At 73.4% G+C, this 55,206-nt stretch carries 53 protein-coding genes (2 of these 53 running past the window's edge); 31 read left to right on the top strand and 22 right to left on the bottom strand.

Annotated elements, in window-relative coordinates; genetic code table 11:
- The 9 genes from AC0666_RS12175 to AC0666_RS12135 all read left to right on the top strand — a co-directional run.
- Positions 1-655, top strand: partial view of a GvpL/GvpF family gas vesicle protein gene (locus tag AC0666_RS12175; RefSeq protein ID WP_468963872.1) — the 3' portion only. It extends 65 nt beyond the left edge of the window; 655 of the gene's 720 nt are visible here — the last part of the coding sequence; its start codon lies beyond the left edge, outside the window; the stop codon is at positions 653-655.
- Between the two features lie 7 nt (positions 656-662).
- Positions 663-899, top strand: coding sequence for a gas vesicle protein GvpG (locus AC0666_RS12170; RefSeq protein WP_468963871.1), 237 nt, complete (start codon positions 663-665; stop codon positions 897-899).
- 40 nt (positions 900-939) lie between these two features.
- Positions 940-1,266 carry a gas vesicle protein gene (locus AC0666_RS12165; protein WP_468963870.1) on the top strand — a complete coding sequence of 109 codons (327 nt, stop codon included), beginning with the start codon at positions 940-942 and terminating at the stop codon, positions 1,264-1,266.
- Positions 1,254-2,156, top strand: a complete 903-nt coding sequence (locus AC0666_RS12160; RefSeq protein ID WP_468963869.1) for a GvpL/GvpF family gas vesicle protein — start codon at positions 1,254-1,256, stop codon at positions 2,154-2,156. The genes AC0666_RS12165 and AC0666_RS12160 overlap by 13 nt, the downstream gene beginning before the upstream one ends.
- Positions 2,153-2,338, top strand: a complete 186-nt coding sequence (locus tag AC0666_RS12155) for a gas vesicle protein (protein ID WP_356850046.1) — start codon at positions 2,153-2,155, stop codon at positions 2,336-2,338. Before AC0666_RS12160 ends, AC0666_RS12155 begins: the two co-directional genes overlap by 4 nt.
- Positions 2,335-2,607: a gas vesicle protein K gene (locus AC0666_RS12150; RefSeq protein WP_361715585.1), complete on the top strand. Its 273-nt coding sequence runs from the start codon at positions 2,335-2,337 to the stop codon at positions 2,605-2,607. The genes AC0666_RS12155 and AC0666_RS12150 overlap by 4 nt, the downstream gene beginning before the upstream one ends.
- Positions 2,608-2,643: 36 nt before the next feature.
- Complete coding sequence (locus tag AC0666_RS12145; protein WP_468578958.1) at positions 2,644-3,024, top strand: hypothetical protein; 381 nt, start codon at positions 2,644-2,646, stop codon at positions 3,022-3,024.
- Positions 3,025-3,093: 69 nt separating this feature from the next.
- Positions 3,094-3,423, top strand: coding sequence for a hypothetical protein (locus AC0666_RS12140; RefSeq protein WP_468963867.1), 330 nt, complete (start codon positions 3,094-3,096; stop codon positions 3,421-3,423).
- A gap of 111 nt (positions 3,424-3,534) precedes the next feature.
- Entirely contained in the window at positions 3,535-4,545 is a 1,011-nt protein-coding gene (locus tag AC0666_RS12135; protein ID WP_478707541.1) for a glutathione S-transferase family protein, read from the top strand.
- On the opposite strand, the gene AC0666_RS12130 is transcribed toward AC0666_RS12135, so the two are convergent.
- Positions 4,496-5,629 (bottom strand): NAD(P)-dependent oxidoreductase, encoded by a 1,134-nt coding sequence (locus tag AC0666_RS12130; protein ID WP_478707540.1) that lies wholly within the window; start codon positions 5,627-5,629, stop codon positions 4,496-4,498. The genes AC0666_RS12135 and AC0666_RS12130 overlap by 50 nt on opposite strands.
- 202 nt (positions 5,630-5,831) lie before the next feature.
- On the opposite strand from AC0666_RS12130, the gene AC0666_RS12125 reads away from it, so the two are divergent.
- The gene (locus AC0666_RS12125; protein ID WP_468963864.1) at positions 5,832-6,182 is read left to right on the top strand and encodes a PRC-barrel domain containing protein; all 351 of its coding nucleotides are present in this window, start codon (positions 5,832-5,834) and stop codon (positions 6,180-6,182) included.
- Between the two features lie 39 nt (positions 6,183-6,221).
- Here AC0666_RS12125 and AC0666_RS12120 read toward each other — a convergent pair whose 3' ends face one another.
- Positions 6,222-7,220 carry an ArsR/SmtB family transcription factor gene (locus AC0666_RS12120; RefSeq protein ID WP_468963863.1) on the bottom strand — a complete coding sequence of 333 codons (999 nt, stop codon included), beginning with the start codon at positions 7,218-7,220 and terminating at the stop codon, positions 6,222-6,224.
- Between the two features lie 104 nt (positions 7,221-7,324).
- On the opposite strand from AC0666_RS12120, the gene AC0666_RS12115 reads away from it, so the two are divergent.
- The 4 genes from AC0666_RS12115 (at position 7,325) to AC0666_RS12100 (ending at position 11,087) form a co-directional block, all read left to right on the top strand.
- The gene (locus AC0666_RS12115) at positions 7,325-8,509 is read left to right on the top strand and encodes an MFS transporter (protein ID WP_478707561.1); all 1,185 of its coding nucleotides are present in this window, start codon (positions 7,325-7,327) and stop codon (positions 8,507-8,509) included.
- 52 nt (positions 8,510-8,561) lie between these two features.
- Positions 8,562-8,849 (top strand): DUF6400 family protein, encoded by a 288-nt coding sequence (locus AC0666_RS12110; protein ID WP_468963862.1) that lies wholly within the window; start codon positions 8,562-8,564, stop codon positions 8,847-8,849.
- A complete protein-coding gene (locus AC0666_RS12105; RefSeq protein ID WP_468578968.1) occupies positions 8,836-9,093 on the top strand; it encodes a hypothetical protein in 258 nt (85 codons plus the stop codon). The genes AC0666_RS12110 and AC0666_RS12105 overlap by 14 nt, the downstream gene beginning before the upstream one ends.
- Positions 9,094-9,446: 353 nt before the next feature.
- The gene (locus AC0666_RS12100; RefSeq protein ID WP_468963861.1) at positions 9,447-11,087 is read left to right on the top strand and encodes a phospholipase D-like domain-containing protein; all 1,641 of its coding nucleotides are present in this window, start codon (positions 9,447-9,449) and stop codon (positions 11,085-11,087) included.
- Between the two features lie 30 nt (positions 11,088-11,117).
- Here AC0666_RS12100 and AC0666_RS12095 read toward each other — a convergent pair whose 3' ends face one another.
- Entirely contained in the window at positions 11,118-12,170 is a 1,053-nt protein-coding gene (locus AC0666_RS12095) for a cation diffusion facilitator family transporter (RefSeq protein WP_468963860.1), read from the bottom strand.
- Positions 12,167-12,658, bottom strand: coding sequence for a hemerythrin domain-containing protein (locus AC0666_RS12090; protein ID WP_468578971.1), 492 nt, complete (start codon positions 12,656-12,658; stop codon positions 12,167-12,169). Before AC0666_RS12090 ends, AC0666_RS12095 begins: the two co-directional genes overlap by 4 nt.
- Positions 12,659-12,855: 197 nt before the next feature.
- Here AC0666_RS12090 and AC0666_RS12085 point away from each other — a divergent pair, with 197 nt between their 5' ends.
- On the top strand, positions 12,856-13,965 hold the full coding sequence (locus tag AC0666_RS12085; protein ID WP_468963859.1) for a glutamate--cysteine ligase 2: 1,110 nt from the start codon (positions 12,856-12,858) through the stop codon (positions 13,963-13,965).
- 40 nt (positions 13,966-14,005) lie between these two features.
- Here AC0666_RS12085 and AC0666_RS12080 read toward each other — a convergent pair whose 3' ends face one another.
- Positions 14,006-15,604: a phospholipase D family protein gene (locus AC0666_RS12080; RefSeq protein ID WP_478707539.1), complete on the bottom strand. Its 1,599-nt coding sequence runs from the start codon at positions 15,602-15,604 to the stop codon at positions 14,006-14,008.
- A 429-nt stretch (positions 15,605-16,033) separates the two neighbouring features.
- Positions 16,034-16,351 (bottom strand): hypothetical protein, encoded by a 318-nt coding sequence (locus tag AC0666_RS12075; protein ID WP_468578974.1) that lies wholly within the window; start codon positions 16,349-16,351, stop codon positions 16,034-16,036.
- A 101-nt stretch (positions 16,352-16,452) separates the two neighbouring features.
- Between AC0666_RS12075 and AC0666_RS12070 the strand changes: the two genes are divergently transcribed.
- On the top strand, positions 16,453-17,259 hold the full coding sequence (locus AC0666_RS12070) for a dienelactone hydrolase family protein (protein ID WP_478707538.1): 807 nt from the start codon (positions 16,453-16,455) through the stop codon (positions 17,257-17,259).
- 16 nt (positions 17,260-17,275) lie between these two features.
- On the opposite strand, the gene AC0666_RS12065 is transcribed toward AC0666_RS12070, so the two are convergent.
- The 7 genes from AC0666_RS12065 to AC0666_RS12035 all read right to left on the bottom strand — a co-directional run bounded on the left by AC0666_RS12065 (position 17,276) and on the right by AC0666_RS12035 (position 26,782).
- Entirely contained in the window at positions 17,276-18,166 is an 891-nt protein-coding gene (locus AC0666_RS12065; protein WP_468963855.1) for a calcium-binding protein, read from the bottom strand.
- 182 nt (positions 18,167-18,348) lie between these two features.
- Entirely contained in the window at positions 18,349-20,862 is a 2,514-nt protein-coding gene (locus tag AC0666_RS12060) for an aldehyde dehydrogenase family protein (RefSeq protein ID WP_468963854.1), read from the bottom strand.
- Positions 20,859-22,043: a LuxE/PaaK family acyltransferase gene (locus tag AC0666_RS12055; RefSeq protein WP_478707537.1), complete on the bottom strand. Its 1,185-nt coding sequence runs from the start codon at positions 22,041-22,043 to the stop codon at positions 20,859-20,861. Before AC0666_RS12055 ends, AC0666_RS12060 begins: the two co-directional genes overlap by 4 nt.
- Positions 22,040-23,176: a GNAT family N-acetyltransferase gene (locus tag AC0666_RS12050; RefSeq protein WP_468963852.1), complete on the bottom strand. Its 1,137-nt coding sequence runs from the start codon at positions 23,174-23,176 to the stop codon at positions 22,040-22,042. Before AC0666_RS12050 ends, AC0666_RS12055 begins: the two co-directional genes overlap by 4 nt.
- A complete protein-coding gene (locus AC0666_RS12045) occupies positions 23,173-24,600 on the bottom strand; it encodes an MFS transporter (RefSeq protein ID WP_478707536.1) in 1,428 nt (475 codons plus the stop codon). The genes AC0666_RS12050 and AC0666_RS12045 overlap by 4 nt, the downstream gene beginning before the upstream one ends.
- Positions 24,597-25,865: a phenylacetate--CoA ligase family protein gene (locus AC0666_RS12040; RefSeq protein WP_478707535.1), complete on the bottom strand. Its 1,269-nt coding sequence runs from the start codon at positions 25,863-25,865 to the stop codon at positions 24,597-24,599. Before AC0666_RS12040 ends, AC0666_RS12045 begins: the two co-directional genes overlap by 4 nt.
- A gap of 326 nt (positions 25,866-26,191) precedes the next feature.
- On the bottom strand, positions 26,192-26,782 hold the full coding sequence (locus AC0666_RS12035; RefSeq protein ID WP_468963849.1) for a hypothetical protein: 591 nt from the start codon (positions 26,780-26,782) through the stop codon (positions 26,192-26,194).
- Between the two features lie 367 nt (positions 26,783-27,149).
- On the opposite strand from AC0666_RS12035, the gene AC0666_RS12030 reads away from it, so the two are divergent.
- From AC0666_RS12030 to AC0666_RS12015, 4 genes are all read left to right on the top strand, one after another.
- A complete protein-coding gene (locus AC0666_RS12030; protein WP_468963848.1) occupies positions 27,150-28,457 on the top strand; it encodes an FAD-dependent monooxygenase in 1,308 nt (435 codons plus the stop codon).
- On the top strand, positions 28,454-29,509 hold the full coding sequence (locus tag AC0666_RS12025) for a hypothetical protein (protein ID WP_478707534.1): 1,056 nt from the start codon (positions 28,454-28,456) through the stop codon (positions 29,507-29,509). The genes AC0666_RS12030 and AC0666_RS12025 overlap by 4 nt, the downstream gene beginning before the upstream one ends.
- 125 nt (positions 29,510-29,634) lie before the next feature.
- Positions 29,635-30,654 carry a quinone oxidoreductase family protein gene (locus AC0666_RS12020; protein ID WP_468578990.1) on the top strand — a complete coding sequence of 340 codons (1,020 nt, stop codon included), beginning with the start codon at positions 29,635-29,637 and terminating at the stop codon, positions 30,652-30,654.
- Between the two features lie 111 nt (positions 30,655-30,765).
- The gene (locus AC0666_RS12015; protein WP_468963846.1) at positions 30,766-31,323 is read left to right on the top strand and encodes a DUF4232 domain-containing protein; all 558 of its coding nucleotides are present in this window, start codon (positions 30,766-30,768) and stop codon (positions 31,321-31,323) included.
- A gap of 153 nt (positions 31,324-31,476) precedes the next feature.
- Here AC0666_RS12015 and AC0666_RS12010 read toward each other — a convergent pair whose 3' ends face one another.
- On the bottom strand, positions 31,477-31,710 hold the full coding sequence (locus AC0666_RS12010) for a hypothetical protein (RefSeq protein ID WP_361715662.1): 234 nt from the start codon (positions 31,708-31,710) through the stop codon (positions 31,477-31,479).
- A gap of 85 nt (positions 31,711-31,795) precedes the next feature.
- On the bottom strand, positions 31,796-33,946 hold the full coding sequence (locus AC0666_RS12005) for a PP2C family protein-serine/threonine phosphatase (RefSeq protein WP_478707533.1): 2,151 nt from the start codon (positions 33,944-33,946) through the stop codon (positions 31,796-31,798).
- A gap of 149 nt (positions 33,947-34,095) precedes the next feature.
- Between AC0666_RS12005 and AC0666_RS12000 the strand changes: the two genes are divergently transcribed.
- Positions 34,096-35,136 carry a LacI family DNA-binding transcriptional regulator gene (locus AC0666_RS12000; RefSeq protein WP_468578995.1) on the top strand — a complete coding sequence of 347 codons (1,041 nt, stop codon included), beginning with the start codon at positions 34,096-34,098 and terminating at the stop codon, positions 35,134-35,136.
- Here the strand turns inward: AC0666_RS12000 and AC0666_RS11995 are convergent.
- From AC0666_RS11995 to AC0666_RS11985, 3 genes are read right to left on the bottom strand one after another with little or no spacing between them, the layout of a single operon-like run.
- A complete protein-coding gene (locus AC0666_RS11995; RefSeq protein WP_468963844.1) occupies positions 35,120-35,830 on the bottom strand; it encodes a sulfite exporter TauE/SafE family protein in 711 nt (236 codons plus the stop codon). The two genes, AC0666_RS12000 and AC0666_RS11995, sit on opposite strands and share 17 nt — an antisense overlap.
- The gene (locus tag AC0666_RS11990) at positions 35,827-37,269 is read right to left on the bottom strand and encodes an amidohydrolase family protein (protein WP_478707532.1); all 1,443 of its coding nucleotides are present in this window, start codon (positions 37,267-37,269) and stop codon (positions 35,827-35,829) included. The genes AC0666_RS11995 and AC0666_RS11990 overlap by 4 nt, the downstream gene beginning before the upstream one ends.
- A 23-nt stretch (positions 37,270-37,292) precedes the next feature.
- Positions 37,293-38,633 carry a uracil-xanthine permease family protein gene (locus AC0666_RS11985; RefSeq protein ID WP_468964313.1) on the bottom strand — a complete coding sequence of 447 codons (1,341 nt, stop codon included), beginning with the start codon at positions 38,631-38,633 and terminating at the stop codon, positions 37,293-37,295.
- 403 nt (positions 38,634-39,036) lie between these two features.
- Between AC0666_RS11985 and AC0666_RS11980 the strand changes: the two genes are divergently transcribed.
- Together AC0666_RS11980 and AC0666_RS11975 are read left to right on the top strand one after the other, a co-directional pair.
- Positions 39,037-39,396, top strand: coding sequence for a hypothetical protein (locus AC0666_RS11980; RefSeq protein WP_361718168.1), 360 nt, complete (start codon positions 39,037-39,039; stop codon positions 39,394-39,396).
- A gap of 129 nt (positions 39,397-39,525) precedes the next feature.
- A complete protein-coding gene (locus AC0666_RS11975) occupies positions 39,526-40,212 on the top strand; it encodes a DUF4230 domain-containing protein (RefSeq protein ID WP_478707531.1) in 687 nt (228 codons plus the stop codon).
- A gap of 263 nt (positions 40,213-40,475) precedes the next feature.
- Here AC0666_RS11975 and AC0666_RS11970 read toward each other — a convergent pair whose 3' ends face one another.
- Positions 40,476-42,554, bottom strand: a complete 2,079-nt coding sequence (locus AC0666_RS11970) for a SpoIIE family protein phosphatase (protein ID WP_478707530.1) — start codon at positions 42,552-42,554, stop codon at positions 40,476-40,478.
- Positions 42,555-42,766: 212 nt separating this feature from the next.
- On the opposite strand from AC0666_RS11970, the gene AC0666_RS11965 reads away from it, so the two are divergent.
- From AC0666_RS11965 to AC0666_RS11940, 6 genes are all read left to right on the top strand, one after another.
- Positions 42,767-43,399, top strand: coding sequence for a hypothetical protein (locus AC0666_RS11965; protein ID WP_468963840.1), 633 nt, complete (start codon positions 42,767-42,769; stop codon positions 43,397-43,399).
- A 106-nt stretch (positions 43,400-43,505) separates the two neighbouring features.
- A complete protein-coding gene (locus AC0666_RS11960) occupies positions 43,506-43,763 on the top strand; it encodes a ferredoxin (protein ID WP_468964312.1) in 258 nt (85 codons plus the stop codon).
- Positions 43,756-45,147, top strand: a complete 1,392-nt coding sequence (locus AC0666_RS11955; RefSeq protein WP_468963839.1) for an NAD(P)/FAD-dependent oxidoreductase — start codon at positions 43,756-43,758, stop codon at positions 45,145-45,147. The genes AC0666_RS11960 and AC0666_RS11955 overlap by 8 nt, the downstream gene beginning before the upstream one ends.
- A gap of 24 nt (positions 45,148-45,171) precedes the next feature.
- Positions 45,172-46,410 carry a cytochrome P450 gene (locus AC0666_RS11950; protein ID WP_478707529.1) on the top strand — a complete coding sequence of 413 codons (1,239 nt, stop codon included), beginning with the start codon at positions 45,172-45,174 and terminating at the stop codon, positions 46,408-46,410.
- A gap of 89 nt (positions 46,411-46,499) precedes the next feature.
- Positions 46,500-46,781 (top strand): hypothetical protein, encoded by a 282-nt coding sequence (locus AC0666_RS11945; protein ID WP_478707528.1) that lies wholly within the window; start codon positions 46,500-46,502, stop codon positions 46,779-46,781.
- The gene (locus tag AC0666_RS11940) at positions 46,778-47,392 is read left to right on the top strand and encodes a hypothetical protein (protein ID WP_468963836.1); all 615 of its coding nucleotides are present in this window, start codon (positions 46,778-46,780) and stop codon (positions 47,390-47,392) included. Before AC0666_RS11945 ends, AC0666_RS11940 begins: the two co-directional genes overlap by 4 nt.
- A gap of 77 nt (positions 47,393-47,469) precedes the next feature.
- On the opposite strand, the gene AC0666_RS11935 is transcribed toward AC0666_RS11940, so the two are convergent.
- Positions 47,470-48,654, bottom strand: coding sequence for a Gfo/Idh/MocA family protein (locus tag AC0666_RS11935; RefSeq protein ID WP_478707527.1), 1,185 nt, complete (start codon positions 48,652-48,654; stop codon positions 47,470-47,472).
- Positions 48,655-48,679: 25 nt separating this feature from the next.
- Positions 48,680-49,618, bottom strand: coding sequence for a hydroxymethylbilane synthase (hemC, locus tag AC0666_RS11930; protein WP_478707526.1), 939 nt, complete (start codon positions 49,616-49,618; stop codon positions 48,680-48,682).
- A 217-nt stretch (positions 49,619-49,835) separates the two neighbouring features.
- Here hemC and AC0666_RS11925 point away from each other — a divergent pair, with 217 nt between their 5' ends.
- Entirely contained in the window at positions 49,836-52,073 is a 2,238-nt protein-coding gene (locus AC0666_RS11925; protein ID WP_478707525.1) for an FUSC family protein, read from the top strand.
- 51 nt (positions 52,074-52,124) lie between these two features.
- On the opposite strand, the gene AC0666_RS11920 is transcribed toward AC0666_RS11925, so the two are convergent.
- Positions 52,125-52,829 (bottom strand): ABC transporter ATP-binding protein, encoded by a 705-nt coding sequence (locus AC0666_RS11920; RefSeq protein ID WP_468963832.1) that lies wholly within the window; start codon positions 52,827-52,829, stop codon positions 52,125-52,127.
- 191 nt (positions 52,830-53,020) lie between these two features.
- Between AC0666_RS11920 and AC0666_RS11915 the strand changes: the two genes are divergently transcribed.
- On the top strand, positions 53,021-55,206 hold the 5' portion of the coding sequence (locus tag AC0666_RS11915) for an FtsX-like permease family protein (protein WP_478707524.1). Its footprint extends 1,159 nt past the window's final position; 2,186 of the gene's 3,345 nt are visible here — the first part of the coding sequence; its start codon is at positions 53,021-53,023; its stop codon lies beyond the right edge, outside the window.

The following is a 55,206-nucleotide window of genomic DNA, read 5'->3' as shown; positions in this document are numbered from 1 at the left end:
AGGCGAGCCGGCCCTGCCGGTCCGGACGGTGCGCAGCGGACGCCTGCTGGCACTGGTCAGCGATGCGCCGAGCGAACTGAAGGCCAAGCGGCGCGACCTGCTGGCCCATCAGCGCGTGGTCATCCAGGCCGGATCCGGCGGACCGGTGCTGCCGCTGCGGTTCGGCGGGGTCTCCCCCGACGACGCGACGGTGGCCGCCATCCTCGACGAGCACGAGAACAGCTACCTGGAGCGGCTCGACGCCCTGGAGGGCAAAGACGAGTACAACGTGAAGGCCGACCACGACGAGCAGGCGGTGCTCTACCAGGTGCTGTCCTCACATCCCGAACTGGCGGCCCGCCTTGAGGCCAACCGGGCTGCGGGTGGCGGCAGTTACGACCAGCGCCTGGAGTTCGGCGAGCTGATGGCCCGGGCGGTCAAGGAACGCGAGGCGGCGGACGCACGGCTGATCGAGTCCACCCTCACCCCGCTGGCGGCGGCGCTGCGGCACGGCCCGGAAAACAGTGGCCGGCTGGCGAACCTGTCGTTCCTGGTCGAACGGGAGCAGCGGGAGAAGTTCCTTGAGGCGGTCCGCGCCCTGGCCGAGCAGCACGAGCACCTGCACGTCCAGATCACCGGGCCGCTGCCGGCGTACAGCTTCGCCGACGCGGGCTGAGCGCGCGATGGGGCTGCTGACGGAGGTACTGCTGCTGCCGGCCGCTCCGGTGCGCGGCACCGCATGGGTGCTGCGGCAGGTGGTGGCCGAAGCGGAACGGCAGTACTACGACCCGTCCGTCATCCAGAAGGAGTTGGCGCAACTGGTCGCCGCGTTCGAGGCGGGCGAGATGGACGAGGCCGAGTTCGACCGCCGGGAGGACGAGCTCCTGGACCGACTGGAAAGCAGGGTGCGACCGCAATGACCAACCCGACGGCCACCGGAGCCGAAGGTCGAGGGCGGTCATGACCATGCCCTCCGGCCTGTCACGGCCCTACGACGACGGCAGTAGTGCAAATCTCGCCGACATCCTCGAACGCGTCCTGGACAAGGGCGTGGTGATCGCCGGCGACATCCGCATCAACCTGCTCGACATCGAACTGCTGACGATCAAGCTCCGGCTGGTGGTGGCCTCGGTGGACCGGGCCAAGGAGATGGGTATCGACTGGTGGGAACAGGACCCCGCCCTGTCCTCCTCGGCCCGGTCCACCGAACTCGGCAAGGAGAACGAACAACTGCGCCGCCGCATAGCGGAGTTGGAATCCAGGCCGGAGCAGACATGGCAGACATGAACCACCCCGACCACCACGACCACGACGACCACGACGACCACGACGACCACGACCGCAGCCTCGACCCCGGCCGCGACCGCGAGGACACCCTGCTGTACGTGTACACGGTCGTCGAGGCGTCCGCCCGCGAAGCCCTTCCGGACCTGCCGGCGCCCCTGGGGGGCGGCCTGCGGCTGGTGGAGCACGCGCGGCTCGCGGCCGTCGTCGAGCCCGTCGAGGCGGTTCGCTTCGACGAGGAACCCCTGCGCGCACAGCTGGAGGACCTCGACCGGCTGTCCGCCCTGGCGCGCGCCCACCACAGCGTGGTCGCCGCCGTCGGCGAACGCACCACGACCGTGCCACTGCAGCTGGCCACCCTCTGCCGCGGCGAGGAGAGCGTACGCCGCCTGCTGGACGAGGCGCACCAGCAGATCACCGCCACGATGGAGCGCATCGCCGGTGCGCAGGAGTGGGGGGTCAAGGTCTACGCCGACGCCTCCTCCTCCCCGCCGGCGCCGGGGCCCGCCCCGGCGCCGGCCCCGGGCCGGCCGCCGGACGGATCCGGTGACGGATCGGCCGGGCGCGACTACCTGCGCCGGCGGCTCAAGGACCGCCGCGCCCGGGAAACCGCCGAGGAGGAAGCCGCCCGCACCTGCGAGAGCATCCACCGGGTGCTCTCCGCGCACGCCTCGGCAGCGGTGCTGCATCCACCCCAGCAGCCCCAGTTGTCCGGTGCGCCCGGACGCAACGTCCTCAACGCCGCGTACCTCGTCCCCGTGCACGCCCGCCGGAGTTTCTCCGAAGCCGTCCCCTCCGCGCAGATGCTGCCCCGCGGGCTGCGTCTGGAGGTCACCGGCCCGTGGGTGCCCTATTCCTTCACCGCGGGCGGCCAGGGCGGGGCCGTCTCATGACGGGGCAGCAGGAGCTCGCCCTGGTCGACCTGCTCGACCGGCTGCTGGCGGGAGGCGTCGTCCTGGCCGGCGACATCACCCTGCGCATCGCGGACGTGGATCTCGTACGCATCGACCTCAAAGCCCTCATCAGTTCCGTCAACGACGCCGTACCGTCCCCCTGGAAGCAGGTGGCCCCATGAGCCGGCCCCAGCGGGTCGAACTCGACCCCGACACCGTGGAACGCGACCTGGCCCGTCTGGTCCTGACCGTCGTCGAGCTGCTACGGCAGCTGATGGAACGCCAGGCCCTGCGCCGCGTGGAATGCGGCGACCTCAGCGAGGAGCAGGAGGAGCGGCTCGGCCTGACCCTCATGCTGCTTGAGGACCGCATGGGGCTGCTGCGCAGCCGGTTCGGCCTCACCCCCGAGGACCTCAACCTCGATCTCGGGCCGCTCGGCAGGCTTCTGTAAAGGTTTAGCGAGAGCAGATGCGGCCAGACGCGGAACATGACTGCATCCGAGAAGTCCACCAACTCCAAGGCCTCTTCCAGCAGTTCCCGCTCGAACGGGGCCACCACCAGGCAGCGCGCCACACAGGCCGCACAGGCCGGCGCGAAGACCGCCTCCGACGCCAAGGACGAAGCGACCGGCACACTGACGGTGCTGCCCGCCCCTCTCGCGGAGAAGACCCGTGTCGCAGCCCAGGCGCTGCGGGGCGGCGTCGACCGCGCCGGACTGCTGTGGAGCGCCGTCCGCGCCCGCAAGGCCGTGGCCGCCGGTGCCGCCACGGGCACGGCCACCCTCGTCGCCGCCTCGTACGCCGTCGGCCGACGGGCGGGTTTGCGGCGCCGCGGCCCCCTCTCCCGGCTGACGGGCGGCCGTCTCTGACCCGGCCCGGCGCCGGCGCATCGGAGTCACGCCAGGCCCGAGAGGGCCGTACCGCCACTTGGAGGCGACATGGCCGCACGGGGCAGACTGTCGGCACGTGAGGCCGCAGCATGGAACCGGCTGGAATGGCAGCTCACGGCGCAGCCGCCGCGCACCGGCCGGCTGGTGCCGGGTGCCCGGCGGCCCGTGCCGGGCACACAGGCCGGCCCCGTGCCCGCCGCCCCGATGAAGCGGGCCGTGGCCGCCCTCCTTCTGGGGGCGGCGCTCGCGGTCCTCGTCACGAGCGCGCTCGGCGGGTCGACGCCCGTCGCCGTGGCAGCGGTGATGGCGTGGATCGGTGCGGTGAGCGCCGCCTCGGCGGTGTTCGGCCACGACTCCGGTGCCCGTCGGCGCCGCTGAGCCCCTGTGCAGCCGCACAGGGGCTCAGCGCGCCGCCGGCGGGCGCATCGCCGGAGCGATTTGTCCTGCTTTAAGGAGTTCGCCACTGCGGATTCCGGGTAGGGGCTTGAGATGAGCTACGTGCACCCCGGCGAGGAGTACTCCCGCGACAGCCGGTACCTCACCACCCGGATCACCGCTGACGGGCGCGACGGCTTCCCCGTGGAGCCCGGCCGCTACCGTCTGGTGGTGAGCCGCGCCTGCCCCTGGGCCAGCCGGGCGGTGATCGTACGGCGGCTGCTCGGGCTGGAGAAGGCACTGCCCATGGCCGTCGCCGGACCGACGCACGACAAGCGCAGCTGGACGTTCGACCTCGATCCGGGCGGCCGCGACCCGGTGCTGGGCATCGAGCGGCTGCAGGAGGCGTACTTCGCCCGGGAACCCGGCTACGACCGGGGGATCACCGTGCCGGCGATCGTGGACGTGCCGACCGGCAAGGTGGTGACCAACGACTTCCCGCAGATCACGATCGACATGTCGCTGGAGTGGGCGCCGTACCACCGCGACGGGGCGCCGGAGCTGTACCCGCCCGCGCTGCGGTCGGAGATCGACGCGGTGAACGAGGTGGTCTACAAGGACGTGAACAACGGCGTCTACCGGGCCGGGTTCGCGGGGTCGCAGGAGTCGTACCGCGAGGCGTACGGGCGTCTGTTCGCCCGGCTTGACTGGCTCTCCGAACGGCTTGAGCGGTCCCGCTACCTCGTCGGGGACGCGGTCACCGAAGCGGACGTCCGGCTGTTCACCACGCTCGTGCGCTTCGATGCCGTCTACCACGGGCACTTCAAGTGCAACCGGCAGAAGCTCGCGGAGATGCCGGTGCTGTGGGCGTACGCGCGGGACCTGTTCCAGACGCCCGGCTTCGGCGACACGGTCGACTTCGACCACATCAAGCGGCACTACTACCTCGTGCACGAGGACATCAACCCGACCGGGATCGTTCCGGTCGGCCCGGACCTGTCGGGCTGGCTCGAACCGCACGGCCGGGCAGCCCTGGGCGGGCGCCCCTTCGGTGAGGGCAGCCCGCCCCAGCCCGTCAGCCGCGAGGAGGCCGTCCCGGCCCACCACACGCCGCTGACCCCGTGAACCCGGCGGACAGGAAGCGCTCGAACTCGGCCAGGAGCCGCCGCGAAGCCTCCTGCATCGCGGACCGGGTCATGCCGGCGGCGTGGGGTGACAGCACGCAGTGCGGATTGTCCGCGAGCACCGAGGCGAAGCCGGCGCCCTCCACCTCGAAGGTGTCCACGGCGGCCCGCGCGGGCCCGGACCGGGGATCGCGCAGGGCCAGGTCCAGGGCCCTTTCGCTCACCACGCTCGCCCGGGCCGTGTTGACCAGGACCGAGCCGGGCCGCATCAGCCGCAGCTCCCGCGCACCGATGAGACCCTCGGTCTCCGGCGTCGCAGGCACATGCACGGAGACGACGTCACAGGTACCCAACAGCTCATCGAGGGAATCCACCCGCCGTCCGGGCCAGCCGGCCGCCCGTTCCGCGGTGAACCGCGGCGAACCGCAGACCCGGACCTCGGCGCCGAAAGCCCGTACCAGTTCGGCCACGCGCCGGGCGATGGCCCCCGAACCCACCAGCCCGACCCGCGCGCCGGCAAGGCTTCCGGTGGGCAGTGCCGTGACCGCCTCGCTCCAGGAGCCGTCGCGCAGGGCGTTCGCGCGCCAGGAGATCCCGCGCAGGGCGTCGAGCATGAGCGCCACGGTCAGTTCGGCCACCGCGCCCGCGTTCGCTCCCGGCGTGGTCCGGATGGCCACACCCAGCCGCTGCGCCGCCGCGTGGTCGAACGTGTCGGATCCCGAGGCCGCTCTTCCCACCAGGACCAGGCGTCGCCTCAGGGTGTCCGCCGTCGCCCGCTCAAGCACCGCCTCGGTGAGCGGAATGCCGGCGCGGCACTTGAGGGCGTCGTAGCCCCGGCCTCCGTCCTCAAGCCGCCCGGCCAGCTCTTCCTCCGAGAATCCGTCGAAGTCGACGGTGTCCCACCCGGCCTCGATGCGGGCTCTGAGGTCGGTGTCGCCTATGCGCCGGACGTTCACGGTCGGTGTGAGCCCCAGCTTTGCGAACGCGGCGAGCTCGGCCAGAGCCGTCTCACCGGGGCCGGCGTCCACGACGAGGACCCGCGCCGGGGTGCGGGTAGACGGACGGTGCAGCTGTACCCGACCCACGAATCCCCGCTCCCCCTGCGTCCCCCCGCCTCAGGGACCGAGCAGTGGCGGTGTCCTGGATCATCTCGCCCGAAGCCGCTGACCTGCAACTTCGCGGAGGTGTGTGTCGGGAGCGGTCGGCGGGGCACACGGGCGGTCAGGCGGTCCCGGATCCGGGCGGTCCGGGGCGGGAGCCTTCGAGAGCGGAAGAGAGGAACTCCTCGTGAACGTGAACGTGTGGGGATACCGCGAGAGCGCGGGCCGTCTGCAGGCCCTCGACCTGACGGGCTACAAGGTCGAGGCAGCGGACGGCGGCATCGGCAAGGTCAGCAAGCACTCCGACGAGGTCGGATCCTCGTACATCGTCGTGGACACAGGTCCGTGGATCTTCGGGCGGGAAGTCCTGCTCCCGGCGGGCACGGTCATCCATGTCGACACGGAGAAGGAGACGATCCACGTCGACCGGACGAAGGACCAGATCAAGGCAGCTCCCGAATTCGAGGGCGAGCAGCACCTCGGGGACACCGACTACTACAGCCGCGTCGGCGGGTACTACGGCAACTTCCTCGGCTGAAGCTGCGCACGGCCGAACCCCGCGTACGGCGCCTCCGCCCTACGGGCGTCCGGCAGCGAGTCGGTCTCCGAGGGGGCTGCGCCGGTACAGGACCTGGCGGCCCTGGCGGGCGCGGGTGACCAGTCCGGCGGCATACAGCACCCGCAGGTGCTGGGAGACCGCGCTCGGGGTGACCCGCAGGCGGCGGGCGAGCTCGACCGTGGCCAGCGGCTCCGCCAGCAGGCCGAGCAGCCGGGCCCGGGGCGCGCCGAGGAGCGGTACGAGGGCGGAGCCGGCCGCCGGGCCCGAGCGGGGTGGGGCGGGGACCGGAGCCCACAGCGTCGCCACCCCGCGGCTGGGGTAGATCAGCGAGGGCGGTTCCTCCGGGCTGACCGGCGGCGCGGGCTTGTGGGCGAAGACCGACGGCACCAGGAGGAGTCCGCGGCCGGATGCCCTGACCCGGTGCCTGGCGAGCATCCTGTCGATGTGCAGGACACCGTCGTGCCAGCGCAGGCTGGGGTGCATGTCGGCGAACAGCAGCCGGGCGCCCCCCATGGCCAGCCGTCGTGCGCGGTAGGTCATGTCGGCTTCGACCACGAGCCTCAGCTGCGGCCACAGCGGTTCGACCGCGATCTCCCAGTAGCGGTGCAGGAGGGTGCAGATGGTGTCCCGGAGGACGGTGACGGCCCCGTCGTCGGCGGTGGCGGCCTCCAGGGGTGCGGGCAGCCGGTCCGGCGCGTGTGCGGCCAGCAGATCGCGCCGCACCCGTGCGGGCGGGGTACGGCGGACGGCGGCGAGTTCGTCCTCGAAGGAGGGGGCGAAACCCGCGGGTCGGGGGGTCAGGAAGTCGGGGAGGGTGAGCCGCGCGGCCACCAGGGACATCAGCAGGCCCGTGTCCAGCCCGTCGAGCGCACCGAGGACGGACCTGCGCCACGGCAGGTGGAGGGTGGAGAGGCCCGGGTCGTGCAGCACCCGCAGGCTCAGCACCGTCTCGCTCAGCGGTGAGACGGCGAACCGGGTGTCGGCGAGGTCTTCGACGCCGAGCTCGAAGCTGATCATTAAGCCGTACGCTACATCGATGTGCAGATCGACGCCCGTGCCGTGGACTTGAGGGCATGACCTTCCCCACCCTCGCTCCCGGTCCGGGCCCGCGCGACGTCCGCATGAGCCGCCGCCTGGTGCTGATCCTGTCCGTGACCTGTGCCGTGGCCGTGGGGAACCTCTACTTCCCGCAGGCCATCGCCCCGCTGATCGCCGCCGGGCTGGACGTCCCGGCCGAGGACGCGACCCTGGTGGTGACCGCAACCCAGTTGGGCTACACCGCCGGGATGGTCCTCCTCGTACCGCTCGGCGACCGGCTGCGGCACCGCTCGCTGCTGGTCGTGCTGCTCTCGCTGACCGGTGTGGCCCTGCTCGGCGCGGGCTGCGCCCCGGCGCTGCCGCCGCTGGTCGCCGCGAGTGCCCTGGTCGGGCTGACCACGGTGGCCGCGCAGATCATCGGCCCGCTGGCGGCCGGCCTGGTGGCGCCCGACCGCCGGGGCGCGGTGCTCGGGACCCTGCTGAGCGGGTCGACCGGGGGCATGCTGCTGGCCCGTACGTTCAGCGGGACGCTCGGCGAGTGGCTGGGCTGGCGGGCGCCCTATCTGGTGGCCGCGGTGGTGACCTTGATCCTTGCCGCCGTGATGGTGTTCGCGGTTCCGGCCACGACCCCGCCCGGTTCGGCAGCCCGCCGGCCGTACGCCTCGTTCCTGGCCGAACCGCTGCGCCTGCTGCGCACCGAGCCGGAGCTGCGCCGCTCCTGCCTCTACCAGGCCTGCGTCTTCGGAGGCTTCTCGGCCACCTGGACCGGCCTGGCCCTGCTGCTGACCGGCCCGGTCTACGGCCTGGGGGCCCAGGCCATCGGCCTGCTCGCCCTGGTCGGCGGCGTCACCATGCTGTGGACCCCGTTCGCCGGACGGCTGGTGGACCGCCACGGACCCGACCCCGTGAACCGGGTCTCCCTGCTCGGGGTCCTGCTGTCGGCCGCGGTCCTCGCGGTGGGTGGCCTGGGCGGCACGGCCGGCCTGGCCGCGCTCGCCGCGGGGACGCTGCTGCTGGACATCTCGATGCAGTCCGGCATGCTCGCCAACACCTCGCGGATGTACGCCCTGCGCCCGGACGCCCGCAGCCGGCTCAACACCGCCTACATGACCTGCGCCTACACGGGCGGCACCGTGGGCTCCTGGCTCGGCGTACGGGCCCATGCCGCCTTCGGGTGGCCTGCGGTCTGCGCCCTGATCGCGCTGCTCGCGGCGGTCGCCCTGGCCCGTCACCTGACCGCGCGAGGCGACGGCCCCGGCCCCCTGTGACTCCACTCACTCGGCCTTGACCGGGGAAAGAAGGCTTACCTAAGTTCGCTTTATGGCCCCCCACCGCGAACCCCACCCCGACGGCCCCGACGGGACGCCCGACAGCCGTGCGCTGGTCGGTTTCGACCTGGACTTCAGCGCCCACGAGATGCTGCGGCGCGCCCAGGTCCTCGCCGCCCTCGGGCCGGACTGGGATCCGGTCGAGGTGATGCGGGGCGAGGATGAGGCGTACGACCTGCTGTACTCCGGTCTCGACGCCGAGCAGCAGCGCGTGTACGAGGAGCTGGTCGCGGCCGGTGTCCTCCCCCGACGCGAGGGCGGCGGGCGTGCTGCCGCGTGACCCGCAGGCCGACCCCGGCCGCCGCGCCTGGGTCGCCTGCCCCAACTGCGACGACGCCCGGGACTGCGAGCCGTGCGCCGACCGGCGGACGTGCTCCGTGCACTGGCGCTACCTGCTGACGAACACCGGCAGCCTGCTGCACCTGCAGTGCCCGTCCTGCACGCACGTCTGGGCCCACGAGAGCGGCTTCGGCGCGACCCGGTCCGTGTGGAGCCGCATCACCAGCGGCCTGTCGCGGCACTGACCCACTCCCCCGCGGCCCGGGTCCCGGCTGCCGCTCGTGCGCGGCCTGCGCTCTCCCGTGCGCGCTCTCCAAGACGCCGCCGTACATGCCGGAGCCCGGCCCCGAGGAGCGGCCGTGTCCCTGCGAGGGAACCTGGTGGCGATCACCCTCGGACTGCGACGATCCCGTCGCGCCGGCCCTCCGCTGACGCTCCGCCACATCGCATGCGGGGCCGGGAGTTCGCGGTCGGATGCGGTGGCTGAAATGCGCGCGGGCGATTCCCCGCTTCTTGTGACCCGGTGGTAACTTCCGCGAGTTGATCTTGCCGGTCGCCCTGTCGTGGCGGCGGCGATCCCTCGTTCAAGGAAGTCACATTGCACCGCCTTTCCGTGTACCGCCCCTCCGCCCTGCTCACCCGCGCCGCCGTCTCGGCGGCGGTGCTGGCGCTGCTGCCCGCCCTTCCGGCCGCGGCCGACACCGGGCGCACGCCGGCGCCCCACCTCGATGCCGTCGAACAGACGCTGCGCCAGGTCTCCCCCGGCCTGCAGGGCCAGGTGTGGGAGCGCACCGACGGCAACGTCCTGGGCGCCTCGACCCCCGGCGGCGGCGACTGGCTGCTGCAGACGCCGGGCTGCTGGGGCGATGACACCTGCGCCGCCCGGCCGGGGTCGCAGCAGCTGCTCTCGAAGATCACCGAGACCGTCGCGCAGGCGAGGCACACGGTCGACATGTCGACCCTCGCCCCGTTCCCGAACGGAGCCTTCCAGGACGCCCTCGTCGCGGGCCTCAAGGCCGCGGCCCAGGGCGCGAACGGCAACCGGCTCAGGGTGCGCGTGCTGGTGGGGGCCGCGCCGGTCTACCACCTGAACGTGGTGCCCTCGAAGTACCGGGACGAGCTCGTGGCCAAGCTCGGCGAAGACGCCCGGAACATCGACCTCAACGTCGCTTCGATGACCACGTCGAAGACCGCGTTCTCCTGGAACCACTCCAAGATCCTCGTGGTCGACGGTCAGTCCGCGATCACCGGCGGGATCAACAGCTGGAAGGACGACTACCTGGAGACCGCGCACCCGGTCGCCGACGTCGACCTCGCACTGGAGGGCCCGGGGGCCGCCTCCGCCGGCCGCTACCTGGACGAGCTGTGGTCCTGGACCTGCCAGAACAAGAGCAACATCGCCAGTGTCTGGTTCGCCGCCTCCAACGGCGCCGCGTGCATGCCGTCGCTCGCGAAGGAGACGGGAGCGGCCGCTCCCCCGGTGGCCCCCGCAGCAGGCGGCGTGCCGGTCATCGCGGTCGGCGGGCTCGGCGTCGGCATCAGGCGCAGCGACCCCGCCTCCTCCTTCCGGCCGACCCTGCCGAGCGCTCCCGACACCAAGTGCGTGGTGGGCCTGCACGACAACACCAACGCGGACCGCGACTACGACACCGTCAACCCGGAGGAGAGCGCCCTGCGGGCGCTGATCTCCAGCGCCAACCGGCACATCGAGATCTCCCAGCAGGACCTCAACGCGACCTGCCCGCCGCTGCCGCGCTACGACATCCGCGTCTACGACGCCCTCGCGGCCAAGCTGGCCGCCGGGGTGAAGGTCCGCATCGTCGTGAGCGACCCGGCCAACCGGGGCGCGGTCGGCAGCGGAGGGTACTCGCAGATCAAGTCGCTGTCCGAGGTCAGTGACACGCTGCGCGACCGGATCGCCCTGGTCACCGGGGACCAGGGCAAGGCCAGGGCCGCGATGTGCTCGAACCTCCAGCTGGCCACCTTCCGCAGCGCGCAGAGCCCGCGGTGGGCCGACGGCCACCCGTACGCGCAGCACCACAAGCTGATCTCGGTGGACGGCTCGGCCTTCTACATCGGGTCCAAGAACCTCTACCCGGCGTGGCTGCAGGACTTCGGCTACATCGTGGAGAGCCCGGACGCCGCCCGCCAGGTCGACGCCCAGCTGCTCGCCCCGCAGTGGCAGTACTCCCGCGCGACCGCCACGGTCGACTACGAGCAGGGGATCTGCCAGGGCTGATCCCCGCCCCGGCTGGGCGGCCCCCCGCGCTCACGCAGGGCGCGGGGGCTGTGGGTGCACGGTGGGGCGGCGGGCCGCCGCGGCGTCCGTGACGTCCAGGAAGACCTGCTCCAACTCGGGCCACCGCCTCTTCAGCTCGGTGCGGATGCGGACCATCGCCTCCTCGACCGTTTCGCTGTCGTAGCCGGCCGTCAGGTCGATTCCGGCGGCGAGCAGCACCGCGTCGGGCCCCAGGCGCATGGTCAGCAGGGCCGTCACGGAGTCGATCTCGGGTTGCGCTTCGAGCAGCGCACGGACCTCGTCCTGCAGGCCGGGGTCGGCCGCCTCGCCGATCAAGTGGGCCCGTGCGCCCTTGCCGAGCACGTAGGCCACGTACACGAGCAGCACCCCGATGAGGACGGAGGCGCACGCCTCGTACGCCACCTGGCCCGTCGCCATGTGAAGCGCCATCCCCGCCATGGCCATGACCACGCCCACGCAGGCCGTGCCGTCCTCGGCGAGCACGGTACGCAGCGCCGGATCGCGCCCTTGCCGTACCTCCTCGGCCATCCCGTGCCCGGCGGCCCGCGCGGCACGGCGTACCTGGTACACCGCCCGCAGCAGCGAGGCGCCTTCGGCGAGGAGGGCGGCGAGCAGCACGATCAGGCCGATCACGTAGCCGTCGTGCGTTTCGTCGCCGCCGGAGCGGAACGCCTCCACGCCCTGGAACACCGAGAAGCAGCCGCCCGTGACGAAGATCCCGACAGCGGCGAGCAGCGACCAGAAGAACCGCTCCTTGCCGTAGCCGAAGGGGTGCCGCTTGTCGGCGGGACGCCTGCTGCGCCGGACCGAGGCCAGCAGGAACACCTCGTTGAGGCTGTCGGCCACGGAGTGGGCCGCCTCCGAGAGCAGCGCCGGCGAGCCGGCGATGACGCCTCCGACGGCCTTGGCCACGCAGATGGCGAGGTTCGCCCCGAGGGCCGCCCACACCGTCAGACGCGTCTCGCCGTCCCGGCCGGCGGCCGCGGCCCCCGGCCGGGACGCGGCCCCGTCCCCGGCTCCGGCCTCGTCCTTGGCCGTGTGCGTGCGTCCGTTGCCCGTCATCCCCGTACGAGGGCGCGTACGCTCTCGATGCTGCCGCAGTCCGCCGCGAGCAGCCGTTCACGCTCGCGCAGGAAGGCGGCCGCCAGCTCGGCCCGCCGCTCGCCCGGCACGCTCTCCCTGGCTCCGTTGAGGATCGTCCGCTCCTCCTCGTCGATGTGGTGGGAGACCGCCTTCACCAGTTCCTCCAGGCGCTCGTCCCACTCGTCCGAGCCGACCTCGGACACCTCCATCAGCGCCAGCAGGGCCTCGTTGCCCTCGGCGTGCTCCTCGGAGCCGTGTTCCACCTCGTCGTTGTCGACGCCCTTGAACCGCTTGAGGGCGCCGTACACCTCGGCTTCCTCGGCCTCGCCGTGGGCGATGAGCAGGGCGGCGAACTCGCGCAGCGCTCCCGCACGGTCCGCTTCCACGCTCCGCATCCGGCGGAAGAGCTCCTCCATCGTCCGGTGGTCCTTGAGGATCACCTCGATGATGTCCTGCTGCACGGCCATGGCCTGCTCCTTCTGTTCCGGTGGGATGCGGTCGTATGCATCCGCTCCGCCCCTTCGGACGTGCTCGCGATCCGGCCGTTCAAACGTGGCTGCCTGCGCAGCGGGGCGGCCGGGGAGACCTGCGCATGACGGCCCGACTTCGGGGCAGAGCAGACCTGCGAGACCCGCACGGCATGGGCGAGGAAAGACAGGACTGTATGCGAAGCGTCGGCGTGGAAGAGGAACTGCTCCTGGTCAACCCGCGGACCGGTGAACCGGCGGCATCGGCGGGCGCGGTACTGGCCTCAGCCCTGCTGTCCGGGGGCCGGGCCGCCGGAGCGGACGGGGAGATCCCGCTGGAGAAGGAGCTGCAGCAGGAACAGGTCGAGTTCGCCACGCGGCCCGTGACCCGGATGGACGAGCTCGCCGAGGAGATCCGCCGGTGGCGCGCCGAGGCCGCGCGGCACGCGCAGACCGCCGGCGTGCAGGTGGCGGCGCTGGCGACCTGCCCGCTGACCGTGGAGCCCACCCTCAGCGTGGGCGAGCGCTACCAGTGGATCGCCCGGCAGTTCGGACTGCCGGCCCAGGAGCAGTTGACCTGCGGCTGCCATGTGCACGTGTCGGTCGAGTCCGACGAGGAGGGCGTGGCCGTCCTGGACCGGATCCGGCCCTGGCTCTCCGTCCTGACCGCACTCAGCGCCAATTCGCCCTTCTGGCAGGGGGAGGACACCGCCTACGGCAGCTACCGCAGCAGGGTCTGGAACCGGTGGCCCTCGGCGGGGCCGGTCAACCTCTTCGGTTCGGCCGCGGCGTACCACGAGCGGGTGCGGGCCATGGTGGAGACCGGCGTGCTGCGCGACAAGGGCATGATCTATTTCGATGCGAGGCTGGCCGCCCGCTACCCCACGGTCGAGATCCGGGTGGCGGACGTCTGCCTGGACGCGTCCACCACCGTGCTGGTGGCCGCCCTCGTGCGCGGCCTGGTCGACACGGCCGCGCGTTCCTGGCGGGCGGGCGAGGCCCCCTCCCCCGTCGACACGGGCCTGCTCCGGCTCGCCGCCTGGCGCGCCGCCCGGTCCGGGATCGACGGACCGCTGATCCACCCTGCCACCCTGCGCGAGGACTCGCCCGAGGCGGTCGTCTGGGCCCTGTACGACCACGTACGGGAGGCCCTGGACGAGAACGGGGACTCCGACCACGTCAAGGCGGGCCTGGAGGAGCTCCTGCGCCGCGGCAACGGCGCCCGCGTCCAGCGGGACCTGCTCCGCTCGACGGGTGATCTCGCCGCCGTGGTCTCCCGCTGCGCGCAGCTGACCGCCGGGGAATGAGCCGGGGAACGAGGGGGCCGGTGGTGCGCCGGAGTCCCCGCTAGTACGCGTTGCGCCGGCGCAGCCGCACCGGGCGGCCGTCCGGATCGACGAGGACGCGGTACAGCGGCATGGCCAGTGTGCGCGCCGGTCGCGACAGCTCCGGCGGGCGGTACGCACGAAGGCGGCCCGGCGGCCTCGGGCCCCGTCCGCCGTCCTCGTACCAGGAGTCCAGCGCGGCGGCGCTTTCCGCGAAGGCCTCGAAGGCGCCCACCGGGTCGCAGAGGACGTCCGGCTCCCCGCCGTCCAGGTGTTCCCGTGCCAGTTCGAGGCGCAGCTCTCTCGCGAAGCGGCGCGCCCCGTCCCCGAGGCCACCCGGATCGCCGGGGCTGCGGGTGTCCGGGCTCTCGTCCAGGACCGCACAGCTGAGTTCCGAATCGTGGGTCCAGGAGCGGAGGTTGATGTTGTCGGATCCGACCGAGGCCCACACGTCGTCGATCACGCACACCTTGGCGTGGACGTACACGGGGGTCCCGGACCGGTTCTCCAGCCCGTAGACCGCCACCCGGTCGGCGCCCGCACGGCGCAGCCGTTCCAGCGCGGTGACCCGCCCGACCAGATACATCGGCAGGGTGAGCCGCCCGTCCTGCTCGGGGACGGTGGGCACCACGGCGATCAGCCTCAGCTCCGGGTTGTCCCGCAACGCCCGGGCGAAGGCGTCGACCACGCTCGGGGACCACAGGTACTGGTCCTCCACGTAGACGAGCGCCGTGGCCCGCTTCAGCGCCTTGAGGTAGCCGCGGGCGATGCTGCGCTCGCCGTCGGGGGCGAAGGGGTAGCCGCGCAGCAGGCGGTTGGGGTACGTGCGCAGCACTTGCACGGTGTGGCTGCCGCAGGGCGGCGGGTCCGGAAGCTGGGGCGGGAGGGTGCCCGCCCGGGTGTCCTCGTGCCGCAGGAGTTCGCGCAGCCGCATCAGCGGGCTGCGGCTGAGGGGCGCCGGATCGTCCCAGCGCTCGCGGAAGGCGGCTTCGAGGTCGCCGACGGCCGGTCCGCGGACGGCCAGGTGGACGTCGTGCCAGGGCGGCCGGGGCCCGTAGGCGGCGGCGAGCGGCATGGCCTGGGGGTCGCCGCGGTGGGAGGCGTCGTCGTTGCGGCTGTGGCACAGGTCGATCCCGCCCGCGTACGCGGTGTCGAGCTCGGGACGGCCGGGGTGGCGCAGTACGACGAGCTTCTGGTGGTGGGAGCCGCCGGGGCGCACCCGCATGTCGAGCAGGCACTCGCCGCCGGCTTCCTCGATCTCTTCGCCGAGGTGGCGGTTCTCACTCTCGCTGAACTGGAACCGGTCCAGGTGGGAGCGCCAGACGAGCCCCTTGACGATCACACCCCGTGCGGCGGCCTCGCAGAGGACCGCGCCGATCTCCGTGCCCTCGCCGTCGAGCCGCTCGTCGGGGTCACCGCGCCAGTCGGTGAACAGCAGGAGGTCCCCCGGGTGCAGGGCGCGGATCTCGCGGAGCAACTCGGCGAAGTAGGTCTTGCCGTGGACCAGGGGGCGTACCCGGTTGCCGCTGGACCACGCGCTCCCCCGGGGGTGGCGACGGTCCAGTCGGGTCGCGGGGTTGCCGCGTTCACCGGTGGTGATCAGCCAGTCACTGTGCTTCACGGGCTCGGCCTCCACCCTGCGGCTACCCACTCCGCCCGTTTCATGCCTGCCGGGAACGGGCGGCGGACGACCCGGGGCACACGGGTGCTCGCCTCCGGTCCACGGCGCTCCGACCAGCGGGCGGTGAGGGAACGTCAAAGGGATTGTGGACCGGGATGTTTGGGCTCGGCCGCAGCGGCCATACGCGTGGTGTCGGTGCAGCCGGCGCTCCCGCAGTCGAGGGGGGCGCGCGCATCGAGAGCGGTGGTCCGCGCGCGGTCCCCGTCCCCCCGGGACGCGCGCGGACTTGCCGACCGGCACCACGCTGCCGTCCCGCCGCAACGGCACCCCGGCTCCCGTCCGGCTGTCTCCCCGCAGCACGCGAGCCCGGGAAAGCCCCCGGCGGCCGTTGCCCTCGCAGCGGCCCCCGGGCCCGGCGGGACGGCGGCATCAGTCCCGGGCGATGCCGGTGATGACCGGGTCTCCCAAGGGTGCGGTGTCGGTGGTGAGCCCGGCGGAGTTGAGGGCAGCCCTGGCCAGGGCGCGGGCCTGGTCCTCCGCCGAGGCGGTGTCGGCCGCCTCGACTTCCAGGTGCAGGCTGAAGGCGGGCGAGTCGGGGTAGAAGGACAGGATGTCCAGTTCTTCGGCCGCACCCAGGTCGGTGCTCCTCGGGTCCGAGGGGCGCAGGGCGCGGATCAGCTCGGTGCGCCCTGCCGGAGTGAGTTCGCCGAGCAGGGTGCCGGGGATGGTGACGACGTAAACGGTCATGGTGTGCAGGTGCCCGTCTCCGCGCGAAGGAACCGTGGTAGATGTCTCGTTGAGCCGGGGGGCGACTGCCGCACCCCTCGGCCGGGAGCGAAAGAGGAGCCGTGACCGCCGCCGCACCGACGTCCACCCTCGCCGGATGGCGCCGGGCCCCGTTCGCCGCCGAGGGCCTCGCGTACGACTGCTACGAGAAGGGCGTCGGCCCCGGTGTGGTGCTGCTGCCGGAGCTGCCCGGCATCACGCCCGAGGTGCTCGGGCTGGCCGACCACCTGGTGGACGAGGGGTTCACGGTGGTGATGCCCTCGCTGTTCGGTACGCCGGGCAAGCCCGTCTCCCTCGCCCGGACCGCGGCGGTCATCGCCCGCGTGTGCGTCTCCGCCGAGTTCCGCGCCTTCGCCACGAACGCCCGCCGGCCCGTCGCCGACTACCTCCGGGCCCTCGCCCGCGACCTTGCGGCCCGTACGCCCGCCGCGGGGGTCGGAGTCGTCGGTCTCTGCTTCACGGGCGGCTTCGCCCTGGCCGCCGCGGTGGACGACGTGGTGCTGGCCCCGGTGATGAGCCAGCCCTCGACCCCGATAGCGCTGACCCCCGCCCGGCGCGCGGACGCCGGGGTGTCCGAGGGCGAGCTGCAGCGGGTGGTCGAGCGTACGCGCAGGAGCGGGCTGTGCGTTCTGGGGCTGCGTTTCAGTGAGGACCGGATGGCCCCGGAGGAGCGCTTCGAGACGCTCCGCGAGCGGCTCGGCAGCTCCTTCAGGGCCATCCGGCTCGACTCCGCCCCCGGCAACGGCGACGGCTTCGGCCGCCTCGCCCATGCCGTGCTGACCCTGGAGGTCCGCGAGGCACCGGGGCACGCGGCCCTCGGGGCCCGGGCGGAGGTCACCGCCTTCCTGCACGACCGGCTGGACGGCTGAACGCGCCCGAGGCCCCCTACGGGACGTTGGTCGCGGTCTCGCACCGGACGGCGACGTCGGTTCCCGCGGTGCCGTCGCAGGTGTCCAGCGTGTCGTCACCGCCGTCCAGGACGTCGTTGCCGCCCTCCGCCTCGGGAGCCGGCGCGGCCGGCGCAGTCGGCGCGAGCTGCTGAGGGGGTGTCATGGTGACGGGGGCGGCGGCGGCCGGGCGGGCGGGGCGCTCCTTGCGGGTGCCGTCCCCCTTGCCGTGCGCGACGTGCCCGGAGTTGCTGTCGCCGATGAGGGCGTCGGTGCCGGGGCCGCCCAGGAGCACGTCCTTGCCGTGGCCGGTCGCCGTGGCTTCGGCGGAGGAGTCGCCGGTGATGGTGTCGTTGCCCGCTCCCCCGTCGACGACGTCGCTGCCGCCGCCCGAGGCGTTGACGCCGCCGCGGCTGTCGCCGATCATGGCGTCGTTGCCGTCCTCGCCGAAGAGGACGTCGTTGCCGCCGCCGGTCGCGCTGCCGCCGAAGGCCATGCTGTCGCCGCCCATGCGGTCATCGCCCGGCCCCCCGAAGAGGACGTCGTCGCCCCCGCCGTCGGCGGCGGCTCCCGTGGTGATCAGGTCACCGCGGATGAGGTCGTTCCCTTCGCCGCCTTCGAGCTGGTCGTTGCCCAGACCGCCCGCGAGGGTGTCGGTCCCGGCCAGGCCGCAGATCAGGTCGTCGCCGCCGCGTCCGTCGATGATGTCGGCGCCCGCCGACCCGACGATGACGTCGTTGCCCTCGGTCCCGTTGATCGTGCCTGCTCCGGTGATGGTCGCCGCGCGTCCGAAGCAGGTGGTCGCGGGGGTGTCCGCGGCCGCTGCCGGGAGGCCGAGCGAGAGCAGCAGTGCTGCCGCCAGCAACGTGTGTGACTTTCGGGCGTGCATGGGACCTCCGGGTGTCGGTGCAGGGGCAGCGTAATTCCGAGGGGAACATAGGGTGCGAATTGCCTATATGCAATGACATGCCTGGATGTTGGTATGCCTTACGCCCCGTTGGCCCAGCGCGGGCCCGCGGGCCGCGGCGCATGACGCCTCCCCCGCGGCCCGCACAGCCTCCCTGCCAGCTGCTATCGCCTCCGGTCCACCACCGCCAGCAGCTTCCCGCTCGTCGCCGTACGGGCCAGGTCGGCTCCGTCCACCGGCTCGACCGTGAAGTCGAGCAGCTTCTCCGACACGGCCGAGTGCAGCTCGGGGTAGGAGGCGAGGAAGACTTCGCGCGCCCGTTCCGCGTCCGTGACGTGCGCGCGCTCCATGCGGAGGACGAGGCCCTCGCGGGCGGGTCCACTGCCGAGGACGGCCTGGATCTCGCCGCCGTAGCTCAGGTGCTCCGCCGCGATGGAGACGAAGCGGCGGTAATTGAGGAAGTACGTCGCCACCCGCATCACCTCGCCCAGCCGGCCGAGGAGTTCGAAGCGCGGGGCGTGGCTGCCGCAGGGACAGCGCCCGGGGACGGCCCGGCCGAGGTCGCCGATGACGTAGCGGTCGAGGTGCTGGCCGCGGCGGGCCCGGGTGGTGAAGACGAGCCGGCCGGTCTCTCCGGGCGCCACCGGGCGGTCGGCCTCGGCTTCGACGATCTCCAGGGTGTGCAGGTCGGCGTGGAGGTGGTGGACGCTGCCGGTGCTGTGCGTGCACTGGTAGCCGAGCGGGCCGAGGTCGGTGCTGCCGTAGGTGAGGGAACGGATGACCTCGATGCCGAAGGTCTCGGTGAGCACCCGGCGCTGCTCCTCGGTGAAGTGCTCGCCGCCGTAGTAGATCTTCCGGATGCCGCCGTAGGACCGCAGGAGGTCCGCTTCCTCGTGCAGGAGCTGCCAGAGGTAGGAGGGCATGCCGAAGAGCGTGTCGACCTGGTACGCGGTGATCATCTCGGCGGTGGCCCGGTGGTCGGAGCCGGCCGCCATCGGCATCTGGACGCCGCCCAGGCGCTCCAGGATGGAGAAGAAGCTGATGAACCCGCCGTACATGCCGCCGCAGTAGAGGAGGTTGGCGGTGCGGTCGCGGGCGGGATCGTAGCCGGCGGCGAGGAGGCCGCGGGCGGCGGCGTGCATCTGTGTGTCGTAGTCCTCGTAGCTGAAGAGCGAGAGGGCGGGCGCCGCGGTGCTGCCTCCGCTGCGGAAGTACAGCTCGGCGTCACGCCGGTCGACTTCGCCGTTGAGGTGCTGGACGGCCGCCTTGTCCAGCAGGGGCCCGGCGGGCCGGGGGAACTCGGCCGGGCGGACGAGGTCGTCCAGGCAGGCCGTGGTGGCGAAGCGCTCGTCGGCCTGGACGGCGACGCGGCGGCTGTAGCGCTGGAGGGCGTAGACGCCGTCGTGCGGTTCACCGGCGTAGCCGGCCGTCATGGCGCCGACCGGGGTGACCCGGGTGGCGCCCGCGGCCAGGACCAGGGCGGAGAGCTCGGCGGTGTCGGTGCGGCTGCCCGCGATCCCCGCCGTCTGGAGGTAGCGGCGCATGGGGCGCAGCGTGGCGATCAGGTCCTTGCGGGGCAGCGGCTTGACCCAGACGCTGCGGTGCAGCGGGGAGGCCGTGAGGGCCGGACGGGTGTCGGCCATGACCCGCCAGGTGCCGTCCGGTGCCGCGAGGACCCGGGTGAAGCCCAGGTGCTCCTCCAGCCGGGCGAGGTGCTCGGTGGTGGTCAGTTCCGCGTACTCCGCCGGGTCGAGCTCCTCCCCGGCGGGCGCCGGCTGTGCCGCCAGGGCCGCGGCGAGGCGGCCCGCGCAGGCGTGCAGCTCGTCGGGGTCCCGGGTGTCGAGGTACACGACCTGGGGGCTGGAGCAGGCCTGCTGCTCGAACAGGCAGATGTCCCGGGCCAGGGAGTCCAGGACCGCCTCGTCCGCCCAGGCGTCCGAGGTGAGGTAGGCGAAGGAGATCTTGTGCCCCCACTCCACCAGACGGCAGCCGGCCGGGACATGGGCTGCCACGCCCTCGACGGCGGCCTCGCCGCCCCAGACCGCGACGGCGTCGGCGGGCGCGCACATCAGGCGCAGCCAGTCCTGGCGGGAGGAGGGGAAGCGGAGCACGATGATGCGCTCGGCGAGGGCGCCGCTCGGGTCCTGCGCGGCGAGTTCGGCGAGGAGGTGCTGGGCGAGGAGGGTGTCGGCGCTGCTGGTCTTGAGGACGTTGACGTTGCCGGCCAGGAGCCCCTCGATCAGGCTGAGCGGGGCGACGGTGGCGGCGTTGCCGGGGGCTATGTGGGCGACCAGGCCGACGGGCGCCCAGGCCTCGTACACCGTCTCCTTGGCGTCGGGCCGGTTCAGCCGCTGGGGGGCCGTGCCGCCCAGTTCCCGGCGGAGTTTGCGGGTGAGGGCGCTGCGGTCGAGGAAGGCGGCGAGTTCGGCGAAGAGTTCCCCGGCCTCCTCCCCCGGGCCCGTCGGCAGGTGCGGGACCAGCCGCTCGCGGATGCGGTGGCCGGGGTCGCGCAGGGCCTCGGCGAGGGCGTCGCAGGCGGCCAGCAGGGTTTCGGTGTCGAGGGGCGCGGCGAGGGCGGCCTCGACGGCGGCAGGTAGCGTTTCCAGGCGGCGCGCGGCCTCGTCGTCGCCGATGAAGGCGCCCTGCCAGTAGTGCTGGTTGGTGCTGGTGTGGGTCATGACATGCCCTTCATCAGTTCGGCGGCGGCCACGGCACAGCTGCGGTTGCGGCTGACGCCGGCGCGACCGTGGATCGTGAACCACGGGGTGCCGAGCTCGCAGCCGCACTCCTCTCCCGGATGGAGGGAGGCGAGGTCGCCCATGACGACGCTCTGTGCGGGAACGGAGGTGATGTACGGGGACACCAGGTGCAGGTAGCCGCGCTCGCCGTACGGGAGGGGTTCGAGGGTGCGGGTGGAGCGGACGAAGACGCGCGACCAGACGGGCGCGTGGAGGTTGTGGTGCGCGCACTCGATGTACGGAATGCAGTGCTCGACGGAGCCGAAGGTGTCGCGGATCCGCTCGGAGGGGATGCCCAGCTGCTCGGTGACACGGGCGTAGAGCTCGTGCTTGCCGATCTGCTGCTCGCTGTGGCCCTTCCAGCCGCCGCCGAGGATGACCAAGGAGCCCGCGGGGAGCTGAAGCGGCGGCAGGCCCATGGCGCGCATGCGTTCCAGGGTGAACCAGAGGAAGGCGGGGAAGCCGAGGATGCGTACGGGGGCGTCGTCCTCGGCGAAGCGGCGCAGTGCGGCGACGCAGCCGAAGGGGTCGAACTCGTGCCCGCCGCCGGTGTGGCGCAGGGCGTACTCGACCGTGCGGGCCGGGGCGAAGTCGCACAGGTAGTTGTCGGTGAACGAGGTGCCCAGCTTGAGGTCGCGGGCGGGTTCGTAGCTGTAGAGCAGGTAGTTGACGGGCTGGTCGGGGGTGATCCAGCCGTTGTGGTCGAAGATGCGGGCGACCATGCGCTGGGCGGAGCGGATGGTCCACTCGTCGAAGAACATCTGCGACTTCTGTCCGGTGGTGCCGGAGGAGGTCAGGTGGAGGTGGACGTCGTCCCCGGGTATGGAGAGGACTTCGTGGCGCTTGAAGAAGTTCGCGTGCACCAGGGGCGCGCCGTACGGGGCGGCGGGCCGCTCGGCGTCGTACAGGCTGCGGAAGAACGGGGACCGGTCGCGGTGCCAGGCGTTGATCTCCGCCATGGCGGCGGTGAAGAGCTCTTCCTCGGCCGGACCCGAGGTGTAGGGCGCGCTCAGGTCGCACAGCTGCTGCACGTGGGCGAGGGCGGCGGGGTCGGGGACGTCCACGGGGGCGAGATGGGGGTTCGAGGGCATCGAAGGGTTCGCGGTGTTCGCAGGGCTCATGGGGCAACCTCACGTGAGGGCAGATGTGTCGACGCCCAGGCCGACACATAGGAATCGAGGAAGGGCTGGAGCGGCGGGTCGACGACCACGCCGCGGAAGTCGATGTGCTCGGTGGTCCGGGACATCACCACGTAGTCGTGGAAGCCGTCCCCGTCGCGGCGCATGGCCGGGTAGAGGGCTCCTGCGATGAAGCCCTCGGCGGCGAACGCGGAGAGCCCGGCGTGGTGTTCGAGGGGCACGAGGGCCTCGACGTAGCCGGCGCCCGCGCGGGTGAGGGTCCGGGTGACCTGCTCCAGCCGGCCGGCGGCGGCCGCGGGTTCGGGGTGGGCGGTGACCAGGGCGCAGTACCCGCCGGTGCGGTTGAGGTAGGCGTACACCTCGAAACTGCCGTCCTCGGGAGTGAGCAGGATGTTCGGGGTGTGCAACGGGTAGAACCAGCGGCCCTGGTCGGGGAAGTGTTCCTGGAAGCGGCGGCGGACGAAGGCCGGTGCCTCGATCATTTCCAGCGGTCGCGGCGCGGGGCCGGCCGGGGTCGGCTGCGGCGCCGTGGGCCGGGTCGCTGCGTAGCTGATGCCGAGACTCGCCCCGGCCGTACGCAGGAGCGGCACCAGGGAGGCGGGCACCTCGTCGACGGGGACGCGGCGGTCGAGCACCCCGGGTGCGTGACGCGCGTAGAGTGCGAGGCTTTCGCGGCTGCTGAGCTCCACGGCATTGGGCAGGATGCCGAGGGGGCGGAAGCCGTTGCGGGCCACGACGCGCTGCGGTCCGGCGCTGACCGTACGGACGGTGGCGTACACCGAGTCGAGGGTTCCGGTGTCCAGGGTGGCCTCGCACAGCGCCTCGGTGAGCAGTCCGGCGCACCCGGAACCGCGCTGGTCCGGGTGGACGGCGAGCCCTTCGAGGCGGCCGACGCGGCTGCCGGGCTCACTGTGCACGGCGGCCGATCCGGCGAGGGCGCCGGTGCGCGGGCAGCGGGTGACGAGCCATAGGGTGTGCGGGTCCTGGATGAGCCGGGACATCTCGGCGGGGTCGGTGCCGAGCGCCGTGGGGTAATGCGGCCCGTAGACGGCGTAGTAGAGCTGGCGCAGATCGGCTATGTCGGCCGGGGTCGCCTGTTCGATCACGGTGGTCATCGGGCGCCTCCCGCAGCGGTTTCGGCGGATCCGGCTCGGGTGTCGGCTCCGGTCTCGGTTTCGGTTTCGGCCTCGGATTCGGTCTCGGGTTCGGATTCGGTCTCGGGTTCGCGCGTCGTCTCGGAGGCCTCCGCTCCCGCTGCACCGGGGCGCTCCGGCAGCAGGGCCAGGGCGAGGGCGGCGGGGACCAGTCCGGCCGCTTGGACCAGGCACAGCGTCCGGGCCGAGAAGTGATCGCCCAGCACCCCGAAGAGCAGCGAGGCGACCGGGAAGGTCGCGCCGAGGACGGCCTGCATGACGGCGAAGAAGGCGGGCTTGTCGGCGGCCGGCACGAGCCGCTGGAACAGGGCCACGAAACGCACCCCGATCACCCCGACGCTCCACCCGGCCACCAGCAGGGAGCCGGCGAGGACGGGCCGTGCGGCGATCAGGCCGGGAAGGGCGAGCGCGAGGGCCATCAGGCCCAGGCAGGCCGGGCCCACCACGCCGGGCCGGCCGGGCACCCGTGCGCCGGTGAAGGAGCCGATCAGCGTGCCCGCGCCGAGCGATGCCTCCAGGAGGGTGACCGTACCGCCGCCACCGTGCAGCACCGAGGCGGTGTACAGCGGCATGACGACGAAGACGGCCGTGGTGAAGAGGTTGGCCGCGGTGAAGCAGAGCAGGACGGCCCGGACGTACGGCAGCGCGCCCAGGATCTGACGCAGCGTCTGCCGCGGTGCCCCGCCGTCACCCGCAGCGGCGTCCGCGTCCACGACCGGGGCCGCATCCGGTTCACCGGCCGGGGGCCGTGCGGCATCGGCGGTGCCGTCCGCGCCGTGGAAGCGTACGGTCGCCACCAGCAGCGCGGCCACGGCGTAGGCGGCGGTGCAGCCGACGGCGAGGCCGGTCATCCCGGCCCCGTCCACGACGAGGGCGCCGAGCATGGCTCCGCCGAGGCTCGCCAGCGACTGGGTGGACAGCTCGAAGCCGGTCGCGGCCTCGATGTCCTCGTCGTCGACGAGCTCGGGCACGGAGGTGGTCAGGCACGGGTCGAAGAAGGCCTGGCAGGTCGCCAGGGCGAGTCCTCCCGCGTAGGCCGCGGCGACCGGCAGGTCGCTCACGCCGGCCCAGCCGGCGAGCGCAGCGGCGACGACTCCCGCTCCTGCGGCCGCGGCGCGGAGCAGTGAGCGGTGGGCGAAGCGGGCGATGGCACGGGCGATGACCGGGGCCAGGGCCACGGCGGGCAGTGTGCTCACCGCCATGAACAGCCCGGCCGCGGATCCGCCGTCGCCGGAGGCCGCGTAGGCGATGAGCCACCAGGAGGCGCCCACCTGGAACATGCGCATGCCGGCCTGTGTGAGCACTTGAGCCAGCCATACGGTCCCGAACGTGCGGTTGCGCAGGACGAGGGGCACCCGGCGGGCGGGGGCCGTCACGGCGGTCATGCGGTCGGCCTCTCGTCGAGGACGCGGACGAGCTTGCCGGAGCGGGAGTTGACCGCCAGGTCGCGGTGGCGGGCCCACTCGACGCGGAGCGGGTGGACGAAGCCCGCTTCCACGCTGTCGGGGTAGAGCGGCCGGGCGGTGTTCAGCCCGGTGACGACCCGCCGGGCGAGGACGTCCAGGTCGGCGGGGGTCTGGCGGGGACCGGTGGCCAGGCGCAGCACCAGGCCGTCGCGGCCCTCCCAGCGGCGGACGACGAGCTGCATGCCGGTGACGCGGCCCTCGGTATCGGCAGCGGCGACGGCGTTCACGGTGTCCTGCCAGTGCAGGGAGACGGGGCCGACGCGTACGCCTTCCTCGGCGCGGCCGAGGATGCGGAACGGGCCGCCTTCGGTGGTGGTCCACTCCGCCCGGTCGCCGGCGGGGTAGCGGATGACGGGCATCAGGCGGCGGAACAGCTGGGTGACGACGACGCGTCCGGGCCGTCCCGCCTCGCGTATCGGTTCGCCGGTCGTCTCGTCGAGGATCTCGACGACGGTGTGCGGGGTGAAGGGGCGGTGGGTGCGGGGGTCGGGTCCGGGTACCGGCCTGCCGAGCAGGCCCCCGTCCACGCTGGCGTAACCGAGCGAGCGGGGCTCGGCGTTGGGGAAGGCGGCCCCGAGGAGACGGCGCTGGTCGGCGAAGAGTGCCTCTCCCCCGAACAACAGCAGTTCCACATGGGGGAGTTGGCGGTCCTGGGAGATCAGGTGCTCGGCGAGGCGGCACAGGGTGGTCGGAGTGCCCGCGACCACCTGCGCCGTGAAGTCCTCCAGCGTGGAGACCACCGACTCGGGCGGGGCGGCGCCGCCGATGGGCAGCCGGACGTTGGCGAGGGGGGCGTGGGCGAGCGAGTCCAGGATGAACAGGAAGCTGGCGTAGAGCTCGCCGGCGTAGAAGAGGTCGGCCACCCGGTGACCGGGCCGCAGGCCCGCGTCGGTGAACCCGGCGCCGAAGGCGGTGACGAACTCCTGCCATTCCTCGCGGGTGTAGTACGAGAACCGCGGCGTGCCGGTGGTGCCTCCCGTCTTGAAGACGACGGCCTCCGTGAGGGGGGCGGTCAGGACGCGGTTGTCGCGGAGGGTGTTGGCGGCCCAGAACGCGCTCTGGTCCACCACCGGCAGGTCGGTGATCCGCGTCACCTCGGGAGGCAGGTCCGCGTAGAGGTCGGCGTAGAAAGGTGAGTTGTCACGGGCGAAACGCACGAGGTCTGAGAACTGCTGGACGGGCATGCTGCCTTTACCTGAAAGATGGAAGATGAAAGTTGAAATAGACGGGACCAGACGAGGGGCCGCAGCCAACCGTGCACCTGGTGCGCACAGTTGCCGGGCCGGTCACAAGCTGATGCCCATTCACATGATGGAACACGGGGAACGTACCGCCAAATCGAACGGGCTCTCCCGGCCAATGAGGGCAGCCTTCCGGCCCGCCGGGCCGAAACCGCGCCGGCGGCCGAAAATCGGGAGGGCCGGCCCGCCCGCGCAGACGGGCTCCCCGCCTCGCGGAAATCACGCGGAGGCGGGGAGCCCGGGGCGGACGAGGGGGCGGCGGGCCGTGGTCAGCCTTCGAGGACCGGTACGGCAGCGGGCCGGTCGGCGGAGGCCGGGAGGGCCGCGTCCGCATGGTTCGCCTTGAGCACGGCGTAGGCGCGGGAGAGGGCCTGGGTCCGCACCGGCCTGCGGGCGGCGAGCGCGGTCAGGTCGCCCGCGCACTGGAGTTCCCACCGCGGAAAGCGGCGGCGGGTCCTGGCCACGGGGGCGCTGGGCGCGAAGTACAGCATGGTGGTGTTCTCGTGGGGGTTGTGCGCAGAGCCCTCGTAGACCATCCGGCCGGAGGTCTCCAGCCGGTCCGCCAGCCGGGCGAGGGTGCCCGCCTCCGGCCGGTCCATGAACAGGCCCACGTGGTTCTCGAAGCCGTGGACGCGCTCCTGCGTGCCCACGTCCTCCTCGTAGCCGGGGCTCGACCGCGGGAAGAGGAAGACCTCGACCTCGGGTGCCGGGCCGGCCGTGACCCGCAGCCGCGTCACCCGTATGTCCGCGTCATCGGGGAGCCCGTAACGTTCCGCCAGACGGCGCTTCACCAGAACGCTCGGTATCGTCGCCGAGGCGGTCCAGCCGTTTTCCTCGAAGTACTCCAGAGCGGATTCCACCGTTTCCGGGAACACCAGTGTGGCGCAATGGGAAACAATGCACCTGCTCCCTATTTCCCGTTTCAGGCCGCCCGGTATCCAGGGCGGCAGGAGGGCGTCGAGGGATTTCCTGGAGGCGTGGTGGGCGTAGTCAACAGCATGCTGGAGGCGCTGGACGTCGCACGGTTCGAACGTCACATTATGCATGTCGCGGCCTTTCTGTTGTCGACACCCGATTAAAGTCATGTCACCCGTGAGGGTGCACTCGGCCGTAGCCTGATCGGGTGAACAACCGCCGCCCCGTGCGCGGGGCCTCGGCGCCGCTGGGGTTGTGCTCCCGGGTGAACAGCCGCATTTTTGTGGAGGGGTCTTTCCAGGAGGGCAGAGCATGTCCCCGTACGGCAGAAGGAATCCTCCGCGCATCCTGATCGCCGGTGCCGGAATCGGCGGGTTGACCACGGCTTTGAGTCTTCACGCGGCCGGACTGGACGACGTACGGATCGTGGAGTCCTGCCCGCAGCTGCGTGCGGTCGGTGCGGGGATCAATCTGCAGCCCGCCGCGGTGCGGGAGCTGAGCGAGCTCGGCTTGGCCGAGGCGCTCGACGGGACCGCCGTGGCCACTTCCGCGCTGGAGTACCACCACCGCTACGGCGGCCTGATCTGGTCGGAGCCGCGCGGGCGCGCCGCCGGCTACAACTGGCCGCAGTATTCGGTGCACCGGGCGCACCTGCAGGAGCTGCTCCTGGCGGCGGTACGGGACCGGCTCGGCCCCGAGGCGGTCGTCACCGGATGCCGGCTGGTCCGCTACGAGCAGCACCGCGGGCGCGGCCGGCCCACCGTGACGGCGTACACGGCCGGACGGGACGGTCCGTTCACCTGCGACCTGCTCGTCGGCGCGGACGGCATCAACTCGGCCGTACGGGCGGCGATGTACCCGCACGAGGGACCGCCGCTGTGGAACGGGATCCGCATGTGGCGGGGGTTGACCGAGGGGCTTCCCTTCCTCGACGGCAGCACGATGGTCATCGTCGGCTGCAATGCCCGGGTGAAGGCGGTGGTCTATCCGGTCACCCGACCCGGCGCGGACGACCGGTGCCTGCTCAACTGGGTGGTGGAAAGCCGTGTCGAGGGGGCCGAGGGCACGGCGGTCGTCCCGAACGGCCCGCGCGACGGCGGCGAACCCGACTGCGCCGTACCGCCGCAGGAGGTGCTGGCGCACCTGGAGGGCTGGCGCTGCGAGTTCCTCGACCTCCACGCCGTCGTCGCCGGTGCACCCAGGATCGGGCAGTACCCGATGATCGACCGCAACCCCCTCCCCTCCTGGACGGACGGGCGCGCGGTCCTGCTCGGCGACGCGGCCCACCCCCTGTACCCGACCGGTTCCAACGGCGCCTCGCAGGCCATCGTCGACGGCCGGGTGCTGGCGTACGAGCTCGCCCGCCACGGGGTGGACGAGGCCCTGGCGCGGTACGAGGCGGCCCGACGTCCGCAGACCACGCGTCTGCTCGCGGCGCACCGCCGACTGGAGCCCGACCCGGTGCTCCGCCAGGTGGAGGCCCTCGCACCCCACGGCTTCACCGACATCCGCCACGTGCTGCCGGACGACAGGCTGGCCGGTATCCGGTCCTGTACCCGCCAGGTGACGGGAGTGGACGCCGAAGCGCTGAACGCACGTTCCTCGTGGAGCCCGGCATGAAGGGCACGAACGGCATGAACAGCTTCAACCGTATGAACCGTATGAACGGCATGAACGGCACGCACGTCTTCCGCATCCCCCGCAGGCGTCCGGCCGCCGCCGTCGCACTGGCCTCGGCCGCCCTGGTCGCGGCCCTGCTGCCGTCCCTCGTACAGCCGCCGGACACCTCGCCGCGCTCCGGCTCCGCGCTGCGGACCGCGACCTGCCGGGACGGGACCGGCGTTGCGGCCTGCTCCCTGTACGGCCCCGCCGCCGGACTCGGCAAGGGCACGATCAGGGCGTACAGCACGTACGTGGGTGGGAAGCCCGAGGAGTTGGGGATCTCGCTCACCGCCTCGGCCCTCACCGGGCTGCCCACCTCACCCACCGACGGCAAGCACTGCTTCGACGCCGATGCCGACGGGAGCCGCGACCCCGTCCACGAATGCGTCGGCGGCCACAGCCGCGAACTCGCCCTGCCCGCCGCCCCACCCCCCTCAACAGGGCCCGAACTCCCCTTCCAGTGGGCGCTTTTCAACTGGAACCCGTACGGCCACAATCCGCACGGCCGCTACGACGTCCCCCACTTCGACGTGCACTTCTACCTCGTTCCCCAGCAGGTCCGGGCGGGGATCAAGACCGGGAGCTGCGCCCTGCTCATCGCCTGCGACCAACTGGCCGCGGCCGCGAAGCCCGTCCCGGACGCCTACCTGCCGGCGGGTTACCCCGCGAGCAGCCCGCAGACCGCCGAAGGCGCCATGGGCGCGCACCTGGACAGCCGCCCTCCGTCCACCGGCACGCTCAGCGGCCAGACCCTCATCTACGGCGCGTACGCGGGCGAACTCGTCTTCATCGAGCCCATGCTCACGAAGGCGTTCCTCGAACGGCATCGCACCGCGGCCGGGCACCGCACCTGCGAACCGGTTCCGCAGCCGGCCGCATGGCGGACGCCCGGCTGGTACCCCACCCGGTACTGCACGGCCTACCGGCCCGACCAGGGCGACTACACCGTCTCCCTGACGGACTTCGTGCCCTCGGCCGGGGCCCGGCCCCTGGTTGCCGCCGGCCGGTGAGGGTTGCCGGCCCCGGCGGGGGTGCGGACGCCGCTCCACCCGCGTGGCGCAGCCGCCGCGCCCGGTGGCAGCCGTCACAATCGGGCTGTCCGTCACGCCGTCTTTCACCCATTTGGGGGTAGTTCGTGTACGCAGCCGTGGTCCACGCCCTGGGAGATCCGCCCCGCTACGAGTCCGTGCCCGAGCCCGTCCCGGCGGCCGACGAGGTGGTCGTGGAGATGCTGGCGGCCGCGCTGTACCCGCTGGTCCGCTCCTTCGCGTCGGGCGGCCACTACACGGGGGGTGACGCGCTGCCGCTGATCCCCGGGTTCGACGGGGTGGGCCGGACCCCGGAGGGCAAGCTGGTCTACGTGCCGGGGGCGGAACCTCCGCACGGAACGATGGCCGAGCGGATCGCCGTGCCGCGTGCCGCGCTCATGCCCGTACCGGAGGGGCTCGATCCGGTCGCTGTCGCGTCGGCCATGAACCCCGCGTCCTCCGCCTGGATCGCCCTGCGGGAGCGGGCCCGGCTGCGTACGGGAGAGTCGGTCCTGGTCCTCGGCGCCACGGGGAACGCCGGCCGGGCCGCGGTGCAGCTGGCGCTGGACCTGGGCGCCGGCCACGTGGTGGCGGCCGGCCGGGATCCGCAGGGCCTGGAGGCCGTGACGCGGCTGGGCGCACACCGGACGGTGGCGCTGGACGGCTCCGACGAGGAGGTCGCCACGGCCTTCGGCGCGGCGGCGGGCGACGCCGACATCGTGCTGGACTACTTGTGGGACCGGCCCGCACAGCTGGCGGTCGACGGAATCCTCCGCCGGCGTACCGATCTCACCCGGACCCTTCGGTGGGTGCAGGTGGGCTCCGCGGCCGGGCCCGACATGACCCTGCCGTCGGCCTGGCTGCGCAAGGCGGACGTGCTCGTCAGCGGAAGCGGCCTCGGCTCGATCTCGGGCGCACGGCGCAATGCCGCCCTGCGTGAACTCCTCGCCCGGCTGCCCGCGTTGACGCCGACCACGGAGGTCGTGCGGACGGCGTTGGCCGATGTGGAAGGTGCCTGGGGATCGGCGGTGCGCTCGGGCTCCCGGATCGTGTTCGTCCCCGGGGGAGGCGACGACGACCCCGGGGCGGCCGAAGCCCTCAGTGACCGTGAACCGGCCCGCCCCTGACCCGGTCGGTGGCGGGTCCTCGCAGGTCAACGCCTCGCGGAGGCCGATGAGGCGGGTTGGTGCGAGCCTGGGACGAGGGCTCGGGGCGCCGTCGACCGTGGAGGGCCGTCCATGAACTGCACACCGAGAAGTGCTCTGACCAAGCTTTCGTCCGTGCTGCTGGTGGCGGGCCTCGTGACGGGAGGGATGCTGACGGGCGCCGGTTCGGGGGCCGCCGCAGCGGGGAGCCCCTCGCTGCGGGCCCCGGCCGCCCCGTGTACGGGAAACCAGGCCGTCGCGACCGCTGCCCACCGGACGGTGGTGAGCCAGGTGGTGATCACGGTGGTCAACAAGGGCCGAAAGCCGTGCGTGCTGACGGGCTTCCCCACCGTGGCCCTCGCGGGTCTGGGCTCACCTGCCAAGAACCGGCCCCTCAACGTCGTCCGCCAGGGGAACGCGGCGCCGGTGCGGCTGGCGGTGGGCGGCCGGGCCTCGACGCAGCTCTCCTTCACGCCGGTTCTCGGTGAGGCGGACGGGTACTGCGTCTCCGGCGCCACCCCGACCGTCGCCCCCACGCTCGTGGTGGGCGTTGCGGGCACGCGGTACCAGCTGGCGCCCGATGACGGGGGCGAGTTCGCGCTCTGCGGCAACAGCGTCCGTGCCACGGCCTTCCGCGCGAGCGGTTCCTGACGCCGGCTCCGCCCTGCTCCCCGCCCGGCCACGCCCGTCCGACCGGCCGTGTCGGCCGGGCGGTGTCGGCCGGGCGGTGCGGGCGGGGCGGTGCGGTCGGGCGGTGCGGTCGGGGCGGTCGGGCGGTGACCGCCGGTGCGCGGCACTCCGCGGTCAGCTCACGGCCCAGGTGTACTTGTCCCCGCCCTCCCACCGGATGACCGCCGGGTCGTCGAGATCGGGGTGGGCGATGCCGATGGAGATGAGCAGCCGGACCACGTCGATCACGTCGTGGGCCCGGCCGAGCACGTCGCCGCGGACCTGCACGATGCGAAACGGCGGGCTGCCCGGATAGACGGGGGACACGACCACCCGCGAATAGGTACCGCCGGCTCCAGACTCAGTCATCACCAGGCTCCTCACTGCACGACGCCGTGCTCGGTTCCATGCTCCGCAATGACACGCGACCCCGCTGCCCGGCGGCCGCGGCCGTTCACGCTCCCGGGGGGCCGGGCGGGTCGGGTGGCGGTTGCGAGCGCAGCAGGAGCAGGGCGATGTCGTCGGTGCGGGGCGCGCTCCGCCGGGAGTGGCGGATGAGGTCGTCGGCCAGCGCGTCGAGGGGCTCGTCCTCCCCGGCCCGGCCGATGCGGTCGGCCACGGCGCGGATGGAGTCTTCAAGGTCCACGCCGGGGACTTCGACGAGGCCGTCGGTGTAGAAGGCGAGGAGCGTGGCGGGGGTGAAGGGGATTTCGACGGCGGTGTAGGCGGCGCCGGGGTCGATTCCCAGGAGCAGGCCGGGCGGCAGGTCCAGCATCGCTGCGGCGCCGCCGGGGCGGCGCAGCACCGGTGGCGGGTGGCCGGCGGACGCCAGGTGGGCGGTCCGCCGCGCGAGGTCGATGTGCGCGTACAGGCAGCTCGTGAAGAGCCCCGGTTCGAGGTCGGTCAGCAGCCGGTTGGTGCGGGCCAGGACCTCTGCGGGAGGTGCCCCGGCGGTGGCGTGGACGGCGGTGCGGACCTGCCCCATGAGGGCGGCCGCGGTGACGTTGTGTCCTTGGACGTCGCCGATGGTGGCGGCGACGGTGGTGTCGTCGATGCGGATCAGGTCGTAGAAGTCCCCTCCGATGTCCAGGCCGTGTGCCGCGGGCAGGTAGCGGGCCGCGACGTCCAGGTGGCCGACGCGGGGCAGCTTGTGCGGGAGGAGACCGGTCTGCAGGCTGTGGGCGAGCTGGTGCGTGGAGTCGTAGAGGCGGGCGCGGTCCAGGGCCTGGGCGATGAGCCCCGCGATGGAGCTCAGGACGGCGCGCTCGCCGGGGGCGAAGGGATGGGGGCGCGAGTAGCCGAGGACGAGGGAGCCCACGGGGCGGTTGGAGGCGATCAGCGGCAGGAACGTCCATGCGGACATCCCGTCCCGGATCACCGCCTCCGGATAGGCGGCGAGGAATTCGTCCTGGTTGGCGAAGAACAGGGGGGTGCCGGTCCGCAGGACCTCGGTGGTGGCGTTGACGGTGGTGAGCGGCGCCCCGTCGTACCGGGCCATGAGTTCGGCGGTGTAGCCGCGGAATCCGACGATCCGCAGGCGGTGCTCCTCCACCATCAGCAGGGCCATGGCCTCGGCCCCCAGAGCGGGTACGAGCTGGTCGGCGGCCTTGTCCACGACGTCTTGCGCATGGGCCGTCTCGGTGAGGGCGGCCGCCAGGTGCATGAGCTGGTAGAGGGCCGTGGCCCTGCTCGGCGATGACGGCGGGTGGACGGGTGCGGGAGCGGCGTGCGTGGTCGGGGTGATGCGGACGCTGATGCCCGTGTCGTCGGGGTACAGCGCGAAGTGCAGGTGCCGGCCGCTGGGGTGCGCGGCGGTGAAGCTCCGGGGCAGGCGGCTGATGGCCGCACTCCGGTAGTGGTCCTCGATGGTGGGGGTGTCCATCCAGGGAAGTGCTTCCCAGGGCAGGGCTCCGCGCAGGTGGGACACGGAGGCGCCGAGGAGTTCGGCCGCTTCCGGGGTGATGAAGATGATCTTTCCGTTCAGGTCCAGGGCGCAGTTGCCCCCGGGCAGGCGCCGGATGAAGGCCAGGGCGGCGGCCGCCTCCACCGGCCCGGGGGTGGGCGGAGGCAGCGGGCGCAGGATGACGGGCCGCGCCGCCGGCTCGACCGGCTGCCCGTCGTCCGCGGCCCGGCGCAGGATGCGGCCGAGGGCCCGGCCGAGGGCCGCCAGCGCCTGCCGTTCGCGTGCGCCGAGCTCGGGGCCGTGCGAGCCGGGCCACAGCAGGACGATGCCCGCCCCGGACCGTACCGGGCGCTCGGCCGGGTCCGCGGGCACGGGAGCGGCCGCGAGCGCGAAGTCGTAGGGCAGGACCAGACCCAGGCGCGGGTAGCGGGCCGCGGTGTCCTCCTGCCCGCTCAGCCAGACGAGGCGCTGGTCACGGACCGCGTCGGCGACCGGAATGGGATCGTTCAGTCCGACGCGGGACCAGGGGGCGGCGAAGTCGTGGGACAGTCCGGTGGCCAGGGCCAGATGGAGGACGTCCTCCGGGGGGCCGGGCAGGTAGAGCATGCCGATGGACGCGCCGGCCTCGCCGCACCCCCGCACCAGCGCCTCCCCCAGCGCCTGCTGCCCTGCCCCCTGCTCGCGCCCCGGAACGTTCTGCACGCCACCATGGTGTCCCCACCTGTGCCCTCCCCGCTGGACCTGCCGGGTCCGGCGAGCCTCGGCCTGCCCGGGGCCCCTTCCGGCGGGGGCGGGTGGTCGGCGAAGATGCGGGGGTCCTTCCCGTTGCAGTGCGAGGAGCGTTGTCGTAGATGTCCGCTTCCGGTTCCGGCGCCCGGCCGCCGACGATCGCCGATGTGGCCCACGCCGCCTCCGTGTCGCGGACCACCGTCTCGCACGCCCTGAACGGGATCGGGAAGGTCGACCCCCGGACCCGGGAGCGCATCAAGGCGATCGCCGCCGAGCTCGGGTACCGGCCCAATCTGCGTGCGCAGCGGCTGCGGCGGGGGGAGGCGAAGGCCATCGCCCTGGCGTCGTCGATGCCGTTCGCCGTCGCGGGCGGCCCTTCCCGGCTCGGCTTCTACATGGAGGTGGCCGCCGCGGCGGCCGAGCGCGCCCTGATGCACGGCTACGCGCTGGTCCTCGTACCGCCTGTCCGGTCCGGCTCACCGCTGTACTCGGTGGACATCGACGGCGCGATCGTGGTGGAGCCCGAGACGGACGACGTGGCGATCGCACAGCTGCGTGAGCGGGGGCTCCCCTATGTGGCGCTGGGGCGCCCGGTGGCGCCGGGGGACGAGGCCCCGTACGTGGACCTGCGCGGGGTCCAGGTCGCCGAACTGCTGCTCGCCCACCTGCGCGAGCAGGGGGCGCGCCGGCCGGCACTGATCGTCGGGGCCGGGTCCCGCCATTCCGGCGTCGACGCGCGGGACGTCTTCGAGCGCGCCGCGGCCCGGCACGGCTGGGCCCCGCTGGTGGCGAGCGCCCCGGAGGAGGGCGGTGAGCAGGCCGGGTACGACAGCTGCGCCGCCCTGCTGGCCGAGCACCCCGGGATCGACGCCGTCTGCGCCCTCGTGGACACCTTCGCGGTGGGGGCCGTCCGGGCGATCCTCGACAGCGGCCGGCGGATCCCGCAGGACGTCCTGGTGGTCACGCGGTACGACGGGCTGCGGGCGCGGACCTGCCAGCCGCCGCTGACCTCCGTCGACCTGCACCTGGACCGTGCGGCGTCCGAAGCCGTTGAACTGCTGCTCGGCCGGCTGCGGGGCTCGGGCGGCGCGGCCGCGGCCGCGGCGCCCGAGCCCCGCCTCGTCCCCCGCGCCTCGTCCCTGCGGGTCACGGACCCAGCATGAGCACCGCCCCGGACACCAGGGCGAAGACCAGGACGAACAGCCGTGTCCGGCGCGCGTCGAACCGGTGGTGCACCAGCCGGCTGAGCCAGGCGCCGGCGGCCAGGGCCGGCAGCAGCAGCACGGCCTGGCCCAGCTGGGCCGGGGCCGCCTGTCCCGTCGCGAACAGCAGGGCGAGCGAGGCCACTTCGCCGACGAGGAAGCACACGGCGACCGTGGCCCGCAGCTCGGCGGCCGGGCGGTGCTGGTAGACCAGGGCGAGCGGCGGCCCGCCGACCCCGGTCGCGGTCTCGGTCAGCCCGGTCACCAGGCCCGCACCCACGTACGCCCCGCGGGAGGGCATGAAGGCCGGGGCGGCCAGGCTCACCAGCGCCGCCAGAACGGTGGCCGCCCCGACGAAGAGGCCGAACCGCCCCGCGGGAATCGCCCACAGCAGCAGGAGCCCGCCCGGGGTGGCCGCCAGCCGGGCCCCGGTGATCCAGCCGGCCCCGCGCAGGTCGAGGCTGGCCCGCTCGCGCCAGGCGAGGTACGCGTTGAGCGGGATCATCGACGCGAGGACGAACACCGGCATGAGGGCCGGGTCCAGCAGGCCCGCCACCGGGGCGACGATCAGCGCGAACCCGAGTCCGCCGGCGCCCTGGACGAATGCCGCCACCGCGACCGTCACCGCCAGGACCACCAGGGTCTGCGTGGTCACCGTGCCACGCTCCGCCCGATGCGGCGGTCCGCGCGGGCAGCGGCGGAGGTGGGATGCGTACGGGTCACTGCGGCCCGCCCCACGACGGAGCGGGCGAGTTCGGCCGCCCGCTCCACCAGGGCCGGGCCGTCCCAGTCGGGCGGCCACCCCTGCCACAGCCGCAGGCGGCCCGCGACGAACACGGCGCTGATCTGGTCCCGGTTGCCGCGCCGGACCAGCTCCCAGGGCAGGTCCCACGACAACCGCAGCTCCGGCGTGGTGATGTCGACCAGCAGGAAATCGGCGGCGGTGCCTTCGCTGACGGTGCCCGTGCGGTCGGCGAGGCCGAGGGCGTCGGCCCCGCCTCGGGAGGCGTGCTCCAGCCAGGTCCAGCCGGCCCCGCAGGAGGAGTCGCCGGAGGCGAGGCCGTAGGCCAGGCGCTGTGCAGTCTCGGCCGCGTCGACCAGCCGGAAGGCGTCACCGCGCGTTCCGTCGGTCCCCAGCCCGAAGCGGATGCCGCGCTCCGCCATGAGGGCCGCCGGGGCGACGGCGTTGCCCTTCCAGGCGCTCGCCACCGGGTTGTAGCTGACGGCGGTCCCGGTGTCGGCGAGCAGGGTGAGCTCGCCGGGGGTCAGGAGGGTGGCGTGCGCGGCCAGCAACCGGGGGCCCAGGGCGCCCACGCGGTGCAGGTGTTCCAGGGGGCGTAGTCCGTGCCGTACCAGGGAGCGTTCGACGGCGACGAGATGCTCGTTGACATGGATCTGGACGACCGCGTCCGCTTCCGCAGCCAAGCGGGCGGTGGCGTGCAGGGTGCGGTCCGTCGCGGCCTCGGGGACGGAGATCGCGAGGGAGGGATGGACCAGGTCGTCGGCGGTGTAACGGGCCAGGTGCTTCTCGGCCGCCGCGAGGACGTCGCCGCCCGGTGCACCGGGGCGTCCGGCGCCCGTGGCCTGCTCCGGGGCGGCGACGTCGTTGCAAAGGAGGGAGAGCACGCAGCGGATGCCGGCGTCGCGTGCGGCGGATGCCACGGCCTCCGCGTCCACCACGGCCCGGGTCCCGGCGTCGGCGACGGTGGTGAACCCGCCGCGCAGTGCCTCCAGCGCCGCCAGCTTCGCCGCCACGTAGGCGGACTCCTCGTCCAGCGCGGTCTCCAGGGGCGCCCACACCCGGCGGAATATCTCCGAGGGTTCACCGAAGGCCAGCGCCGCCCCGAAGCTCTGGGTCAGGTGGTGGTGGGCGTCGACGAAGCCGGGCATCAGGGCGTGGCCGGGCAGTCGTACGGGCGTCAGCCGGGGGTTTCGGCGTTCCAGCTCCTCGGCGGGGCCGACCGCGGCGAAGGAGCCGTCGGCCACGACGACGGCATGGGCGTCGAGGGCCCCCTCGGGTGTGATCACCACCTCGGGTACGTACAGCCGCGGGCCGGTTCCCCGCAGGAGGGCCGGGGACAGGGTGTTGCTCATGTTTCTCTTTCCGCTGGAGGGGGTCACGAGTGCGCGGGCCGGGCGTCGGCCGTCGCCGGCTCGGGTACGGGCCTCGCCTTGGGAGCCGGGCCCGGGCGCGTGTGCCGGAACAGGACGTTGAGCAGTGCCGCGGTGAACGCCCCGACGGCGACGCCGCTTTCGAGGAGGATCCGTACGCCCGACGGGAAGCCCGCGTACACACCCGGGACCAGGATCGGAAGCAGTCCGAGCGCGAGGGCGACGGCGCAGACGAAGGTGTTGGTGTGCCGGTCGAGGTCGGCGCGGCCCAGCATCTGGATCCCGAGCACCGTGATCACGGCGAAGACGACCATGGCGGTACCGCCGACGACCGCCGAGGGCACCACCGCGATCACCCGGGTGACGGGTGCCAGGAAGCCGATGAGGATCAGCACGGCTCCGGCCGCGGCGGTGACGTAGCGGCTGCGTACCCCGGTCACGCGGACGATGCCGATGTTCTCCCCGCTGGTCACCATCAGGGGCAGCCCGAAGAAGCCGCCGATGAGGGAGGCCGCGGCGTCTCCCCGGATGGTCTTGGGCACGTCGGTGCGCCGGTCGATCTGCTTGCCCACCGCCTCGGCGTTGATGACGGTCTGGCCCGTCGCCTCCGCCATCGAGGCGATGCTGTAGAGCATCAGGGGCAGCGCGGCCGCCAGGTTGAACTGGGGGGAGCCGAAGGGCAGGAGCTGGGGGGCGTTCAGCAGCGGGCCGTGGGCTGCCCGGCCGAGGTCGACCGAGCCGAGGGCGAAGGCGAGGGCCGTACCGGCGACGAGACCGAGCATCACGGCGAGCTGGCGCAGGATTCCGGTGAACAGCCGGTAGAAGGCGACGGTGAAGCCGATCGTCGCCAGGCCCAGCGCGAGGTGCGCGGGATCCGCGAAGCCCGGCTCCCCCGGTCGGCCTGTGACGAGGACCGCTCCGACCTTCACGAGGTTGACGCCGACGATGACGATCATCGTGCCGATGACGAGGGCGGGGAAGAAGACGAGCAGACGGGAGAAGACCGGCAGCACCACGAAGTAGAAGGCGGCCGTGAGGATCACGGCTCCGGTCGCGGTGCGCAGCCCGTGCTGTTCGGCGATGGCCAGGAACAGGATCAGCGGCGCGCCGCCGGGCAGCATGACGAACGGCAGCCGCGGGCCGAACTTCCAGGGGCCGAGGGACTGGATCAGCGAACCGATCCCCGAGAGGACGAAAGCCGCGGAGAGCAGGTTGACCGTCAGCCGGGGATCGAGCTTGAGCGTCGCGCTCATCAGGAAGATCGCCGAGATGGGGGTCGCGGCCATCACCAGGACGTGCTGGATGCCGAAGAGGAGGATCCTGCCCAGCGGACGGGCCTGGTCCACGGGGTGGAGCTCGGCTTCGGCCGGTGCGGGGCGGGAACCGGCCGGGGCCGGTACGGCGAGGGGATCGGCTTCGGCCGGCGCCGGGTGGGGCGCCGGCGGGGACGAACGGCGGGACACGGGACGGGACCAGGGCACGTGCGAGCTCCGTTCAGCTCGTTCCGGATATGGCCACGGCACGGCCCGGGACGGGGGCCGCAACAGCGGGGCCAAATCGATTTGGCCGCCAGTATGTAAGGGCCCATGAGGCACGTCAATAGACCTGGCAAGCGGGCGTGTTGTCCGTCCGCTTACGGATGCTGCCGAGGCCCCGCGGGACGGGTCGGCGCCGACGGGCCCTTTTTCGTCGACGGGTTGACGCGGGCCGGGGCGGAGTGGCGGCGGCGGGTGAATAGACTTGGCTTCCATGTCGAAGCCTGACGAACTGCTCGTTGACATCGCCGCGCTCGTGGAGTCCGGGCAGAGCAACCAGATGTCCCTGACCGTAGTCGCCGGAGGTGCTGTCATCACCGGCCGGCTGGCTCCCGAAGCCGTGTGGCGGCAACGCGTGTCAGAGGTGCTGACGGACTCGGCCCGGCTGGGCGAGTTCTCCGGCATCTTCAGCGCCTCCCCGAGCAAGGGCCGGCCGCCCACGCATCTGCACTTCCACGTCGCGAGGATCCTGCAGGGCACCGTCGGGATCCCGGAGACCGGCGGCATGTACCGCGTGGCCATCGAGGACGTCAGCGCCTGGACCATGGGCGACTTCAGCTACTCCGACCACTGAACCACCCCCTCGACCCGGACCGCGAGGGCCGGCCCGGCACCGCCGGCCCGGCCCTCACCGCTGTCGTCGCGCCGGCGCCCGGAGCCTGCCGCGCAGCTGGACCCTCGCTGGGCGGGGTAAGCGCGGGGCATGGACACCTCTTCGCGTTCTTCTGACCCGTCGGCAGCCGCGCGGCGCCGGGGCGGGGTTCCGTGGTGGGGGCGGGTGGCCGCCGTCCTGGCGGCCCTGGTGGCGCTGTTCGTCCTCGTCGCCCGCTTCAGCCTGATCCCCGGGTTCGGGGACCTGTTCGGTGGGGACACCACCCGCGACCGCTCCGGTCCCGCACTGCTCAAGTCGATCCAGGACATGCACCGTTACGAGGGCGCCGTCGGCAACTTCCAGGTGGTCGTCGACCTGGAGAAGGACGCGGCCTTCCTGCCGGACGCGATCCGCGGGACCCGCACCCTGTACGTCGGCGCCGGCACGGTCAGCGGCTACGTCGACATGGGTGGGCTGGGCGAGCAGAGCCTGACCGTGAACGCGGACCGCACCGAGGCCGTGATCAGGCTCCCGCATGCGGTGCTCGGCCCCGCCGCCCTCGACCCGGAGCGCTCGTACGCCGTGTCGAAGCAGCGCGGCCTGCTGGACCGGCTCGGCGACCTCTTCTCCGACAACCCCGCCGGAGAACAGGCCGTACAACGGCTGGCCGCGCAGCACATCGGCGAAGCGGCCCGCGACAGCGGCCTCGCGGCGCGCGCCGAGGAAAACACCACGGCCATGCTCGACCGGCTGCTGCGCAGCCTCGGCTTCCGGCAGGTGACGGTCAGCTACGGCTGAGCCGGGAGGTCCGCCCCTCACCCCTGAGGCAGTCCGCGCCGGCGCCTGGACAGAGTGACCGTCGTCGAGGTGCCGCCGGCGGCCGCGCCCGGGGTGTAGGTCGTACGGCCGACCACCAGGTGGTGCCGGCCCAGCGGGACGACCGGCATGTGGGCCACGACGAACCACTCGGTGGCCGATCCCGTTCCACGGGGACATCCGTGCTCCCCCGTCCCCGGATCCTGCTCCCACCCTGGTGAATCCGGCATCCGGCCCGCAGGGCGTCAGGCGGTTCCACGGGGGTTGACCGACGCGATGAGCAGGGCTATGTCGTCGTCGGCCGCGGCCGGGACGAGGTGGGTGAGGAGGCTGTCGCAGAGTCCGTCGAGGGAGCGGACGGGCTGGGCGAGCAGATCGGTCAGTTCGCCGAGGCGCTCGTCGATGTCCGCGCCCCGGGCCTCGATCAGGCCGTCGGTGTACAGCACGAGCAGGCTGCCGGGGGCGAGGGTGAGTTCGGTGGTGGTGAAGCCGGTGCCGCCGCCGACGCCCAGCGGCAGGCCGGGCGGCACGTCCAGGACGCGGACTGTGCCGTCCGGGGCGACGCTCACCGGCGGGGGGTGGCCGGCGCGGGTGACGCGGCAGTGGCCGGTCGCCGGGTCGACCACGATGTAGAGGAAGGTGGCGAGCATCGGTTCGGCCAGGTCCTCCAGCGCCGCCTCCAGCTGGAACAGCAGGTCTTCCGGGGCGAGGTCGAGGCGGGCGAGCGCCCTCACGCTGGCGGAGAGCCGCCCCATCACCGCCGCGGCCGCGGTGCCGTGGCCCATCACGTCGCCGATGGCGAGGGCGACGCGGCCGCCGCCCAGGGCGGTGACGTCGTACCAGTCGCCCCCGACCTCGTTGACGTCGCTGGCGGGCAGGTAGCGGTGGGCGATTTCGATGCCCGGCGGCGCGGTGATGTGCTGGGGCAGCATGCTGCGTTGCAGGACGGTGGCGGTGTCGTGCTCGCGGTTGTAGAGGCGGGCGTTGTCCACGCACACCGCCGCCCTGGAGGCCAGTTCCCCGGCCAGGGACACCTCGTCGGGGGTGAACGGGCCGACGGGTCGGGTGCGGTAGAAGGTCGCCAGCCCGAGGACGACACCGCGCGCGAGCAGCGGGGTCATCATGAAGGAGTGCACCCCCTGCTCCAACAGCCGTTGCGGGGTCGCCGAATGGCGGGCGGCCGGGGCGATCGCCTGCTCGTCGAGCTCCTCGATGACGAAGGGGCGGAGGGCGACGAGGGCCTGGGTGTAGGGGGCGTTCGGGGGGAAGGTCAGGGTGCGGCCCAGCGGGGCGAGGGTGGCAGTGATCTGCGAACCGGTCAGGGGCGCCTTCCCCAGGCGGCGCAGTGCGGCACCGCCGACCAGGCCGCCGCCGAGGTCGCCACCGCCGGCCAGGCTGTCGAGGACGTCGACGGTGACCGCGTCCGCGAGGTCGGGCACGGCGAGGTCGGCCAGCTCCTGGGCGGTGCGCTCCATGTCCAGGCTGGTACCGATCTTGGCATTGGCCTCGTTGACCAGGGCCAGGTGGCGGCGGCCGGCTTCGGCTTCCAGCTGGGCCTGTTCCTGGGCGGTGATGTCGATCAAGGTGGCGGTCAGGCCGATGGGGCGCCGCTCGGCGTCCTCCAACCGTACGTACGACCCCGACCACACGTGGTCGTGCTCCGGGTCGGCCGGGGTGCGGCCGGTGCGGCGGTAGTCCAGGATCGGCTCCCCGGTGGCCAGGACCCGGCGCATCGCACGCTCCATGTCGGCGCCGTTGACGTCCGGCAGGATCTCCACCAGGCGGCGCCCCACGTGGGCCGCCTGCGGCAGACCGTTCATCGCCTCCAAGGCCGGGTTGACGCGCAGGAACCGGAGCTGGGTGTCCAGGACGGCGATGCCGACCGGGGAACGGGAGAACAGCCCGTCCCACACCGCCGAGGAGCCGCGGATGCGCCGGGCCGCCTGCGCGTCCACGGCGAACACCAGGACCGTCGTACCGCCCCGGTGGCGGGCCGGGACCGGGCAGGCCCAGATCTCCAGTTCCAGGGGGCGGCCCTCGCTGTGCCAGGCGGTCACCGTGCCCATCACGCCGCGCCCGGTGGCCGCGCCCTCCCACAGCGACCGGCCGAGGGTCCGGTCCGCGCCGGGGTGGAGCAGCTCGGCGATGTGGCGGCCGAGTACGTCGTGCGGAGGGTAGCCCAGCAGGTCTTCCGCGGCATGGTCCCAGCGGACGATCAGCCCGTCGGCGCTCGTGGCCACGACCGCGACGGGCAGGGCGCCCAGCCATCCCCCCGCGTCCCGTGCCGCGCTCGTGGTCACGTCATCGAAGGGCACCTGCTCCATCCGCCGCACTTCCGCACCGTCGCCGCCACGGGCTGCTCGCGCGACCCGTCGCACCTTTCCCCCTCCCGATCAGTATGGGCACCGGTCGGCCGCCCCGGCATCAGGGACGGGAGCCGCCCCCGCCCGCGCCCGCGGGGCCGGGCGGGCGGATCGCCTCACCCGGCCGGGTGTGCCCGTTGGCCGACGGGCCACGGGCCCGGCTTGCTGGACGGATGAGACAGCGACCACCGGGGACCTCCCGGCAGCAGAGCCTGGAGACCCCGCGGGCCGCAGGACTGGCGGGGATCGTCTTCGCCCTCCTGTTGGCGGCGGCCATCGTGCTGGTACGGATCGGGCTGCCCTCCGGGGCCGGCGGCGACACCCTGGACATGGACCAGGGCCAGCGGAACGCTGTGGCCACGGCGGTGGAGCTCGTGCCGTTCGCCGGGATCGCCTTCCTGTGGTTCATGGGTGCGCTGCGCGCGCACACCGGTGAGAAGGAGGACCGGTTCGTCACCACCGCCTTCCTGGGCAGCGGGCTGGTCTTCGTCGCCTGCCTCTTCGGCGCCGCGGCGGCCGCCGGGAGCGTCCTGGGCTCCGACCAGCCGCAGGCGTTCGGTCGGCACTTCGCGTACGGGCTGCTCACGACGTACGGGTTGCGGATGGCCGCCGTCTTCGTCTTCGCGACCTCCACCATCGGACGCAGGATGGGCGTCTTCCCGCGCCCCATCAGCCTCGCCGGGATCGTGGCCGGCCTCGCCCTGCTGGTGGTGGGCTCCTCCCTGCCGTGGTCCGAGCTGGTCTTCCCGGCCTGGGCCCTCGTCATCAGCCTGTACATCCTGCGGGCGGCCCGCCGCTCCGCCTGAGAACGCGCCGCCGTCACTCCGATGGCCCGGGCGGACAGGCCGCCCCGGCCTGTGCCGCGCACGATGGTCCGGGAGTCGAGGGGGCCACCGAAAGGACCGCACCTTGTTGAGGCTTGTCGTCGACCTGAACCGGTGCCAGGGATACGCGCAGTGCGCGTTCCTCGCACCCGACGTCTTCGCGATGCACGGGGACGAGGGACTCCTCTACGATCCCCAGGCCGAGGCGGCCCAGCGCGAACGCGTGGCCCAGGCCGCCGCCGCCTGCCCCGTCCAGGCGATCATGGTGGACGAGATCGACCTGGGCGCCCAGGCCGGGGCAGGGGCCGCTGCCACCGCCCCCACCCCGGGGGCGTCCCGTGCCTGACGGAAGCCTGGAGCAGCTCAAGCGCGAGGGCCGGATCGTCGTCGTGGGGGCCTCGCTGGCCGGGCTGCGCGCCGCCGAGACCATGCGGGAGAAGGGCTTCAAGGGCTCGCTGACCATGATCGGCGACGAGCCGTACGAGCCGTACGACCGCCCGCCCCTGTCCAAGCAGGTCCTGCTGGGCAAGGCCGGCGCCGACCACACCGCCCTCCCCCGGCGGCTGGCCCTCGACGCCGACTGGCGGCTCGGGGTTGCGGCCAGCGGGCTCGACATGACGGCCCGTACGGTGAAGTTGGCCGACGGCGACGAGGTTCCGTACGACCGGCTGCTGATCGCCACGGGCGTACGGGCCCGGCGCTGGCCGAACGAGGCCGAGGGGGAGCTCGACGGCGTCTTCGTCCTGCGGACCCGCGACGACGGCGCGGCTCTGGCCCGGCGGCTGGACGCCGGGCCGCGCCGGGTGCTGGTGATCGGCGCCGGATTCACCGGCTCCGAGATCGCCTCCGCGTGCCGGGAGCGCGGGCTGGAGGTCACCGTCGCGGAACGGGGCGACGCTCCGCTCGTCGGCGCACTGGGCGGGGTGATCGGAGCCGTCGCCGCCGAGCTGCACCGCGAGCACGGCGTCGACCTGCGGACCGGGGTCATGGTCACGGGGCTGGAGGGCGACTCGACCGGGCGGGTCCGGGCCGCGCACCTCTCCGACGGCACCACGCTGGAGTGCGACGTGGTCGTCGTGTCCCTGGGCGCGCAGCGCAACACCGAATGGCTGCTGGGCTCCGGCCTCGGTGCCGGTCCGCGCGGTATCGCCTGCGACGCGGGCTGCCGGGCGTTCGACATCCGGGGCATCGTCACCGACGACATCTACGTGGCGGGCGACGTGGCACGCTCCCCGCACCCGCTGTTCGGCTACCAGTTCCTGTCCCTGGAGCACTGGGGCAACGCCGTCTCCCAGGCGGAGACGGCTGCGCACAACATGCTCAGCGAGAGCGTCGAACGGCGCCCGCACATCTGGGTTCCGGCCTTCTGGTCGTCCCAGTTCGGGGTGAACATCAAGTCCGTCGGCGTGCCGCCGATGGGGACGGAGATCATGATCACCCAGGGTTCGCGGGCCGAACGCCGCTTCACCGGGGTGTACGGGTACCAGGGCCGCGTCATCGGGGCGGTCACCTTCGACAACGCGCGGTGGCTGCAGTTCTACGAGCAGCAGATCGAGCGGACCGCGCCCTTCCCGCCGCCGTTCCCCACGGTCGACCGGCGCTCCGAAGGGCAGCAGCCGATGCCTGCCGACTTCCCCGACCCGTCCGTGCCCACGCACGGGCCGACCGTCACCCTCAGCGGATATTCGCCGGCAGACCGGCGGATGACGTTCACCCCCGCCGGGCACTGACCCGCACGTCCTCGGAGGGCCCGCATGACGCAAGGCATCCTGAGCGAGATCCTGAACTACGCCAACCGCGCGAACCCCTATCCCCTGTACGAGGAACTGCGCAAGACCCCGGTGTACCACGACGGGAACGGGCCGTACGTCATCAGCACCTACTACGAGATCCAGAGCCTGCTGCACGACCCGCGGCTGAGCTCGGACTCCCGCAACCTGGCGGCGACGGCGAAGGATCCGCTGGCCGAGGAGTCCGAGGAGGAGGCCGCGGCGCTGCCGCCGAGCTTCCTGAAGCTGGACCCGCCCGAGCACGACCGGCTCCGGCGGATGACGAACCGGCCGTTCGGCCCCCCGCACGCACCGCACCGGATCGACGGGATGCGCGGGGACCTGAAGACCATCGTGTCCGGCCTCATCGACAACCTCGGGGATCCCTCGGAGATCGACCTGGTCGACCAGTTCTCCTACCCGTTCCCCGTCACCATGATCTGCCGGCTGCTGGGCGTTCCGCGGGAGGACGAGGCGCGCTTCCACGTCTGGGCCGACACGCTCGCGGCGAGCCTCGACCCCGATCCCGACGCCGACCCGAACGAGCGGCAGAAGACCACCCACGACGCCCGGATGGAACTGGGCATGTACCTGGCCGGGCTGATCGAGGAGCGGCGCAAGAACCCCGGCGAGGACATGCTCTCCCAACTGGCCACCGGGAAGGGTCCGGAGGGGGCGATGAGCACCATGGAGCTCCTCAGCACCGCCGCCCTGCTGCTGATCGCGGGTCATGAGACCACCGTCAACCTCATCACGAACGGGATGCTCACCCTGCTGCGCAATCCGGACGTGCTGCGTCGGCTGCGCGAGACCCCGGGGCTCGCGGTGCCGCTGGTGGAGGAGCTGCTGCGGTTCGAGCCGCCGGTGCAGCTGCTGCCGCAGCGCACTCCCCTCGTCGACATCGAGGTCGACGGGGTCACCATTCCCAAGGGCTCGTCGATGTGGCTGATCCTCGCCTCCGGCAACCGCGACCCGCGGCGCTTCGCGGATCCGGACCGCTTCGACCCGTACCGCAAGGACGTCCAGCACCTGGGGCTCGGCAGCGGCATCCACAGCTGCTTCGGCGCGCCGCTGGCCCGCCTGGAGGCGCAGACGGCCCTGAGCGAGCTGGCGCGCCGCCTGGAGAACCCGTGCCTGCTGGAGGACCCGCCTCCGTACCGGCAGAACGCGGTGCTGCGCGGGCCGCGCCATCTGCGGATCGCCTGCGACGGCATCCGCAGCTGAGCCGCAGGCCGCAGGCGGCGAGCTGCGGGCCGCGGCGCCGTCGTCAAGGAATCCTTGACAACGCGATCATGTCAAGGTTTCCTTGACGCATGCCGATCTTGAACTTGAAGGCGTCCCCCGAGGACGCCTCCCCTGCCGACCATTCGTACGTCGCGCTGATCCCGTTGACCGCGATCCTGCCCGCCCTGACGGCGCTGTTCGCCGACCGGTTGGGCACGGCCGCCTGGGCGGCGCTCGTCGCGGTGGAACTCGGGCTGATCGCCACCACGGCCGCCCTGACCACCCGCGCCGCCGCCCGTACGGCCGACCGGGCGCGCCGCGACGCGGACGTACTCGACGCGCTGGAGCCCCTCCCCGGCGTACGGCGATGAGCGGCGAGCCGCTGCTCGGCCCGCAGGAGGCCGTCCGCATCCGGGAGGGCATCGCCGCCGCCGTACTCGGCGCCCCCGAGGGGCTGGCCGAGTCGCTGGAGCACGACGCCGACGGATACCTGCGCCTGGTGGATGCCTCCCGGGTCGGCGCCGAGGAGGCGAGCCGGCTGTTGCGCGAGGCCGTCCAGGGGGCCCGGGCCGCCGGGCACAGCTGGGACACCGTCGGTCGCGTCCTGGGAGTGAGCCGCCAGGCCGCCCAGCAGCGGTTCGCGGGCAAGGCCGCGGACGCCACCGCAGCCGGACCGGCCGCCGGCGGCGCGGGCGCGGCCGAGCGCCGCATCCTCAGTCCGGTGTCCGCGTTCACCGAGATGGCCGCCCTGGCGGAGGCCGGCCGGGATGGCTGGCACCTCGTCGGGTACGGTCCGCTCTTCCACGAGGTGGAGGCGTCCGACCACCCCTGGGAGCACTGCCGGGTGACGCTCGCCTCCGGCGGCCGGCACCGGCGGATGGAGGTGGAGGGCTGGATCCCCGTCGGTGCCGGCTGGTTCCCCTGGCGGTACTACAAGCGCCCCCTCGGCGCGTCCAAGGCGGCTCCTGAGCAAGGACGCTGACGGGCAGTTCGCGATGCCCGCCCTCGGCGCCGACACACGGCGCGCGGACGCCCTGGCGGGCCCAGCGACTGGCGGGCCTAGCGGCGCTGGCCGTCGTCGAAGTAGGCGCTCAGGCGGGGGTCGAGCGGGGGGATCCTCCGCGGGGTCCCTCCGTCGCGCAGTGACTCCGTCGCCCCGCATCCCGCGGCGACGGCCATCCGCGCGGCGACCGGTGAGGTGTCCGTCGTCCCGCCCTCGCGGACGAAGCGCAGGAACTCGTCGACCAGCAGCGGGTCCGCGCCGCCGTGCCCGCCCGGCTCCCGGACCTGCGCGACCGTGTGCGTGGCATCCGGCTCGGCCCGGTACGCCGAGCGCCGGGTGTTCCACACGCGCACCTCGCTCCCCGGACCGTCGCCGAAGTTCTCCAGCCGTCCGGCGTCACCGATGACCGTGTAGTTGCGCCAGTAGTCGGGGGTGAAGTGGCACTGCTGGTAGGCGGCGAGGACTCCGCTGCCCAGGCGGAGGTTGATCAGGGACACGTCCTCGACGTCGATCACCGGGTTCAGGTCGCGCTGCGTGTGCGGCGGCCAGTGGCCCGTCTCGGTGTACCAGTCCTGGGCCTTGGGTTCGCCCGGGGCGCGGCGGTGCGGGTTGTCGCCGTAGACCATGAGGTCGCCGAGGGCCTGCACGTCCTGGGCGTACGAGCCCGCCAGCCAGTGCAGTACGTCGATGTCGTGCGCGGCCTTCTGGAGCAGGAGGCCGTTGGTGTACCGGCGCTCGGCGTGCCAGTCCTTGAAGTACCAGTCGCCGCCGTAGCCGACGAAGTGGCGGATCCACACCGTCTTGACCTGTCCGACGGCGCCCTGCGCGATCAGTCGGCGCATCAGGCGGACCACCGGCATGTGGCGCATGTTGTGCCCCACGTAGAGGCGGGTGCCGGTCTCGTACGCGGTCCGCAGGATCCGGTCACAGTGCTCCACCGAGATGTCGAGGGGCTTTTCGACGAAGACGGGCTTGCCGGCTGCGAGCGCGGGGCAGGCCACCTCTGCGTGCGTGTGGTCCGGGGTCAGGACGAGCACGGCGTCCACATCGGGGGCGTCGACGACCTCGCGGTGGTCCGCGCAGGTCCGGGCGCCGGGGAAGGCGGTGGCGGCGAGCGCACGGGCCCGCGGGTCGGGGTCCGCGACGGCGGTCACGGCCGCACCGCGACCGGGGCGGTGGGCGACGCGGGCGAGGCTGCCGCGCAGGCCGTAGCCGAGGACTCCGATCCGTACGTCCCGCATCAACCGTCTCCCCCGACTCGGGTGCTCAGGACTTCCTGATGGCGGCCAGCACCTCCGCCGCGCCCTGTTCGAGAAGGTCCGCGGCCACCGAGGCCCCCACCTTCTCCGGAGCGTCCACGGGCCCCGCGCCCTCCGCGGTGACCTGGACGGCCCCGTCCAGCGAGGTGACGGCGGCGGACAGGTGCAGCCGGCCGTCGGAGCCGATGCGGCCCCAGGCTCCCACGGGGACCGAGCAGCCGCCGTGCAGTTCGGCGAGCAGGGCGCGCTCTGCCCGTACGCAGGCGTCCACTTCGGTGTCGCCCGTCGCGGCGAGCAGTCGGGCGGCCGGCGAATCGGCGCGGACCTGGATGCCCAGCGCCCCCTGACCCGGGGACGGAAGGAACACGGACGGGTCGAGGATCTGCCGCTGGTGCGCGGGGGGTGTCATGGCCAGCCGGTTCAGACCGGCGGCCGCGAGCACCACGGCATGCACGCCCGCGCGTCCGACGTGCTTGATCCGGGTCGGTACGTTGCCGCGGATCGGGACGACTTCCAGGTCGGGCCGCAGGTGCAGGAGCTGGGCGATCCGGCGGGGCGCGCCGGTGCCGACGACGGCCCCTCCGGGCAGTTCGTCCAGCGTGGCGCCGCACAGCACGTCCCGTACGTCCTGGCGCGGACCCGGGGTGGTCAGCAGCACCGTGCCGTCGGCGACGCGGGTGGGGAGGTCCTTCAAGGAGTGCACGATGATGTCGGCCGCGCCCGTCACCAGGGCGTGTTCCTGGTCGGAGGAGAACGCGGAACCGCCGGACGTCTTGGCGACCTCGGCGAGGGTGGAGGTGGTCCGGTCGCGGTCGCCGCCCTCGGTGATCAGCAGCCGTTTGAAGACCACCTCGGGGAACGCGGGCCGGATCTGCTCAAGCCACTCCCTGACCTGCTGCTTCGCGAGCGCGCTGGCCCGGGACCCGACGACGAACACATCACCCATGCCTGCCAACTCCTCGTACGGCGAAGGTCGTTGGTCAAGCCTAGTGGGCCGACAACCGTGCGGTTTCCGACAGTCTGTTGGGATCGGGGCGGTCTCGGGCGGGGTCGGGTCCCGCGGAGAACCCGGTCCGCGCCGTCCCCCGCGGGGCCGAAGTGACGCGGCAGGCCGGCCCTGGCACGCTGGGAACCGGGGACCGCGAACGGGCAGGCGGTGCCGGATGGCCACGGAACCCAGGGGTGGTGCAGGCGGCGACCGGGCCGGTCCGGATGCCGGGCGGGTGCCGGCGCTGTCGCGGACCGCGCAGGAGCTGCGGACCGGGACCGGTCCGTGGCCGTCGGCCGCGCGCCGGGCGGTACGCCTGACCCTCGCCGCGTGCACCGGCTTCTACGGCTTCCTGTACGGGCTGGACCGGCCGGTCAGTGCCACCTACGCGCTGTTCGCGGCCGTCTCGCTGGGCGGGCTGTCCCGGATCCCGGGCACCGGCCGGCAGCGGGCCGCCGTCATCGGCAGGGCGCTGCCCGCGGCCTGCCTCCTGGTGCTGGTCGGCACCTGGCTGGCGGTACGGGACTGGGCCGCCGTGGCGGGGATGCTGGTCATCGGTTTCTGTCTGGCCTTCTCGTCGGCGGCCGGGCCCCGAACGGCCGGCGCCGTCCCGGGACTCCAGCTGATGTACATCCTGCCGTGCTTCCCGCCGTACGCCCCGCAGACCCTGGGCGACCGGCTGGCGGGCACCGCCGCCGGTGCGCTGCTGCTGCTCGCCGCCGAGCGGTACCTGCTGCCCGACCCGCCGGTGCCGACGTACCGGGAGCGGACCGCCGGTGCCGCGGCGACGGCAGCCCGGCTCGCCGCCGCGCAGGCCTGTCTGCCGCACGTCGTCTCCGGGGCGCTCGCGGCGCAGTCCTCGGCGGCGGGAGAGGCGTTGCGGTCCTCGCGGGTGCCGGAGGCCGAGAGGCCGGCCGGGCCCGGGCTGCGCGAGCGCGCCCTGGCCCACGCCGGGCTGGCCGCCCGTACCCTGCTGCGCCGGCTGCGCGACCTGCCGCCGCCCCCGGCCGGGCGGTCCCCGGCGCCGCCCGGCCTGGAGCTCGTACGGGCGGTGCAGGCGACGGCAGACGCGGTGGCCCGGGCGCTGCGGGACGGCGGTCGCCCCGCCGGGGCGGAGGGGCTGCGGCGGCGGCGCGCCGACCTCGCGGAGGCGGTGCCCGTCCCGGTGGCGGGGGTCCGGCGGCGGCAGGCCCTGCTGCTGGAGGTCGCGGACGCGGCGCTGGCGTTGCGCACGGCGGCCGACATCACCGTGCGGGGCCGGACCGCGGTGGCGGAGGCCGAGGCGGAGGCGGACCACCCGACGGGCCGGTTCTGGTACGCGCGGCAGAGCGAGGCCGCGCTCTACTGGCACCGGCTCGCCGGGCATGCCGGCCCCCGGTCGGTCCACTTCCAGAACGCGGTGCGGATCAGTCTGGCGTTGGCGGCGGCCCGGACGGTGGCCGCGCTGGGCTCGCTGCCGCACGGCTTCTGGGCGATGCTGGCCGTCCTCAGCCTCACCCGGACCACCGCGGTGCAGACCCGGGCGGCGGTGCGCGCCGCGCTGACCGGGACCTGCCTGGGCGCGCTCGCGGCGGGCGGCATCCTCACCCTGGCGGGCACGGCGACGACCGTGTACGAGATCGTGCTGCCGCCGCTGATGCTGGCTGCGTTCTGCATCGGGCCGGTGCGCGGGGTGGGCTGGTCGCAGGCGTTGTTCACGCTGGTCATCGCGCTGGTGTTCGCGCAGCTGTCACCCGCCACGTGGCAGCTGGCCGAGGTGCGGTTCGTGGACGTTCTCATCGGCAGCTCGATCGGCTTCGTCTGCGGGCTGCTCGCCTGGCCGCGGGGCGCCCACGACGAGCTGGGAAGGGCCGCGGCCCGTCTGCTGGTGGAGTGCGGGGATCACGTGGAGGCGACCACGGACGGTGTCGCCCTGCGGGGCCCCGCCGCGCCGCCCGATGCCGGGCAGGACGCGTTCGAGGGCCGGGAGTGGCGGGTGCGGCATGCCCTGATCATGGCCGAAACGGCGTACGCGCAGTACCAGAGCGAGACCCAGCGGCCGCCCGGTCCAGGCCCGGACTGGCAGGCCGTGCTGATGACGGGGCACCACGTGCTGTGGGGCGCGCGGCGGGTCCTGGAAAGCCCCGACGGGGGGCCGCCGGGCGCGGAGGCGGCTGCGCTGGTACGGGAGTACGGGTCCGCCGTGGGGCGGGGGATGCGGCGGGCCGCCGTACGGCTCGCCCCGCCGAAGGGCGCCGCCGGCGGAGCCGACGCGCCCGCCCGGCCGCCGGACCCGCCGGGGCCGCCGTTCCCCGCAGCCGGCTTCGGCGCCGACGAGCCCCCGCTGTTCTTCACGGCGCTGGTCTGGCTCGACGCGCTGACCGCGGACCTGGAGCACGTGGCCGGACCACCGGTGCGGGTGCCGCATCCGTGAGAGGGCGAGCAGACGGCGCGAGGGCCGTACCGGCAGGGCCGCCGCCCACGGCTACACCGGCACGGCGATGCGCCCGTCGCGCAGTTCCACCACCTGGTCCGCGAGCTCCATCAGGGTCGGGTCGTGGGTGGCCACCAGGGCGGTGACTCCCTCGCTGCGCACCGCGGCGCGCAGCAGCTCCATGACGGAGCGGCCCGTTTCGGAGTCGAGCTGTCCGGTGGGCTCGTCCGCGATGATCAGGTCGGGTTCGTTGGCCAGCGCCCGGGCCACGGCGACGCGTTGCTGCTGGCCGCCGGAGAGTTCGCCGGGGAGCTGCTCGGCGTGGTCGGACAGGCCGACGAGGGCCAGCAGGGTGCGCACCCGCTCCTCGCGCCGCTTCGCCGGGACCTTCCGCATGCGCATCGGCACGCCGATGTTCTCGGCCGCCGTCAGCACGGGGAGCAGGCCGAAGGACTGGAAGACGAAACCGATCCGGTCGCGGCGCAGCGCGAGCCGTCCCCCCTCGTCCAGGGTCGCCAGGTCGGTGCCGTCGAGGCAGATGCTGCCGCTGGTCGGGGTGTCCAGTCCGCCGACGAGGTTGAGCAGGGTGGTCTTGCCGGAGCCCGACCGGCCCTTGAGGGCGGTGAGTTCACCGTGGCGGATCTCGAACGAGGCACCGCGCAGGGCGTGGACGGTCCGCTCCCCGGATCCGAAGGTGCGGTGCACGTCGCGCACGGCCACCATGGGCCCGGGCGTGGTGGTCTGTTCCTGCGTCATGGCCGGCTCCCCCGCGGTTCGGCGGTGGGCACGGGTGGTTGCACCCCGCCCGACCCCCCTGTCTTTCGATTACCTGCTGAATTTGCTCATCCGTCACATCCTTCGCGCAAGTCCCTTCCGCCTCGCGATCACTTCTGAAAACATCGTCCGCTATCCGGTGTTCGCGCACCGGACAGGGGGAGGGACACACCATGATCGGCTTCGTCGCAGGCCGACTGCGCGGGCGCCTGCCGCTCGCTGCAGCCGTGCTGCTCACGGTGCTCATCACGACGACCACGCTGACCGCGCTGCTCGCCTTCACCCGCGTGGTGTCGGACGCCGGACTCCGCCAGGCCTTGCGGGGCCCCGCGCACGCCAGGACCACCGTCGTGGTCACCGGCGAGCACGCGGCGGGGGCGCGCGCCAAGGACGACGAGGCCGTACGAACCTTCGCCCCCCGGCTGTTCGGTCGGCTTCCCGTCGCCGTCGAGAGCGTGGCGCGCAGTCGCTCGTACGGGCTGCCCGGCGCCCACGCCCCGGGCAAGGAAGCCGATCTCACTCTGCTCGCCGCCCTGGACCGCTCGCGCGCGCGGCTCCTGGCGGGCCGGTGGCCGCAGCCCCTGGCGGACCCCTCCGTCCCGATCCAGGTCGCCGCCCCGCAGGCCCTGCTGGCCCGGCTGGGACTCGGCGCCGGCGCGCTGCCCGCGGAGGTCCGGCTCGACGACCGCTACGGCGGGTCCCCGCTCACCGTGCAGGTGACCGGCGTCTACCGGGCGGCCGATCCCGACTCCCCGTACTGGCGGCTCGACCCGCTCGGCGGCCGTGAGGTCCAGGTGTCCGGCTTCACCACGTACGGGCCCCTGCTCACCGAAGACTCCGCGTTCACCGGCGGGACCCTGCCGCAGAACGGCCGGGCCGGTCTGCTGACCGCCGACTTCTCCGCCGCGGGGCCGGCCGACATCGAGGCCGTCCGCGCGGCGGCAGCCGGCCTGCGGACCGCCGCCCCGAACGCCGACGCCACCGCGGCCCCGCTGGGAGCCGCCGGAATCAAGGCGGTCACCGAACTGCCCGAGCTGCTCGGGGAACTGGAGTCGGCGCAGCGGGTCGCCCGGTCCACGCTGCTCGTCGGCGCCCTTCAGCTCGCCGTGCTGGCCGCGGCCGCGCTGCTGCTGGTCGCGTACCTCATGGCCGAGCGCAAGGAGGCCGAGCGGATCCTGCTCACCGCCCGGGGTGCCTCGCGCCGACGGCTGGGCCTGCTCACCGGTTTCGAGTCGCTGCTCCTGGCCCTGCCCGCCGCCGTCCTGGCCCCGCTGCTCACCCCTCCCCTGCTCCGGCTGCTCACCCGGTCCGGCCCGCTGGCGAAGGTGGCCCCGGACACCTCCGCGACCCCGTCGACCTGGCTGGTCGCCGGCTGCTGCGCCCTGGGCTGCGTCCTGCTGACCGCGCTGCCGGCCGTCCTGCGCGGGGCGGCCACCGCGGCGCTGCGCCGTACCGGAGCCCGGCAGGCCGTGGTGGCCGGCGCGGTCCGCTCCGGCGGGGACCTCGCGCTGGTGGCGCTCGCCGTCCTCGCCTACGCGCAGCTCGCCCGGTACGGCGCGGACGGCAGCCGGGCGGCCACCGGAGCCGGGCGGTCCGGGGTCGACCCGGTCCTCGTCGCCGCGCCCACCCTGGCCCTGTGTGCAGGCACCGCGCTCGTCCTGCGGGTGCTGCCCTTCGCCGCGCGGCTGGGCGGCCGGATGGCGGTGCGGGGCCGCGGACTGGGCCCCGCCCTGACGGGCTGGCAGCTGGCCCGCCGCCCCCGGCAGGCCACCGGCCCGGTACTGCTGCTGGTCCTCGCCGTCTCCAGCGGGGTCCTGGCCCTCGGCCAGCACCGTGCGTGGACCGGATCCCAGCGCGACCAGGCCGAGTTCGCCACCGCCGGAGGGCTGCGGTTCATCGGGGGCGATCTGTCCGCCCTGGGCCGCGGCGGCCGCTACGCCTCCCTGCCGGGCGGGGACAAGGTGATCCCGGTGGTCCGCTACGACCACGCGCTGCCGAGCGGCGGGGCGGCCACCGTCCTCGCCCTGGACGCCGCGGCCGTGGCCGAACGGGTGCCGCTGCGGGCCGATCTGCGGGACGGACGCAGCATGCGGGAGGTGTTCGGCCCGCTGACGGCGCCCGCACCCGGCACCGGGAGCCCCTCGGCTGCGGCGAACCACCCCGCCGGGCCCCCCGCGCCCACCGGTCTCGCCCTGCCCGCCCGAACGCAGCGGATCGACCTCGACGTGTCCGTCACGGCGCCCGTCGAGGCGGGCCGCCCGCGGCTGGGCCTCCTGCTGCGCGACCGGTTCGGGCTGACCTACCGGACGCCGCCCGCCCCGCTTCCGGTGAACGGCGAGGGCACTGCTTCGGTCGACAT

It is taken from the genome of Streptomyces sp. NPDC043680, from assembly GCF_056436685.1.
Note: the sequence above shows the minus strand (reverse complement) of the source record. Positions and strands in the feature narration are given on the sequence as shown.

Excerpts from the sequence above, each read along its gene's own strand:
- AC0666_RS12170 (WP_468963871.1), top strand. The coding sequence starts at position 663 with ATGGGGCTGCTGACGGAGGTACTGCTGCTGCCGGCCGCTCCGGTGCGC.
- AC0666_RS12165 (WP_468963870.1), top strand. The coding sequence starts at position 940 with ATGACCATGCCCTCCGGCCTGTCACGGCCCTACGACGACGGCAGTAGT.
- AC0666_RS12160 (WP_468963869.1), top strand. The coding sequence starts at position 1,254 with ATGGCAGACATGAACCACCCCGACCACCACGACCACGACGACCACGAC.
- AC0666_RS12155 (WP_356850046.1), top strand. The coding sequence starts at position 2,153 with ATGACGGGGCAGCAGGAGCTCGCCCTGGTCGACCTGCTCGACCGGCTG.
- AC0666_RS12150 (WP_361715585.1), top strand. The coding sequence starts at position 2,335 with ATGAGCCGGCCCCAGCGGGTCGAACTCGACCCCGACACCGTGGAACGC.
- AC0666_RS12145 (WP_468578958.1), top strand. The coding sequence starts at position 2,644 with ATGACTGCATCCGAGAAGTCCACCAACTCCAAGGCCTCTTCCAGCAGT.
- AC0666_RS12140 (WP_468963867.1), top strand. The coding sequence starts at position 3,094 with ATGGCCGCACGGGGCAGACTGTCGGCACGTGAGGCCGCAGCATGGAAC.
- AC0666_RS12135 (WP_478707541.1), top strand. The coding sequence starts at position 3,535 with ATGAGCTACGTGCACCCCGGCGAGGAGTACTCCCGCGACAGCCGGTAC.
- AC0666_RS12120 (WP_468963863.1), bottom strand. The coding sequence starts at position 7,220 with ATGATCAGCTTCGAGCTCGGCGTCGAAGACCTCGCCGACACCCGGTTC.
- AC0666_RS12115 (WP_478707561.1), top strand. The coding sequence starts at position 7,325 with ATGAGCCGCCGCCTGGTGCTGATCCTGTCCGTGACCTGTGCCGTGGCC.
- AC0666_RS12110 (WP_468963862.1), top strand. The coding sequence starts at position 8,562 with ATGGCCCCCCACCGCGAACCCCACCCCGACGGCCCCGACGGGACGCCC.
- AC0666_RS12095 (WP_468963860.1), bottom strand. The coding sequence starts at position 12,170 with ATGACGGGCAACGGACGCACGCACACGGCCAAGGACGAGGCCGGAGCC.
- AC0666_RS12090 (WP_468578971.1), bottom strand. The coding sequence starts at position 12,658 with ATGGCCGTGCAGCAGGACATCATCGAGGTGATCCTCAAGGACCACCGG.
- AC0666_RS12085 (WP_468963859.1), top strand. The coding sequence starts at position 12,856 with ATGCGAAGCGTCGGCGTGGAAGAGGAACTGCTCCTGGTCAACCCGCGG.
- AC0666_RS12075 (WP_468578974.1), bottom strand. The coding sequence starts at position 16,351 with ATGACCGTTTACGTCGTCACCATCCCCGGCACCCTGCTCGGCGAACTC.
- AC0666_RS12065 (WP_468963855.1), bottom strand. The coding sequence starts at position 18,166 with ATGCACGCCCGAAAGTCACACACGTTGCTGGCGGCAGCACTGCTGCTC.
- AC0666_RS12060 (WP_468963854.1), bottom strand. The coding sequence starts at position 20,862 with ATGACCCACACCAGCACCAACCAGCACTACTGGCAGGGCGCCTTCATC.
- AC0666_RS12055 (WP_478707537.1), bottom strand. The coding sequence starts at position 22,043 with ATGAGCCCTGCGAACACCGCGAACCCTTCGATGCCCTCGAACCCCCAT.
- AC0666_RS12050 (WP_468963852.1), bottom strand. The coding sequence starts at position 23,176 with ATGACCACCGTGATCGAACAGGCGACCCCGGCCGACATAGCCGATCTG.
- AC0666_RS12045 (WP_478707536.1), bottom strand. The coding sequence starts at position 24,600 with ATGACCGCCGTGACGGCCCCCGCCCGCCGGGTGCCCCTCGTCCTGCGC.
- AC0666_RS12040 (WP_478707535.1), bottom strand. The coding sequence starts at position 25,865 with ATGCCCGTCCAGCAGTTCTCAGACCTCGTGCGTTTCGCCCGTGACAAC.
- AC0666_RS12030 (WP_468963848.1), top strand. The coding sequence starts at position 27,150 with ATGTCCCCGTACGGCAGAAGGAATCCTCCGCGCATCCTGATCGCCGGT.
- AC0666_RS12025 (WP_478707534.1), top strand. The coding sequence starts at position 28,454 with ATGAAGGGCACGAACGGCATGAACAGCTTCAACCGTATGAACCGTATG.
- AC0666_RS12015 (WP_468963846.1), top strand. The coding sequence starts at position 30,766 with ATGAACTGCACACCGAGAAGTGCTCTGACCAAGCTTTCGTCCGTGCTG.
- AC0666_RS12010 (WP_361715662.1), bottom strand. The coding sequence starts at position 31,710 with ATGACTGAGTCTGGAGCCGGCGGTACCTATTCGCGGGTGGTCGTGTCC.
- AC0666_RS12000 (WP_468578995.1), top strand. The coding sequence starts at position 34,096 with ATGTCCGCTTCCGGTTCCGGCGCCCGGCCGCCGACGATCGCCGATGTG.
- AC0666_RS11990 (WP_478707532.1), bottom strand. The coding sequence starts at position 37,269 with ATGAGCAACACCCTGTCCCCGGCCCTCCTGCGGGGAACCGGCCCGCGG.
- AC0666_RS11980 (WP_361718168.1), top strand. The coding sequence starts at position 39,037 with ATGTCGAAGCCTGACGAACTGCTCGTTGACATCGCCGCGCTCGTGGAG.
- AC0666_RS11975 (WP_478707531.1), top strand. The coding sequence starts at position 39,526 with ATGGACACCTCTTCGCGTTCTTCTGACCCGTCGGCAGCCGCGCGGCGC.
- AC0666_RS11970 (WP_478707530.1), bottom strand. The coding sequence starts at position 42,554 with ATGGAGCAGGTGCCCTTCGATGACGTGACCACGAGCGCGGCACGGGAC.
- AC0666_RS11965 (WP_468963840.1), top strand. The coding sequence starts at position 42,767 with ATGAGACAGCGACCACCGGGGACCTCCCGGCAGCAGAGCCTGGAGACC.
- AC0666_RS11950 (WP_478707529.1), top strand. The coding sequence starts at position 45,172 with ATGACGCAAGGCATCCTGAGCGAGATCCTGAACTACGCCAACCGCGCG.
- AC0666_RS11945 (WP_478707528.1), top strand. The coding sequence starts at position 46,500 with ATGCCGATCTTGAACTTGAAGGCGTCCCCCGAGGACGCCTCCCCTGCC.
- AC0666_RS11940 (WP_468963836.1), top strand. The coding sequence starts at position 46,778 with ATGAGCGGCGAGCCGCTGCTCGGCCCGCAGGAGGCCGTCCGCATCCGG.
- AC0666_RS11935 (WP_478707527.1), bottom strand. The coding sequence starts at position 48,654 with ATGCGGGACGTACGGATCGGAGTCCTCGGCTACGGCCTGCGCGGCAGC.
- hemC (WP_478707526.1), bottom strand. The coding sequence starts at position 49,618 with ATGGGTGATGTGTTCGTCGTCGGGTCCCGGGCCAGCGCGCTCGCGAAG.
- AC0666_RS11925 (WP_478707525.1), top strand. The coding sequence starts at position 49,836 with ATGGCCACGGAACCCAGGGGTGGTGCAGGCGGCGACCGGGCCGGTCCG.
- AC0666_RS11920 (WP_468963832.1), bottom strand. The coding sequence starts at position 52,829 with ATGACGCAGGAACAGACCACCACGCCCGGGCCCATGGTGGCCGTGCGC.